This is a genomic window from Domibacillus sp. F004 (genome assembly GCF_057814295.1).
Genome location: NZ_JBVATB010000001.1, coordinates 920,157 through 977,827, shown reverse-complemented (window position 1 = coordinate 977,827; position 57,671 = coordinate 920,157). Strand labels below are relative to the sequence as shown.

The following is a 57,671-nucleotide window of genomic DNA, read 5'->3' as shown; positions in this document are numbered from 1 at the left end:
CGCTTTTTTTAGTTCCTCTGGAATGTCTTTTTTCGCATGTCCAGCTGTTAACAGAAGAAACGGCATCGCAATGATTTCTGTGGCCCCTCTTTGTACACATTTCGCTATACCTTCCGCAATCGATGGATCCGAAAGCTCTAAATAACAAATTTCTTGAATTTGAGCATCAACAAGCGGCATTGTTTCTTCAATAAATGCGGCTGCTTGTTTTGCTCCTTCTCTTACACGGGTACCGTGACATATGTAGAGGACTGCTTTCATTGTTCACTGCCCTCTCCGGTCAAAGATTCATCTTTTTCTTTAAACCATTGCAGTTGATCGCGCATTTTTACGACTTCACCAACAATGATCATACTTGGATTTGTAATTCCTTCTTTTTGAGCCACCTCATATATGTTTAAAAGTGTGCCTGTGACCGTTTGCTGCTTTGTTGTCGTTCCCCAATGAATAAGAGCAGCTGGTGTTTCTGGCGGTTTGCCGTGCTTGATAAGTTGCTCTTGAATGTAAGGAAGATTTTTAACACCCATATAAATGGCGATTGTATCGATACCTTTAGCAAGAGAGGCCCATTTCATTTCCTCATCTGCCCCCGTCTTTCGGTGGCCGGTTACAATCGCGAACGATGCGCCATGATCGCGGTGCGTAACAGGGATACCTGCATAGGCCGGAGCTGCAATCCCGGAAGTAATACCAGGGATGACTTCAAATTCAATATCGTGACGGACAGCGAACGCTGCTTCCTCACCACCTCGCCCGAAGACGTATGGGTCACCGCCCTTTAAACGGACAACTTGCTTGCCTTCTTTCGCATGTTTAACAAGAAGTTCATTAATGTTCTCTTGCTGAACAAAATGACGGTCCGGCAGTTTTCCGCAAAAGATCAGCTCGGTTCCTGTTTTGGCATGATCAAGCAACTCCATGCTGATTAAACGGTCATACAAAATGACATCAGCTTGCTTGATTGCATTCAGACCTTTTACTGTAATTAAATCCGGATCACCCGGACCTGCTCCGACAAGCCATATTTTGCCCATCGTGGCACCTCCCTGTTCATTGAGCGTTAACCTTCTCTATTTTGAATTTGTTTTGGGAGCAGGTTAACGCTCCCAAAACAAATACGTTTTTTCATACAATTACTTTTATTATAACCAGTTATTACTCTTTAAATAATCAACAAGCTGATCGACACACTCATCAACAGTGTACTGATCGGTATTTAACACGAGTTCTGGTTTATCCGGTGCTTCATAAGGAGAAGAAATCCCTGTAAACTCAGGGATTTCACCTGCTCGTGCTTTTTTATATAACCCTTTTGGATCACGCTCTTCGCATTTTTCAATCGGACATTCAACAAATACTTCGATAAATTCGCCTTCTTCAAGAAGAGCGCGAACGGTATCACGGTCTTCGCGGAATGGCGAGATAAACGCGGTGAAAACGAGCTGACCGCTGTCGACAAATAACTTGGCCACCTCACCGATACGGCGAATGTTTTCTTTACGTGCTTCATCAGAAAAACCAAGGTCTTTATTTAACCCGTGGCGAACGTTATCTCCATCAAGGACGTACGTGTTCACCCCAAGATCAAATAAGCGGCGTGCGGCTGCATTCGCAACAGTCGATTTGCCGGAACCAGACAGCCCAGTAAACCAAAGAACCGAGCTATGGTGTCCGCTTTTTGTGCGGCGTTCTTCTTTTGTCAATGATTGTTCGTGCCAGACGATATTTTCAGCCATTCTGATTCTCCTCCTTAGTTATGCGCTTTTTCTTTCATTCCGCGAATCAATACTTCCACTACTTCTTTACGACTGAATTCTGCCGGTGGAATTTGACCGGAACGAAGCATTTCACGCACCTTAGTACCGGAAAGAATCACATGATCTTCCTTGCCGTGCGGACAGGTTTTAGAAGACGCCATGTTGCCGCACTTTTCGCAGTAGAAGCTATGTTCAAAGAATAAAAGGGTAATGCCGATTTCTTCTGCTGTAAAGTTTGAGAAAATTTCCTGTGCTTCATATGTGCCATAGTAATCACCAACACCTGCGTGATCACGGCCAACGATGAAATGTGTACAGCCATAGTTTTTGCGGACAATCGCATGGAAAATGGCTTCACGCGGTCCAGCATAGCGCATTGCAGCTGGGAATACAGCAAGCTTTACACGGTCTGCCGGGTAATAGTCACGCAGCAACACTTGATAGCTTTCCATCCGAATATCAGCTGGAATATCATCTGATTTTGTTTCGCCAACGAGCGGGTTTAATAGAAGAGCATCTACAATTTCAAGCGCTGACTTTTGAATATACTCATGCGCCCGGTGAACAGGATTGCGTGTTTGGAATCCTACAATTTTGTTCCATCCATTTTCTTTAAATATGCGGCGTGTTTCAGATGGATCGAAGTAAAACTCTGCAAACTGCTTACGTTCAATACGTTTGACAAGCGTTACCGGTCCACCAAGATAAATATGACCTCGGTCATATAATTTTTTTACGCCTGGATGCGCTTCTTCAGTTGTCTTGTATACGTTTTGTGCTTCGACTTTTTGATCAGGTTCATAAATGTCAGTAATATTTAAAACGCCATAAACAATTCCATTTTGTTTTAAGAGAACGGCATCCCCTACTGCATAATCAGAGGCATCAGTAACTGGAAGTGTAATAGGCAAACTCCACACTGTACCGTTTGCAAGACGCATGTCTTTAACAACGAGGTCGTAATCTTTTTTTGTTAAAAATCCAGTAAGCGGGCTAAATGCACCTGTTGCGATCAATTCAAGGTCGCTTAACGCTGTAGCATCAAGCTCCACTTCTTTCGTAATTCCAGTTAAATCAAGGTCTGGCTGGTATTGGTTAATAAGATGGCCTCCATGGGCAGCAATGTTTGTCATATACGTTAAACCTCCGATATAGTTGAAATCACATATAGATACTTGGTATTAAATATAAAAAAATTTACGTCGTGTGCAGGCCACATTCTGTTTTTCCTGAACCGCTCCAACGGCCAGAACGAATGTCCTCAATTGAAAATGCAGGTTTTGTACAAGGAGCACAGCCGATACTAGGATACCCTTGATCGTGAAGTACATTGTAATCAAGCTCATGCTTTGTCACATAGCGCCATACTTCTTTCCATGTCCAATGAATAAGCGGGCACACTTTAATTTTTTCAAATCGTTTATCAAGATTTAAATAATTTGTATTCGCTCTTGATTCCGATTGCTCGCGGCGAAGTCCTGAAATCCAGGCAGTTGACGGTGCAAGCGCTTTTTGAAGCGGGATGATTTTGCGGATCTCACAGCATTTATTCGGATTTGTTTTAAATAAATCCGGTTCGAACTGGGCTGCCTGTTCTTCAATGGTCAGGTCAGGCTGCTGTATGCGGATGTTTAGTTCTGGATACCGTGCTTTTACTTTATCAATCGTATCGTACGTTTCTTTAAAATGATAATTGGTATCAAGGAAAACAATTTCAGCATCCGGTTTAACTTGTGCAATTAAATCAATAAGGACGATCCCTTCGATGCCGAAGCTACAGGCATACACGAGCTTCTCCCCATATGTCTCATAGGCCCATCGCAGCGTTTCAAGCGCACCTTTCGTTTCCGAATCTGCTGGAAAGTCAGGAATCTGTGCTTGCGCGTCGTTCCATGATTCAAACGTAATCATTTGTTCCACCCCATTCATTATGTCTCTTTATGGATGAATTCAGTTTATCAGAAAATGATATAAAGTCAATCCCATTTATATACTCGGGATTAAAAAATGCAAACTTTCTCATGATAAGTGCTTTCAATATTGTATATGTTCTTTTTTCAGTCGGGTGATGATATAATCAGATTTGATGAATTTATTTTGGGAGGATAAAAATTTGATTACAGTACAAGATGTTAGTCTTCGCTTTGGCGATAAGAAATTGTTTGAAGATATTAACTTAAAGTTCACACCAGGTAACTGCTATGGATTGATCGGCGCGAACGGGGCAGGTAAATCTACATTTGTGAAAATCTTGTCAGGTGATCTTGAGCCTCAAACAGGCCACGTATCGATCCCGAAAGATTCGCGACTTGCTGTATTAAAACAAAATCACTTTGAATATGAAGAATTTGGCGTACTTGAAACTGTCATGATGGGCCACGCTCGTTTATATGAAGTCATGAAAGAAAAAGATGCTATTTATATGAAAGCGGATTTCACAGATGAAGATGGCATGCGCGCTGCAGAACTTGAAGGTGAGTTTGCCGATATGAACGGATGGGAAGCAGAATCCGAAGCGGCTATTTTACTGTCTGGTCTTGGAATTCCTGAGTCCCTTCACGATAAAAAAATGGCTGATGTAGACGGGTCAGATAAAGTAAAGGTGCTTCTTGCGCAAGCTTTGTTTGGCAAACCAGACATCCTTTTACTAGATGAGCCGACCAACCATCTTGATATTCAAGCGATCCGTTGGCTGGAAGAATTTTTAATTAACTTTGAGAATACAGTCATTGTCGTCTCCCATGACCGGCACTTTTTGAATAAAGTATGCACGCATATAGCCGATCTTGATTTTGCAAAAATTCAAGTTTATGCCGGCAACTATGATTTCTGGTATGAATCCAGTCAATTAGCACAAAGACTACAGGCAGATTCGAATAAGAAAAAAGAAGAGAAAATTAAAGAACTTCAAGCGTTTGTTGCTCGCTTTAGTGCAAACGCATCAAAATCAAAACAGGCAACGTCACGTAAAAAATCACTTGAAAAAATTACGCTTGATGATATTCGTCCGTCATCACGCCGCTATCCATACGTTCAATTCCAGATTGAACGGGAAATTGGCAATGATGTCCTTCGTGTAGAAGGTTTATCAAAAACCATTGACGGTGTTAAAGTGCTTGATAACGTTAACTTTATTATGAACAAAGACGATAAAATTGCTCTTGTTGGTACAAATGAAGCGGCGAAAACAGCCCTCTTTAAAATTTTAGCAGGTGAGATGGAAGCAGACGAAGGCACGTACAAATGGGGCGTAACCACAACACAAGCCTATTTTCCAAAAGATAACTCCGATTATTTTGATGGCTCGGATCTGACGCTCGTTGACTGGCTTCGTCAATACTCTCCAGCAGATGAAAGTGAAAGTTTCCTGCGCGGATTCCTTGGCCGGATGCTTTTCTCAGGCGAAGAAGCATTGAAAAAAGCAAGTGTCCTTTCCGGTGGCGAAAAAGTGCGCTGTATGCTATCAAAAATGATGCTTTCAGGTTCCAACGTGCTGCTTCTAGATGAACCGACGAACCATCTTGATCTTGAATCGATTACAGCCCTTAATAACGGCTTGATCAATTTTAAAGGATCACTTATATTCGCTTCACATGACCATCAGTTTGTTCAGTCCACAGCGAACCGTATTATCGATCTGACACCGAAAGGCATCGTTGATAAATCTGTCACCTATGATGAATATTTAGATGATGAGGAGCTGCAGAAAAAAGTAAGAGCGATGTACGCCTCATAAAAAAGAAAGAATGAAATAACGATTGTAAGCCTACTCCTTTTGACGAAGAGTAGGCTTACATTTGTTTTGACGGAATATTCTCTTAATTTTTTCTATATTCTATCGTTATTGATCCTTAACCGTTATATTAAATACCTTATTCTCTTGGGCAAATAATTCTGTGAACATTACGGTCCATTGGTCGGTTTTTTCATCAAATGCCACATCGCTGATGGCTGCTGTAAAACCATTGTCATCCTGTTTTTTCTCAATCGTCTGTCGGATGGCTTCTTCTTCCGTTAAGTCTGCTCCTTTTGGCTGATACGTCGGGAGCACAGTGACAAATTTTGCTCCGCCCTGTCCTGGGTATGATTCCATAATAGGACCTAAAGGTTCCACTAAGACCCGCTGGCCGACTTTAATTTTTTTATCCGCTTTTGGGAAGGTGTAGCTCACAGCGTCGAAAAATAGGCTTTCTCCGCCTGTTTCGGAAAAATCAGCAGAAGCGGCAGCGACAACGAGCATGCCATTTTCCGAGATGCTCATCACATAGCTGCCTTCTTTGGATGGCTCGCGGGTGACGGCTTTTTTTGGGTACTCAATATCTGGCTCGCCCGGCAGCGGCAACATCCGCCCTTCCTGCTTGATAACCATGTCGTATTCGGCAAATTGCTGCTGAATGTCTTTTATTTGTTCGTCCGTTAAAAAGATATGCCCTACCTCAATCGTCCTTGTAATAGTATCAACCGACACGCTGTAAATCGCACGGTCCGGATCTGGATGGGCTTCTTGCGTTTTTTTTAGTACCCGAGACACTTTCGCACTTAAATCGGCGTTGTCTTTGTCGCTGTATTCTGTTTTAAAAATATGAATGTATTTCGCTAAAACTTTTCCTTCGTCCACTTGTTTTTGCAGTATTCGCACGAATTCATTTGTTTTTTCATCCGGCTCTTTAATGCCGATCCAAATCCCTGGTTCATCAGCCCCTGATGTCTGGTTTTTCAAATACATGATGCCCTTGTCATACAAATTTCCATATACGACATTAACGGCTTGAAAAACGGCTTCCGCTTCAATCGATTGGACACCCATATCTTCTCGAAGTTCCGGTGTGTTTTCACCAAGATAGCCGCCTGTCAGTGTGTCACTTTCCAATACTTTTTCATAGGCTGCATCCCGCAAGCCTGTATCGTCCGTCGTCTGTTTCAGCTCGGCGATGATGTTTTGCTCTTGATATGATTCTTGAACGGTTTTTATTTCATCTTTTTTGGGCCCGGTTTCATCAGAAACTTGGCAGCCTGCAGAGAATATGAGCATCAAGACAAAAAGACAACTGGCTTTTTTCATTTGTAAGCCTCTCCTTTCCTTTTATAATAACAGGGAAAGATGATAAATAAAGGAAAGTACAATGAGAATATAATGAGAATTCGGGATTCTATCCTTATACTTAAAAATGGAACAACAAAAAGAGAGCTAAAAAACCGTTTTGTTTTTTAGCTCTCTTGTGTGGCTAGCTTATCGTTTTATACATCGTTCCTCAGTCAGATCAAAGATTTTTACAATTTTCCTTTAATGATTTAAGAATGAAACTGCATCTTTTTTTTGTTTTTAAATAGCGTGTAATGGGCATTACTCACTTTTTCTTCTATATAGTTAATCGAATAATTCCCTAATGGATCTGATAAATCGCCAATTGCGCGAGAGAGGTTATCAATCATAACTCTTAAGGAATCATGTTCTAGCTCTTTCTTTGCATTTATTTCATACATGATTTCATGAGCAAGATGTTGGATTTTTCGCAAGCGCATTTCTTTTGTTTCCATATATTTATCCTCCTCCTGTACACTATATATCATTTAAATATATGGCGAACAAAAGAAGTTCATGAGTAGATCCTTTAATTGATACAGAACGATGTACTTCCAACCGTCCTCCTTTATATGCAGCGGGCAAGTGACATACGCTTCATTACTGAATCAAGGATCTGTTTTTTCTATATTCCTTACGAGCGGGAGCCGTTTCGAACAGTCTTTTTTCTTCTTTTGTTTGGGGTATCACTTTTGGTACAGGAATAGGTTTCCCATTTTGATCAACGGCTACCATTGTAAGGAAAGACTCAGTCGTTAATTTTTTCTTATCTAATAATAAATCAGTAGAGTGAACTTTTACATAGACTTCCATAGACGTACGTCCTGTTGACGTAACAAATGCTTCTAAACTAAGAGCATCTCCTACAGTGGCAGACGATAAAAAGTCTACAGAATCAATGGATGCAGTCACAACCACGTTATTGCAGTGCTTCATCGCGGCTAAAGCAGCAATTTCATCAATATAAGCTAGAATCTTCCCGCCAAAGATTGTTTGTAAATGATTTGTATCAGGCGGTAGGACTAGTTTGGTCTGAATGGTTCTTGAACGTTCTACTGGATGAGCTTGTTCCATAAATCTTCCCTCCACAAAACAGCCCAGAAGGTGTAATCCCAAAGACAGTTTTAGTTTTTTCTGAAATGATGGAACAGACGCACTAGACGTGCGGCTGCAACATCTGTTTTTATTGTACATATTACGACCGCGGATGCCTAGTATGCAGTGATAAGACTAGCTTGGTGTAATCCTGTTTTAAAAAATCATCCTCTATATAGAGGATATTTTGCAAGGTTCGCTGTTGTTTTTGCTGCCCGGTATAAACGATCAGGTTCATCCGTTGATACATAAAAAATCATCCGCTTTATTTTGCTCGGCGTGCTGCCTGCTGAATCGGGTCCCATACACCGTTGACAGGAGGGGAATAGCTTAAGTCAAGATCCTCCAATTCTTCTATGGTCATTTTGTTAAATAGAGCTGTTGAAAGCACATCAATTCTCTTCTCAGCCCCATTTGTACCGATCGCTTGGCCGCCGAGAAGCAATCCCGTCTCCGAGTGATACAAAAGCTTAATGTGAAGCGGTAATGCTTCAGGATAATAGTTTGCTTTATCCCGTGTTTCAATGCTAGATGTTTTATACGGAATTTCAAGTTTTTTCGCATCTTTTTCTGTTAAACCGGTGGATGCAGCGATTAAATCAAAAAATTTCATTACAGACGTACCCGTAATCCCTGAAAATAATCGGGTGTTTCCTGACATATTCAATCCTGCAATCCGCCCCTGTTTGTTCGCTGTCGTTCCAAGAGGAATATAATCGGGTGTTTGTTTGACGATATGAAAATGAGTCGCACAGTCACCAGCAGCATATATATCACGTATGGATGTTTCCATTTTATCGTTAACAACAATCGCGCCATTATCAAGCATATTCATACCCGTTTCTTTTAAAAAGTGTGTATTTGGACGAATGCCGACAGATGCAATAATAAGATCGGCTTTGTGTGTATGAAGGTCCGTTTTAATTTGTCCGTCTTCAACGGCTTGTATTTGTTCATTTAATGAAAGAAGCACCCCGTGGCGTTCTGCTTCTGAATGAAGATGTTTAGACATATCGGGGTCAAACATTTTTGCGATGTGGCTGCTTCGTTGTATAAGACGAATTCTTTTATGCAGCCGATGAATATTTTCAGTGAGCTCAAGGCCAATATAGCCGGCCCCGATAATAACTACGTCTTGAACATTTTCATCAAGACGCCGGATAAGGCGCTCTGTATCAGGAATTGTCTTAACAACATGTACGTTGTCTGATGTTGCTCCCTCCCATTTCGGAACAATTGGACTAGCCCCTGTTGCAATCAGTAATCGATCGTATGGAATCGTAAACGGCTGTCCATTTTCATCATTCTTGCCACTTACGGTTTTTTGGTTAACGTCAACAGAGAATACTTCATGTAAAATACGCGCATCTATGCCGTATTTTGAACGGAACGTATCAATGCTTCTCGCAATGAGCTTTTCAGTTGATTCAATGAGACCGCCGATAACATAAGGCAGCCCGCACTGGCCATATGAATAAATAGACCCTTTTTCAAGAACAGTAATGTGGGCTTTTTTATCATTCCGAACGATTTGCATGGCAGCACTCATGCCCGCTGCGTCTCCGCCAATAATAACGTAGCGCATTAATTCAATACCGCCACGTCATTGTACTGGCTGTCGCGAGAAAATTTGGCCACTACATAGGAGCATGTAGGAATAATCTTTAAATTATTTTTACGCGCATACGTAACGAGTGCATCAAGAAGCTGTCCGGCTACACCGCCCCCACGCAATTCTTGTGATACGTACGTATGATTGGCATTGATTTTCCCCTCGCCTGCCGGAACATAGGTAATTTCCGCTACACGCTTACCTTCTTTTTCTATATAAAACATGCCTTCTTTGTGTTGAATCGTTTCCATTGTATAAAACCCCTTTCAAATAGCCATTCCATATTAGTATACCCATATACGCACACGTGTTTAAACCCATTTACAAAGAATGATATGGTACAATAAAGTTATGATAAGATCGTCTTGGAAAGGAGTTGTCGTGATGAACGATTCTTCGACAACACATGTTTTTTCAAAAGGAGAAGAAATAGCTAATTCAATTACGCATGGCATTGGTGCTTTACTCAGCATCGCAGCTCTCGTCTTGCTCATTGTTTTTTCTGTATTGCACGGGAGCGGCTGGCATTTAGCTGGGTTTACCGTATTTGGTGTCACCATGTTTATGCTCTACACATCTTCTACCCTTGTTCATAGTTTCCCGCAAGGAAAAGTAAAAGACTTATTTGAAATTTTTGATCATGCGTCTATTTATTTTTTTATTGCCGGTACGTACACACCGTTTTTACTTATTGCAGTGAAGGGTGCACTCGGTTGGTCGTTATTTGGGATTGTCTGGGGGATCGCTCTAATTGGCACCGTATTTAAATGCTTTTTTGTGAAAAAATTTGTTTTTTTATCTACAGTGCTTTACATCGTGATGGGCTGGCTGATTGTTTTTGCCTGGGGCTCTCTCGTTGATGCGCTTCCAGAAGCGGCCTTTGCTTTTCTTGTAATTGGAGGTCTATTATATACTATCGGTGCTATTTTTTATGTGTGGCGCGGGTTTAAATATCATCATATGATCTGGCATTTGTTTGTTCTTGCCGGCAGCATTTTTCACTTTTTTGCTGTCCTCGGCTTACTTCCAGATGCGTAAAAAAGCCCATTCAGCAATGGGTTTTTTTACTGTCCGTTCACCTTTTTGGGCGGTTGATTATCCTTGTGTATTTTACTTGGAAAAGAAATTTTTTATATTATTAGTATTTCGATAGGGAGATAGTGATAAAAAATGGGCTGGTTAATACATTCTCCTGATATGCCCCTCTCCTTAGTACTTTATTGTTCCACATCCATTCGTACACTCAATCTCTCATTTGAATATTTTTAATGTCAAACGACGAATTAAAATATAATAGCCGAGAACATCCATGACTTCTATCACGATTGTTCTCGGCTAAGGTTTACTTCCAAGTATTATTCACTGAACTCTACATTATGATATACTTGTCCGACGTCTTCTAAATCTTCTAAAGCATCAATTAATTTTTCAAATTGCGCTTGATCTTCTTCTGATAATGTCACGTCGTTTTGCGCAAGCATCGTTAGCTCTGCCACCGTAAACTCAGTTATCCCTACATTTTTGAATGCTTCTTGCACAGCATGGAATTGATCAGGTTCAACGTTTATATTGCTCACTTTTTATATGGACATATATCATACCACAGTAAGCAATTTTTTACCATTGCAAAGCCCACGTACATCACTCTTAATACTGTAAAAATTGGTGTTAACTGTTATGTACCTTTTGACACATTTCTTTCTTATAACTTTTGAAACTTAAATGAATAAAAAAGACTGTCTATTGACAGTCCTTTTCATCAATTTCATCTAGAAAGTCGGCAGAATAATACGGATGTGACCGCTCCGGTTTCTGTGTAAGTTCAAAGGCAAACTTTTCAGAGTAGTGCTGAGTTGGCTGTTCCAACCATTGTGTAATTTCAGTTCCTGTAGAGTAAGTTCTCATCTTCATGTCTGAATCGCTCTGGAATGACAAATCTTGTAGAGTAGTTCTCATCTTCATGTCTGAATCGCTCTGGAATGACAAATCCTGTAGAGTAGTTCCCATCTTCATGTCTGAATTGCTCTGGAATGACAAATCCTTTGTTAGTAGACAGAAAAGCTCCTCCTCCGTAAATTTGGATTTTGCTTATTGTATTTTTAATTACCCTGTTGTCTTTTTATCAAACAAAATTTCACAAAAAACACAACGAAAGAACTAGAATATAATTTTAAAATCTTAATAGGAGAGGTTTCGCTTGTTATAAGATAGAATTATGTAAACCATGAATTTGTTTAAACATTGATATATCAACGTTTGTTAATCACGGTTCTTTTTTCAATATGCAAATTCTATATACTCGCATTCCATCAGCCTTTTCAGCCCTGTTTTATTCACATGTTGTTTTTGATCAATTTCATGCACTAATCTATTAGAAAAATGGACATATGGGCTGCTCGGGTACAGTCCCTTAGAAAGTATTCAAAACTTCCTATTCCATTGTGTTCTTAATGATCTGAGGGCTTAGAATTGATTCTGGTTTGTCTAGACTTATTTATTACCGATACATAAAAAAGAACCATCTTAATTGATGGTTCTAAATCTTATCCGATTTCTTGATAAATAATTCAGTATTAAAAATCAGTTCTTACTTTATTCTCTTTTCTAACTTTTCCATAAGACTCTTTAAGCGATTATCTTGATTTTCTTGTACAGCTGCTGAAGAGCCTATTGGAAGATGATAAGATAAAGTAATATCGCTTTCCCTGTATTGATTACTTGCATTAAGCATTACGCTGTAACCATCAAATTCCCACTTGCTCGAAGAATTAATGTAGTTGTAGTAGTATGGTTCCTTATAATAATAATTGCTACCAAATTCTTTTTCTGCTTGTGCTTGTAGTAAGTAATAAACGCTCCATAACTCATCAGTGGTGAAATAGTCCTCATTAGGATTGAAATCGTACCAAGCCATATCTAATTTATCTCTATTAAAGTTATATACAAGTTGAGCATCTATATTGTATTTTCTTGCATGGTAACCAAGATAATAGATTCCTGACTCACCAGAGCCTTCAAAAGATATTTTTTTGGTTTCTTTATTTTTTACCTGTTTGTAACTCATTCCGAATTGAATGTCTTTCATTAAAACATCAAATAAAAAGTATGTGTGTTCTTATATGTTTTTTCCAGTTTTAAGGGTATATTTCAACAATTAATATTAATATCAATGTTGGTACTATGATTAATCATCATCGTTGACAGATTTATCAGTCGGTGTGGCTTGGTCACTTATAGCTGCTCATCAAAATAGTGAATGACCCCTAGATTTCATTATTCTCCCGCCTACATAAATAAAAAAGAAGCGGCTGTCGATCTGCACCGCCCCTCATCCTTATATGTATGGTTATCTATTGTGCCTTCGTTAATTCCAGTTAGTTAATTCATCTAAATAGTCGATCTTGCTGCTTTTGGAATGTTTAATGTTTCACGAGATCATTGTGGCTTAAAAATCAAAGCCGGCTGTTCTCCATCATCCAGTCTATCTTGATCAAAAATTCCTTGATAGGATTCCTCTTCATAAACTTTACTCTCCAACATCATATTTAAGAAGTCACAAACAACCTCAATATTACGCTGCTCTTTTGAGAAAACGTCCATGTGAATCTTCAATAACTTACCGATCTCATCTAAAACGGAAAGGTATCCTTTTTGGCCAGCTTCTGAATCGTTATTGCCTTTATTATTGAAATTCATGCACCTTACCAACATTTTAATCGCTCTAACTTGAGCACCCATTCCGTCAATTACATTCTTATCTCCTCTCATAGATAAGTGAATATCTGTGAAAGGATCAACGAAAAGGTGTGTGCTGACGTTTGTTAAAGAAGTAATCAAAATCAAAAAAATGACAAAAGTGTTGCAGAGAAAATTAAGAACACAGCAGGCTCTGCATTTGAAACAATGCATAATGCTTTAGAAACAACAGAAAATGTTGCAATGAATACTGTTGATGCAACTAAAAACGTCGCAAATAATTTAACAGGCAACACAAAAAAGAATCAAGACAAACAATAATGAATAAAGATAAAACGCCATTTAGCTGGCGTTTTCTCATTTTTACATACATTAATTTCAAACATCAAGAAATCAAATAGCTCTCAGTCAGTATAAATTAATACACTATATCTTCTTAACAGCATTCTTCAATTAACCTGCCCCGTTAGCTCAGTAAGAAATCACAACATTTTACACGCAATTGTTATAGTCCCTGTTCTCAAACACGGGCAGCATGACATTACATAAATAAGTACGTTTAATAAAAAGAAAGGTTTCTTTATATACATTGAAAAAGCTGGCTACAAGAAGAACTCATAAATGGGTTCTTTTTCTTTTGATGAAATATCAACATTAACGTTTAACAGAGCCAAAGAAAAAAAGACCATCTATTGACAGTCCTGTTCTTAAATTAAAGCCCCCGATAGCTGAATAAGAAAAAGTCAATTTTTCTGTCCAGATAAGTGTAGACGCTCCAAATGCTGTGCCTTTTCTTCAAGAATACTTTGTACCTTTTCTAATTCTTTCGATTTCTGTTCGGAATTTTTATACTGCTCTCCAAGTTGTTCATTAATGGTTCTTAACTCCTCTTGTTGTACTTGAAGCTCTTCGGATTGGCTCTGTAATTCTTCTGTTAAAGCTTGCGATTCTTGAAGCAATTTTTCTACCTGCATATGCCCTAAAATACTTTGTATGTTGATACCCAGATTACTCACGACCTCTTGTAGCAACATTTCTTCTAGATGACTAAATGATTGAAATGAGGCTAATTCAATAACAGCCAATACTTCTCCTTGAAATTCTGCTGGAATAACTGTTACACGGGAGGGCTGCTTTGAACCCAGGCCAGACGTGATTTTTATATAGTCTTTCGGAATTCGATTAAGAACAATTATGCGATTTTCCAGTGCACATTGTCCGACAATTCCTTCCCCTAAGTGAAAGCTGCTGGCCCCTATATCCTCTTGTCGAGTATCGGCATAGGCAGCAAGCTTCTGAAAGATCCCCTTATCATTTCTCACATAGATCACGGCATACGTTGCGCGTACCATAGGAGTAATCTTGGCGATAAACCGGCGGGCTAATGTCTCTATGTTATCTATTCCAGAATACATAGTCGCAATTTCAGCAATTCTCGTTTTTAACCAGCTTTGCTCCTCTGCATTATCCTTTAAGCCCATCAATTGAAGCTGTACAACTTCCAGTTCTTCCGTTCTCTCTTTAAGCTTACGAACTAATATTTTATTTTCAAAAATCGTAATGACTTGCCGAATAACAATAAAAAATAGAACAACCATTCCTCCAATAAAAATACCTAAGATCGCTTCTTTTTTAATTATCGCAAGAATGATTAAAACCATTAAGCTTAAATAAGGGATGATAATGAATATACTATGAACCTTTTTAGCTTGATTTTTTTCTTCTTGTGGAGATTGAACGTCAATATGACTACCATAAAAACTTGATAAGCCTATTAAGATGACACAGATATTCCACACTGGGGTTATAAGGGATAAATAATTATAATTGTCATAAATGGCTCGATATAAGTAATAAAATTCTGCGATGGTATAAATAAATACGACCGCAGTATTGATGGTCAAAACAATAGGTGGGAAAGTCGATTTATAAGAAACGAATAGCATCACAATCCCTATCAATATCCCTAAGTGTGCAGCCGGATAAGTTAACGAAAGGATGAAATGAAAAGTACTAGTTTCATATTGCAATAATGGTTCTAAGAAATAAACCCACGTTATGGTTGTCAACACGGTCATAATGATAAACGAATCAAAAAACAACTGAATAGAACCGTATTGTCTCCTCTTCCTATATACTTTATAAAGAATAGCAAGGCTATATAAAATTACAAACATGTTAAAAAAGAAATTAGCCCAGCTAGGGAAAGGGTAATCCATTGCTACCCACATAAATTCGCCAATAAAATAACTAAAACACGCTGCGAATATAATAAACCAGAACCTTTTTTCCTCTAATTCCTTTATGTGATAAATCGCTACACCTAAAAATAGTAGGGCTATGATGGGACCCGTAACGGCTACAATTCCCATTCCTACTGTGTTTGTTGACCAAAATAGAATAAACAAATAATAAATCAGCGCATAGATAATCGTAATAAAAATTAAGGGTTTCTTTAATTTCTCCAATGACTTCACCACTTCCATACTTCCATTAATTTAAAATATATCATAATTATATAACTTTTTTAAGGGACTTTTTTTTAAAATCCACGGGGCTTACATAGCCCAGTGTTCCGTGAATCCGCAACTTGTTGAATCCCTCTTTACTAATGAAATTCTTCCTAACGGAAACTTTATCATTTTTTCCTTTAAAGGTCTTTACTAATTTAACAAAAACCTGTCACTTTTTACTAGTGACAGATTTCTCAGAGGCCACCGATCCTCGTTTCCATACACACAAAAAAAGGACAGCTGATGTTCAGCCCTCCCTATTTTATACTTTAAAAAAGAAACCTCTTCATACTTGCTCCTTTTTATTGGCTGGTATTGTTCAGAAACGATTAATTCATCCTCTATTAGAACATAAGGGTGAGTCTCCAACAAAAGTGTTTGAAGGTAGCCTGGCATTTTCTCTCCATCGTACGCACAAATTAATGGAAATAACAGTAGTTTTACAGCTTCATCTACCATTTTCTCAAGTTCTTCTATTAGATGTAACGGATCAGTCATAGTAGCCCACTCCACATGTGCCTATGCCCGGAAAGGGATTTTATTTTCTAGGTATGGTTGTATCGTTTTATTAAAGTAATCGACTATCGCCGGTGGATGATAACTGCCGTTGGAACACTAGGAAAGGTCGAACGTGGTCATATAAAACCTAGCATCGAATTATTAGAAAAAATTGCAGCTGTATATGACATGCCGATTACTTACTTTTTAGAAGAAACAAGGGAAGACCTACAAAGTTGGGGAACTGATGGGTTAATTTCGTACAGGAGATGGATGAAAAAAATATGACCGTTGATGAGTTGCGTGCGGCTGTGGATCAGCATTCTTTGTGAAGTGTATCGCTAATAACGGAATTGTATGTTCTTATGTGAAATTTCTATTTTCAAGCGAATATTTCAACAATTAATATCAATGTGATCACTGAGATTAATCGTCATCGTACTGAAATTCCGAAATCTCCTATGGAAACATCACTTATAGCTTACTCATTCAAACAGTGATGTTCCCCGAATTTCTAATACGCTCGGCCTATATTAATAAAAAAAAGTGGGTTTATGATTTACTTTTTTTCATATTTGTTTGTTTATGAATTTTGCACATTATGTATTTATTCATCTGCATGAGGTAGGACTTAATATGACTTGTATCCACTTTTTCAACTTCATTAAGATCGAACTCGTTCTTTAAATAATTCAAAAAGGCTCTTGTGTTATTCCTGTAACCTTTCATTGTTCTAATCGAGTAATTCTTAATTTCCAAATCAAATAAAAATTCTTTGTAAACATCTTCTAATAACAAAAAAACTCACTCCCTGTATGAATATATTTCCCATACAAAAAGTGAGTTTTAAGCACATATAGCCCTTAAACAAGAGAGTTATGGTACATCACAGTATCAAAGACAAATAAAGAACATGTATATCATCATTCGCCTTGAATCTCCTGTAAACACACCAAATTTTCAATTGTTGAAGGCTATACAGTGTTAATATAAACGTTGATGTAGCAAGGGTTCGGCAATCCCTAATGTCTATTATTCACTGAACTCTACATTATGATATACTTGTCCGACGTCTTCTAAATCTTCTAAAGCATCAATTAATTTTTCAAATTGCGTCTGATCTTCTTCTGATAATGTCACGTCGTTTTGCGCAAGCATCGTTAGCTCTGCCACCGTAAACTCAGTTATCCCTACATTTTTGAATGATTCTTGCACAGCATGGAATTGATCAGGTTCGGCATAAATGATAACCGCTTCATCTTCTTCTTCGATGTCACGAACATCTACATCTGCTTCCATTAATAGTTCAAGCACTTCATCTGATGTTTTCCCTTCAATGCCGATAACCGCTGTCTTATCAAACATATAGGCGACAGATCCACTTACCCCCATATTCCCCCCGTTTTTACCAAAAGCAGCACGAACATCTGATGCCGTACGGTTCACATTGTTTGTCAGTGCATCTACAATGATCATCGATCCATTAGGCCCGAATCCTTCATAACGAAGTTCATCATAGCTCTCTTCTGAACCGCCTTTTGCTTTTTCAATGGCACGGTCAATAATCGTTTTCGGAACACTATATGTTTTTGCACGTTCAAGTACGACTCTTAATGCCTGATTTGATTCGGGATCAGGTTCGCCCTGCTTGGCTGCTACATAAATTTCACGTCCGAACTTTGCATATATACGACTCGTATTTGCATCTTTTGATGCTTTTTTTTCTTTAATGTTGTTCCACTTACGGCCCATAATGAACACTCTCTTTCTTAACTTAGAATCTATAGCAATTATTAGCTTATATATTATACCTCACTAGCATGGAATCGTGTCAATATAGCGGTAAGTGAAAGAAAGTGGAACATATTCGTTATAAAACAATTATTTAATACACATCTTCTAATGCTTTTCTGAGAAGAGACATACTGCGATCGAGATCTGTTTTTACTTGTTTTTTATATAGTTTTGCTTTTTCATAATCCGCAAATTGATAAACAACAATTTCTTTATATTTAGCCCCTTCTTGAACCTTTTTAGTTCGCATTAAAATGCCATCATCAATTAAATCGTGCAGTGATCGATAAATTTCAGAATGATTCGGCTCATATCCTAATGGTTTAAATGACAATTTTAGTTCATCCATCGCCTGCATGCCATACATTTTATGTTCTTCAACAAATCGAATCATATATAACTTTAAAAAAGCTCGCTGCTTAATTAAAAACTTACCTTCTCCTCTTGGCATTATGATCACATCCTCGTCTATACTATTTTTTTTTATTTTACCATATTTTATTATAGACGAGTGATTTAAATGATATATTTGATTTTTGCACATAGTGTATTATTAATTTTTGTACAGTTCGATGGTTAAATTTTGTTCTGAATCGGCTTGTGCAATAAAAATTTGTTCGATGTTCACTTTTCGTTTTTGCAGTTCCGTTTGAAGCCAAGACGGGGTTTGTTTCGCTTGTTCAAGTGCTTTAAACTGAATATTCCCTTCTAAAATAACAACATATGGTTCTTTTTCCTTTTCCTTGCTATCATATGTAACAGGTCTTCTTCCTTTTTTTAATAGAGGATTTAAAGCCCCATTTGTTTCAATTACTGCATATTCAACATCGCTCAACTGAAAAATCCCTTTCGTTCTAAGCAATTCGAGCAGTTCATCAATCGAGTATTTTTCTTTCGCCAAGTTCTGCTCTATAATATGGCCATTTTGAATAATAACAGTCGGTTTCCCTTCTATCCATTCACGTATTTTCCGGCTTTTTAAAGTAGCGATACCGGCTAAAAGCGGGATTATGCCCCATATAAAGATCGCGGTTGCCCCGTGCCAAAAGTTTTTTTCAAGGCCTGTGGACATTTCAGCAGCTATACCGCCAATTGTAATACCCGTCACATATTCAAAGAATGATAACTGAGCGATCTGCCTTTTGCCCGTTAATTTTGTTACAGCGAACAGCAGCAGAACGAGGACAATGGAGCGCCATATGATATGGTATATATCCATTAAACTTCTCCAATTCGCAGTTCGACAGCATGAGCGATGCATGGAATCGAATCTTTTTGTAAAACGGATAATGGCGACAATAACGCACCTGTTGCAGCAATTAATACGCGTTTCCATTCATTTGCAACCATCTTTCCATATATATATCCGCACGTAACCGCAGCTGAACAACCGGCACCGGATCCGCCTGAAAAGACTTGTGGCTCTGATCCATATAATAGTTCACCACAATCTAGCATAGATGTCTGTGACAAGTTCATGCCGCTATCTTTCAATAATTTCAGAAAAATTTGTTTCCCTGTTTTTCCAAGATCTCCGGTAATGATGCAGTCATACTCTTCAGGCTTTTCCACGTGTCGAATAATCGTATCTGCAGCAGCCGGTGCCATGGCAGCTCCCATATTAAACGGATCTTTTATTCCATAATCCAATACCCGCCCTGGCGTAGCAGAATGTATGTATGGACCTGTGCCGTTGCTGGATAGAATCGCTGCACCACATGCTGTCGCCGTCCACTGGGAAATTGGCGGTTTTTGTCCTCCGTATTCTGTCGGATACCGAAATTGTTTTTCCACTGCTGCATTATGACTTGCGGCAGCCGTTAGCACATTTGTTGCATATCCGCCGTCAATCAATACGGCACCTATCATAAAGCCTGCCATGGATGTCGCACACGCATTATACAAGCCGATAAAAGGAGTCGCTAATGTTCGTGCTGCAAAGTTTGTCGGTGTCATTTGATTAATTAAATCTCCTGCTAAAAAAACGTCGATTTCCTCATTTTTCAGTTCGGCTTTTTTTAGTGCATAAATCGATGCATCTTCCATTAAGCGCCGTTGAGCTTTTTCAAAACTTTTTTCGCCGCCATCTAGTTTTTCAAAAAATTGATCAAATGTAGACGCCAGCGGTCCTTTCGCTTCAAAAGGACCACCTACAGCAGAAGCAGCGATAATGACCGGTTTCGTTTTGAATGTCCATGTCATATAATCCAATCATCCTTTTTACTCTTTAGAATGAAACAAACAGCCTTTTTTATGCACAAAAAAAAACGGCTAAAGCCGCTTTTCATTAAAACGTTGTAAAATGAAACAACTTTTGAACTGTATAAATTAATCGTTTAAAGAATGCCATTTCCTCATCGTGTTTATGATAATCAGCCGTGTAAACCGCTCCATCATTCTCCCATAACATATGAAAATAGCGGTCTACTTCTTTCATGATCTCACTGTTATTCGCCGCTGATATTTTCACATCGGTCTCCAGATTAAAGTTATTTAAATTCCGTGAAGTATGATTGGCCGAGCCACTAATCACAACTGCTTTATCTTCATGTTTTACATACATCATTTTCGGATGAAATTGCTCCGGTGCTTGCGCAAACCAGCGGACACCTACTTTCCCTTCTGTGTCTTCAATTAGTTCAGCAGCCATTGGAATGTTCGGCAATCCTGTTTTTTTACGGCCGAATGCGTTTTTATTTGTATCCAGAATAAGGTTAACATCAACATTACGGTTTGCCGCATCGGTTAGCGCTTCTATAATTGTCCGGTCGGCTAAATAAAACATCGCGAGCCAGATTTCATCTCCTTGTTTCGCTGCTGCAATTTCATTTCGAATCGCATCTTGGATCTTTCTTTCTGTTACGAGCTGTACATGGACATCTCCTGCATTCTTATGCACAGGCATTGCTTTTGGAAAATCCGTTTCATGGCGTGTATCCGCTGCCGCTTTTTCGCTTATTAACATATCATTCACAAGTGCGCCTTTTACTTCGAATGCCACATTCGAAAAATAAGCACTCGCATCATGCGGATTGGCCGAACTGATTAACGTTGTTTTTTCAGTCGTCACGGTTTTCCGGTGGTTTGCTTTCACATTAAAGAGTGTTAAATAGGAACGAAGCGTCATATCTGGTGCCGTCTCCTCAAACGCATTGGGCAGCCAACCGTTATGGCTCTCGCCAAACCAGGTAAAAAGCATCCTGTAAAATCCGCTATAGACAGGTGTGGAGTCTCTGAGTGGATCCATATTTGTCATGATGACATCAATGCCAGCTTTTTTCATTTGCTCAAATTCAGGTACTTTATGAGAATTATAGGACGAGTTCACTTCATCAGATATAAAAATAATGGGCATAGCCGGATTTTCTTCCTTTTTGTCCACGAGTGCATTCGTAATTTCTTTTACGTTTTCTGGATATTCCTTCTCTTTTTCATGGTAGGAATTGAACAAAAAATAATCAATCACAATAAAATCTTCTGCTTCTTCAATAATCTCCAATGTTCGGGTAAAAATTTCTTCTTTAAAAAACTTCTTGCCCTCTTTTTCACCCGAAACATTATAAAAGAAATCAACGTCTTCTTCTCTTACAAGGTATTCACTGCTTTCATATGAAATATTGTCAGGCAGCGGTTTGTACACGTTATACAGCATCACAGCAACGTAAATGGACAAAAAAATAATGGCGAATAGCCGCCATTTTTCCATGTTCCCTAGTCTTCTTTTCATACTTGGTTTCCCCTTTTTAACGGTCCTTCTTTTACCATACCCTCGTATACAAAAGAACTAAACCTCGTGTCGTTGCTTTAAATGCATTCAAACAGCACAGCGACACCAATTCCGCCAGCACTGCCGACTGCTGCAACGCCATATTTCGCTTTTTGCTCGGGCATTCCATAAAAAAGACGGAGAGCAAGCATGGCACCGGAAGCCCCATACGGATGACCAAGAGCAAGTCCGCCGCCATAGATGTTTATTTTATTAATCGGAATGTTTAATTCACGTGCCGTGTACAAAATTTTGACTGCAAACGCTTCATTAATTTCCCATAAATCAATGTCCCTCACCGTTAAACGATGTCGCTTTAAAAGCTTCTGAATCGCTGGTACTGGTGTTGCGGCTGGAAAATTCGGATCTGCTCCAGCGGCCGCACTGCCCACTACTTTTAATCCGTGTGCTGCATTGGAAGTGAGCGTGACGGCACAAGCGGCATCATTAAAAGCAGAAGAATTGATGGCTGTTATAGTACCGGCTGATTTGAAAGATGTTTTCGCGCGGGACGCCAGCTTTTCAACAGGACGCTTTTTCATACTTGCTTCATCTTCATATAGACCGTGTATCGGCACAATTTCTCGGTAAAATAACCCTTGTTTAACAGATTCATAATAGCAGCGGTAACTGCGAATGGCGTATTCATCCTGTTCTGCACGTGTAATATGTTCTCGTTCTGCAAGCCATTCTGCTGCCATCCCCATCTCTGGATCTCCAATATGATTTGGGGAAAAAACAGCTTTCTCAGGTCGTGGTGATGTACTTGAACTTTCACATCCCCCGGCAATGATGGTGTCTGCTTCGCCCGATTGAATGAGTGCCGTACCGAGGCGGATCGCTTCTAAGCCAGAAGAACATTGCCGGTCTACTGTTAATCCAGGAACCGTAACAGGCAGACCGGCTATTAAAGACGAAAGTCTCGCGATATTTCCTCCAGGCCCTGTGACATTGCCCAAAATCACTTCGTCTGGCGTTGATGAAAGACCGTTAGAAAGCTTTTTGATAACCGGTGCAGCTAATTCTGCTGCACTCACGTTTTTCATGATGCCATTTTTAATGCCAACCGGTGTTCTGTATGCAGCTGTTATATATACACTCATGTAAACACCTTCATCGCTATTTTTTTTAATTCATTACGGGCGATTTTCCCGTTCGTCGTATGCGGCAGTGAGGAAACGCGAGCCCATTTGCGCGGTATTTTTTCAACAGACAGACAAGTTTTCGTATAGGCTTTTAGTGTAATTGGCTCAATCATTCCCGTGTACAGACAGACAATCCGTTCCCCTAGATGTCTATCCTGAATGGATGTCACGGCTGCTTCCTCCACACCTGAATGTTTCAATATGACACGTTCCACTTCTTCGGGGTAGACATTTACACCGCCGCTGATCATCATAAACTGTTCACGACCAATAATATGTAAATATCCGTCTTCATCCATATATCCAGCATCACCGACCGTATAAAACCCATCTTCTTCGATATTCATTTCATACAAACCATCCTTTGCATATCCACTGAACAGCATCGGGCTTTTCACGTAGACGGTGCCTGTTTCACCTGCTGGAAGCATTTGACTGCCGTGGCGAATTTCAATCTCAACACCTGTAATCTGTTTTCCCGAAGAGGACGGCTTGAGGATGTAGTCCTTCGGTGTCATATACGATACAAAGCTTAGCTCAGATGCACCGTAAAATTCATATAGCGCTGCATTTGGATAATATGTTACCCATTGCTGCTTCCGTTCCGCAGTCCATCCTGCTCCTGACAGGAAAACGATTCCTTTCCCCTCTATATCATTTATCTTCATTAATGATTCAAGCATCGTTGGCACCGCATATAGGACGAAGGACGGCGTCTCTTTCAACGTTTGAGTGACATGATGGGGCCAAAACTTTTCATGAAGAATAAGTTTTTGACCGGTATATAGCGCAAAGGCAGCACCGTATAAAAAAAGAGAATGATGGATTGGTCCTGCTATAATGGCTGTTTCCTGTCCGGTTAATGGAAAATCCGTTAGGCCTGCTTTAAAACTTTTGATCCAGGAACGATGACTGCGGCCAAACTGTTTCGGTACTCCGCCTGAACCAGACGTAAAGCCTGAATAAAAAATGGCTTCTCCGTCCTCGCTGCAAAAGTCTGTCGGTTCCATTTTCATCATCAACTGACCAGTCTTGACAAGTGAATCTTTCCCGATAAACAACTTCGGAGCCGCAAGGCGAAGTCGTTCCTCACGTTCTCTTTCCGTCATACGCGGATCGAGCGGCATAAATGTCCAGCCGGCACGAGCCGCTCCGCAAAAAATCAATACTGTTTCCCATTTATTCAAAGCGGTTACAGCAATCGTTTCACCACGAGAACTGATAGATAAAAGCCAGCTTGCCGCTCTTTTTATCATATTTTCCCACTCTTTATATGTAAATGTGTGTTCTTTTGTCTTAACAAAAAACGACTCCGGGCACGTTTGTGCACGGAGCGGATATGTGGACGTTATATTCATCATTTATTCCCCCCACCTTATCTTATCAAAATCTACGCGGCGCGGCGAAACGATGGCAGCGTCTGTAATGCACTTCTCAGCTTTGGAACGAGGACAGCCGCCGCGACCGATTTAAGCAAGTCACCTGGAATGAATGCCATACTTGCAACTGTCACTTCAAAAATTCCAACACCTGTGACAAATGATTGCACCGGAATGCCTATTGCGTACAACACAAGGACACCGCCGATTACGTTCGCAGTAAATGTTCGGCGCACCGTTAATTTAGCGGCACGTTGGGTTAACAATCCAATGACAAATGCACCGACGATCCAGGAGATTAAAAAACCTGCACTTGGCCCAACAAATACAGCTAGGCCCCCTCGTCCTCCCGCAAGAAGCGGCGCACCTGCTGCGACGATTAATAAAAAAATAAGCTGACTCATAGCACCGAGCCTTGCACCGAGCACACCGCCGGCAATCATCACTCCAAGCGTCTGAAATGAAATCGGTACCGGTGTAAATGAAAGTGGAATAGGTGGTAAAAAACCAAGTACTGCCATGATTGCCGCAAACATCGCGGCTTGAATCCAATGAATCGTTTGCATTTTTATAATTCCTCCATTACCTTTTTTTCAGTGTAATCGAGATTCGATTTATTTGTCAACCTATTTTTATTTCAGTTAACAGAATATCATTCTTATTCTTTGTATAAACAATGAGCTTACTGGTAAAAATGGAAAAGAGAATTTTGCTTGTTATCGATTTATACGAATAAGAAAACAGCCTATATCTGATTAAAAGCTAGCAAGCTCCCTGCGTTTGAGCGATCAGAAGTTTAAGATTTTATTAGCAGGAAATAGCAAAATTAGAAATATAAAAGTTTTAATTGGCGAAAAAGGCATTTATGTGACTCTCTTTCGTGCTCACGTCATTGTTAAAGGAGGTAATTAGAATGGGACTTGCTCAAATTGGCGTACCCGGTTTAATCATTATCCTTGTTATCGTCCTGATCCTTTTTATCCCCCAAAAATTGCCAGAAGTGGGGGGAGCCGCCCGGAAAAACATTATCAGAGTTTAAAAAAATCAACAAAAGACATTATGGATGAGAATGAGGATGAAGATTCTAAAAAGCTAGAGAAAAAAACAGACAGATTGTAAGCAGGTGATATATTGGATCCATATGGAGATCATAGCAGAGTAATTTTAAGTCCACTGGATAAAAAAGCTATAGCAGAAGCAGAAGTAAACGAAGTTGAAGAGTTGGCCGGTACAGATCATCCACATGAGTTCTCAGTACTTGGCGCGTCTTTAGTGGAGCATCTAACTGATTTACGGAAACAATTGATCAAAAGCACAGTTGTCTTCTTGTTCTTTTTTATCATCGTCTTCTCTTCCATCAATTTTTGGTTTCCTTATGTGACGAGAGGGCATGAACTGATTATTCTCGGGCCGCTTGAAGTTATTAAGTTCTATATGTCTATTTCCCTTGCTTTATCACTCGGACTGTCGCTTCCATTTGTCAGCCATTTTTTATGGCAATTCGTGAAACCGGGGTTGAATGAAAAAGAAAGCCGTTTTATTGGCTTCTATTCCCCCGCGATGCTTTTGCTTTTTTTAGCCGGTGTCGCATTTGGCTATTTCATCGTGAATCCGCTCAGTTATCAATTTTTGATTTCAATGGGCTCATTGAATTTTAATGTGATGGTATCAGCACAGGAATACATCCGCTTTTTGCTCATGTCTACTGTACCGCTTGGGTTACTTTTTGAAATGCCAATTGTTGCCCTATTTCTTGCAGCCATCGGGATTCTGACTGCTGAAACCATGAGAAAAGTTCGGAAATGGTCCTACTTGATCATCGCTGTTTTATCAGCCGTCATTACACCGCCAGACTTTATCAGTCAACTTCTTGTCATGCTTCCAATGATTTTGTTGTACGAAATCAGCATTTATATAGTCCTGTTTATTGAACGTCGTCAGACCCAATCAGAACATATCCCCATTCTTAACGAAACAAATGAATAAACACAGCGGTTTTATACAAAAATTAGACGTCTATTTATTGTTATAAATAGACGTTTTTTTTGCCTAAATATTTCTTAAAAAGTATAAATAATGGACTAAATGGAGAATTCTATAGAATGGATCATGCCAGACTCTTCGTCAGTCTAGTCAAATCGATGAAACGGCAAGACTTTGTGGCACTATAGGAAAAATCATTTTAGGAGGTTTATAATGCCAGACAATGAAAAAGGTTTATCCAGACGCGGCTTTCTAAAAACAACGGGAATTGCTGCCGGTGCACTTGTTGGCGGTGGTCTTATCGGCGGGCTTGTCGGGTACAACGCGAAAGATGAAACGCAAAAAAATAAAGAAACAACAAAAAGTGAACAGCACGGAGCGGCAAGCAACAGAGCGCGCATGTTCTTTACGAACGACAAAGAGTTTATGATTTTATCAGCAGCGACGGAACGGATCTTTCCAAAGGATGACCTTGGTCCAGGCGCCATCGAGCTTGACGTGCCTTATTTTATCGATCACCAGCTGGCCGGAAACTATGGTAACAATTCGAAAGAGTATATGCAAGGACCGTTTAAAGCAGGACAGTCTACTCAAGGATATCAGAGCCGATTGACGCGTGCAGAAATTTTTCAGCAGGGAATCGCGAAAATAGAGTCAGAATCGCAAAGTCGTTTTAAAAAAGGGTTTTCTGACTTAGAAGGCGCCCAAATGGACGAGATTTTGACTGCCTTTCAAAAGGATGAAGTGCCAATGATAGCTGTTTCTTCTGCCTTTTTCTTTAAGCTTCTTAGACAGGCTACTCTCGAAGGCGCTTACGCGGATCCATTGTACGGCGGAAACAATAATATGGATGGCTGGCGCATGAAAGAATTTCCTGGTCATCAAGGGTCCTATGCACAAGTAATTGATAAAGAGGAGTTCCAAAAAATCAAACCGCAGTCACTGTCCAGTATGCAAAATATGCAACATTAAAAAAATTAATGACTCATGACGTTTTTTAATTTTTTAAATAGGAGGAGAAGAATGGCCAAAACATTGGAAAAGGTCGATGTTGTGACAGTAGGTGTCGGTTGGACCGGTGGCATTATTGCAGCTGAATGCGCAAAAGCAGGGTTAAAAGTAATTGGACTAGAACGAGGAAAAGAACGCAGTACCGCAGACTTTGCACAGGTTCATGATGAATTCCGCTACGCCATCCGCTATGAACTTATGCAGGATTTATCGAAAGAAACGATCACTTTCCGCAACAACCGGAAACAGGAAGCGCTTCCGATGCGGCAAATGGGCTCCTTTTTGCTTGGTGAAAATTTAGGCGGAGCTGGTACACACTGGAATGGACATACATGGCGTTTCCTGCCTTATGATTTTGAAATTAAGTCGATAACCAATAAAAAGTATGGGAAAAATAAACTATCTGATGATTATTTACTCCAAGACTGGGGCATTACGTATGAAGAGTTGGAGCCTTATTACGATAAATTCGAAAAAATGGCTGGCATTTCAGGTGATGGAAAAAATCCTTTCCAAGGAAAGCGTTCAGATAAGTACCCAACACCTGCGTTGAAAAAAACGCCCATCCTTCAAAAATTTGAAAAAGCAACAACTGATTTAGGTTATTCGCCATTTATGCTGCCCTCTGCGAACATTTCTGAACCGTATAAAAATCCGGATGGCGAGCAGATTAATGCGTGCCAGTATTGCGGCTTTTGTGAACGATTCGGCTGCGAATACGGTGCAAAGACTTCTCCGGAAATAACGGTTGTACCGACAGCGAGAAAAACAGGCAATTACGATATACGCTTTCATGCCAATGTTGTCGAAATCTTAAAACAAGGCAATAAAGTGACAGGCGTCAAATACATCGATCGGGTAACGGGTGAAGAATTCATTCAGCCGGCAGAAGCCGTCGTTTTGACAAGTTATGTTATGAACAATGCAAAACTTCTAATGGTATCGAAAATCGGTGAACAGTATGATCCGGTAACCGGACGCGGGACACTTGGGAAAAACTACTGCTATCAAGTTCTACCGGGTGCAACCGGCTTTTTCGATGAACAGATGAATTTATTCATGGGTGCTGGAGCACTCGGTATGAGTATCGATGACTGGAATGGAGATAACTTTGATCATCATGATGTAGATTTCATCCACGGGGCGAGTATTTCGATGACTCAACCTGGTGTACGGCCTATTCAAATGAACCCTGTTCCGCCAGATACACCAACATGGGGATCAGATTTCAAAAAAGCATCCATTTATAATTACACACGGACGCTAACCGTAAGTGGACAGGGCGCATCGATGCCACATAAAGAAAATTATATGTCTCTTGACAGCACGTATAAAGATGCATATGGCGTTCCTTTATTGCAGATGACGTATAACTTTACGGAACAGGATCGAGCACTTCATACGTATCTCACAAAAAAGTCTGAAGAAATCATAAAAAAAATGGGCGCAAAAACAGTTGTACCAGGCAGTCCATTAACAGATTATGATATTGTTCCTTACCAGACAACACATAATACCGGCGGCACGATTATGGGAACAACTCCTGAAAACAGTGTGGTGAACACGTATCTTCAGCACTGGGACGCGGAGAACCTTTTCGCTGTCGGAGCAGGAAACTTCGCCCATAACGGCGGTTACAATCCGAATGGCACAGTCGGAGCACTCGCCTATCGCTGTGCAGAAGGCATCATTAAATACAGCAAAAACGGCGGGTCACTCGTTTAAATAAAAAGGAGGAGATGAAACATGGGACTTTCTGGAATCGGCGTACCTGGGTTAATTGTTATTCTTGTGATTGTCTTAATTCTTTTTGGCCCGAAAAAACTGCCGGAGATTGGCGGAGCCGTCGGGAAAACATTATCAGAATTTAAGAAGTCAACAAAAGGCATTATCGATGACGAAGAGGAACCAAAAAAGGAAAAAATACAGTTGGTTAAGGATAAAAGCGAATAAATTATTTTAAAAAAAGATTGATCAAAAACGGGTATCGTTCACTCGTTTTGATCAATCTTTTTTAATAGCTGTCTCGTAAAAACGTCTCACGTCTAACCTGTTTTATGAAACAGGTATTTTTGCTCTTTCCGCTGCCTCTTCATCCGTCAGCCCATGTTCAGCGACGTAACGATTGCGAGGATGTGTCCGGCATTCATGCGAACAGCTTCTCATGTAGAGATGTTCATTTTCTTCTGAGCAAAGGATTTGCTTGTTGCATTCTGGATTTGCACAATTTACATAGCGTTCACACGGTTCATTCGTAAAGTAATCTCTTCCTACGATCACGTGCTCCACTTGATTGATCGGCACACCAATTCGTTCATCAAATACGTAGCATTGTCCATCCCACAGCTGGCCTTTTACTTCCGGATCTTTTCCGTATGTGATAATTCCGCCGTGAAGCTGTGCAACATCTTCAAATCCTTCTTTTAACAGCCATCCTGAAAATTTTTCGCAGCGTATGCCGCCTGTGCAATAGGTTAAGATTTTTTTATCCGCAAACTGTTCTTTATTTTGACGTATCCATTCGGGCAGATCACGGAATGTTTCAATATCTGGCTTAATCGCACCTCTGAAATGACCTAATTCATATTCATAGTCATTTCTGGCATCAATCACAACTGTATCTTCCGACTGCATTTGTTCAAAAAAAGTTTTAGGATCGAGATGCTTCCCTGTCGTTTGTCTCGGGTTAATGTCATCTTCAAGCCGCAGCGTCACTAATTCTTTTCGGGGACGGACGTGCATTTTTTTAAACGCATGTTCATCCACTTCATCTATTTTAAATTCCATGTCTTCAAAGCGAGAATCGCTCTTCATTGCTTTTATATAAGCATCCGTCTGCTCAATTGTTCCAGAAACCGTTCCGTTGATCCCTTCCTGTGCAACTAAAATACGCCCCTTTAGTCCGAGCTCTTTGCAAAAGCTTAAATGCTCTTGTGCAAACTCTTCGGGGTTATCAATTGTGACATAGTTATAGTAGAGCAGCACTCTGTATTCTTTTTTTTCCAAAACCATTTTCCCACCTTTATTTATTTCACTTGAAAAGTCACCTGTCATTCGTACTCTTTTTCATTCAGGACATATATCATTTTATCATAACTTTACATGCTGTTAATACGATTTGTGTGGCTATATCTTAGAAGTTCTTGACATTTTTGTCTTCAGCTTCTTTTCCCAATTTAGAATGAGCGGTTTTCCTGCTTGAAATATGATAAAATATTGCCTATCTATACATATTGATACATAAGGAGTGCTCCTTTTGATTATTGAACCTTCTATCAAAATGGCTTCGTTTCAGCCATCGATTTTCAGCGATTTAAAGACGTATACAGATATAAAAAGGCGAGAAGGCGCTGATCTAATTGATCTCAGCTTAGGCAGCCCCGATTTACCCCCCGATGAAAAAATCAGAAATGTTCTTGCCAAAGAAAGTACAGCGTTTTCTTCGTACGGTTATACGCTCGGTGGGACGATACGCTTTCATCAATCCGTTGCTGATTATTACACTCGCCGGTCTGGCATTAAACTAAATCCAGAAACAGACATTGTTCAGACTATGGGGTCTCAGGAAGGACTTGTGCATTTGCCACTTGCGTTTTGTAATCCAGGCGATACCGTTCTTATCACGAATCCTGCTTATGTGGCCTATGAGTCAGGCATTGCACTTGCCGGTGCGGTTCCTTATTATATGCCGTTGGTAGAAGAAAACGGATTTTTACCAGATATTTCAGCCGTTCCAGAAGACGTTCTAAAAAAAGCAAAGCTTATGATCCTAAATTTGCCCGGTAACCCTGTTCCAGCCATGCCGAATAAAGCTTTTTTTGAAAAGATAATCGCGATCGCCCGTCAATATCATATTGCTGTGCTGCATGATGCAGCGTATTCGGAATTTTATTTTACCGGTACAAAACCATTTAGCTTTTTATCTATTCCAGGTGCAATGGATGTTGGAATTGAAATTAATTCTTTGTCTAAAAGCTTTAGCCTTGCCGGGGCGCGTATTGCTTATATCGTCGGCAATTCGGATATGATTTCCATTTTAAAACAGTTGAAATCTAATCTTGACTACGGGGTGTTCGCACCGATTCAGGAAGCTGCAGCAACAGCACTCGATCATGCAGAAGAGATAACGAACCATCTCCGTGCTGAATTTACAGCGCGGCGTGATGCACTTGTCAATGGGCTGCATACTATCGGCTGGACCGTATCCAAACCGGATGGAGGTATGTTTTTATGGGCGAAAATCCCGTATGGTACCGATGACCGTGCCTTCGTTTTTGATGCCATTGACCATTCAAGTGTCGTGATGATTCCAGGCAGCGCATTCGGTACAGGCGGCATTGGATATGTCCGTATTGCCCTCGTTCAGCCGGTAGCTGTTTTAGAGAAAGCTGTTCACCAACTAAAAGAAGTGATCAAATCAACATGAACGGTGGAGCAATATTATGATAATCAATTTGAAATCAAAAAAAGAGATCAAGCTTAAGCTGTCCCCATTCCAATTAATTGTTCTTCTTTATTTAACCGGCGTGATTTTTTCAAGTATTTTGCTGCTGCTGCCAGTCGCACATAAACCGGGTGTCGACATTACCTTTATCAATGCCGTTTTCGTTGCTGTCAGTGCACTGAGCGTTACGGGGTTGTCACCTGTCAGTGTGGCCGATACGTTTAGTACGACTGGTTACTTTTTCATCATGCTCATTTTGCAAGTCGGTGGCGTTGGAATTATGACAATCAGCTCCATGATATGGATTTTATTTGGAAAAAGAATTGGAATACGCGAGCGGCAGCTCATTATGGCGGATCAAAATTTAATCGATTTTAATGGCCTCGTAAAATTAATGAGAGAAATCTTTTTACTCATTCTAACCATTGAAGCAATCGGTGCAATCATTCTTGGCATTTATTTCACACAATATTATCCGACATGGTCCGAATCCTTTTTGCAGGGGCTATTTGGGTCTATCAGTGCCACGACAAATGGCGGATTCGATATTACGAGAGCGTCACTCATTCCATTTGCACATGATTATTTCGTTCAGTTTGTCAATGCCACTTTAATTATTCTTGGCGCAATCGGTTTTCCTGTATTAATGGAAGTGAAAGACTTTATCACATACCGTGGTTCACGCAAATATCAATTTAGTTTATTTACAAAAATAACAGTAACGATGCACGCGATTTTAGTCGTCGTTGGGACAGCAGGCATCTTCTTCTTTGAACGCTATCATTTTTTTCTCGATAAAATGTGGCATGAATCGTTCTTTTACGCTTCATTTCAATCGATTGCGGCCAGAAGCGGCGGATTAACTACGTTGGATTTAAATGAGTTTTCATCATCCACGCTCATTTTATTGTCCTTTTTAATGTTTATTGGGGCCTCTCCTTCAAGCGTCGGCGGCGGGCTCCGAACGACGACGGTGGCGATTGCCGTTCTTAGTGTGTTTGCATTTGCACGCGGGAAAGATACAATTAAAATCTTCAATCGCGAAGTTCATCCAATTGATGTTCACCGTTCATTTGTTGTCGTCGTCACAGGAACATTTATATGGGGCCTGTCCATTATGTTGATGTCTTATTTCCAACCTAATATTTCATTGCTGCCGCTTCTTTATGAAGTGTCATCGGCTTTTGGAACGACTGGTTCTTCTCTCGGCATTACCAGCGATTTAGGCACACCCGCTAAAATCATTTTAATTGTACTCATGTTCATCGGACGTATTGGATTGTTCTCACTGCTTTTCCTTATTCGCGGGAAAGAAATAAAGGATTCCTATCATTATCCGAAAGAACGCATTTTAATTGGGTAAAAAAAGCCGTCATTATTGACGGCTTTTCCTTTATGAATTGGCAGTAAACATCCCTTTCATTTTCACTTCGCCCGCTTCACTTTCAACAGTCAGCTTCCCTTTTCCTGCTTTCTCATCCATCCATTCTCCTTTTAAAACAAGCCCCTCACCCGGATAGGTCATCGCTAAAAAACGAACGTCATATGCTGCTAATGAAGGCAAACCCCATTCATTTAAAGCGTGGCTTCCAAGGGCCATGATAAGCATTCCATGGGCAATACAGCCTGGTAAACCTGCTTTTTTAGCCGCTTTAGGATCCGTGTGAATCGGATTGAAATCACCTGAAGCTTTCGCATATTGTTCTATTTGTTCACGTGTGATCGTCATATATATCGGGTTAAACATGTGTAGCTCCTTTCTGCTCAATAACCGTCGACCGGGAGATGATCACTGTTTCGCCGTTCCGCTTGTATTCCGTTTCAAGCTTCGCAAATGTCATGCCTCTTTTTATTGTTTTCCCGATTAAAAAAACGACCGCTTCAATCTTGTCCCCTATATAAACAGGTTTTTTGTATTCGTATTGCTGACTGCCATGCAGGACACAAGATGGGTCGAATGTAAGCAAGTCTGTTAACTTTTCGAATGACATGCCCCCTTGAAAATCGATGACCGTCGCATATGTCGGCGGAATCTCACGATTGGTGGAATCATCGAGATGAATTGCTTCTTTAAATGCCTGTACCTTCTTTTCATCAATCCTGTGTGTGTAACGATAGAGCTCCATCTTTTCCTTTGTCATCTTCACCCTCCATTCATTTTTTAAAATGGTACCATAAAAAGAAGAAGTGATCCCTTCACTGGGATCACTTCTTTTATCCAATCACAGGTGTTTGCTCATCGGCTGTTTCGACAACAAAGCCCATTTCTTCGATCATTTTATGGTCAGCCGTTACCGCTTGTCCCTCCGTCGTCAAATAATTGCCGAGAAAAATAGAATTAGCCGCATAGAGTCCGAACGGCTGCAACGAACGTAAATTCACTTCTCGTCCACCAGAAATACGGATTTCTTTGGACGGATTAATAAAACGGAATAAACAAAGCACTTTTAAACAGTAAGCCGGTGTCAATGGCACCGCATTTTCAAGCGGTGTTCCTGGAATCGCATGCAGGAAATTAACAGGAATCGAATCTGCATCGAGCGCACGTAAACTTTTTGCCATCGTTACGACATCCTCTTTTGTTTCCCCCATGCCAATAATGACACCCGAACAAGGTGACATGCCGCTATCTTTCACATGCTGGACCGTTTCTGTCCTGTCATCGTATGTATGAGTCGTCGTAATCACTTCATGATGGTTTTTAGATGTATTAATATTATGATTATATCGATCAACACCCGCTTCTCTCAACTGATGCGCCTGATCTGATTTTAATAGCCCTAGACAGGCACAAATACGCATCGGATACTTTTCTTTTATTTCTTTCACTGCCCCAACAACCGTTTCGAGTTCTTTTTTTGATGGTCCACGTCCACTTGCAACAATGCAATAGGTACCCGCACCAAGTGAATAGGCTTTTTCTGCGGCTGAGACAATCTGCTCTTTTTCCATCATCCGGTACTTTTCAATTGGTGCACTTGAACGAATCGATTGTGAACAATAGCCGCAGTCTTCTGGACAAATCCCGGATTTCGTATTAATGATCATATTTAACTTCACTTTATTCCCGTAATAATGACGGCGAATTTTATATGCACCATCCAATAGAAGCAATAGCTCTTCATCTGGGCAATTCAAGATGGACATCGCTTCCTCGTTTGAACATTCACCTCCTGTTAACACCTTTTCCGCTAACCTGCTCCATTTCAACATCTCTTTCACTCCTTTTCTTCTCTTGCCAGAATAAAGGAAAAGAATCTTCTTTGTCAACCTAATAATTTTAATAGTTAACAATATTGTTTTGCTAGTTCATTGTTTTCATTGATAAAATAGAGTATACTTTTTTTGTCTAAAGCAACTTGCCTGATTTCAGGTGCAGGAGGAAAATCAATTTGAAAAAACAATTATTACTCGCGCTCACTTTGCTGTCAGCTATCGTATTATCGGGCTGTCAAAGTGCGCAGACGGAAGGCCATTTTTTTCATGACTATTTAGTCAATCCATTCGTCAAACTTATTCACGCCCTTGGCGAAATGCTCGGAAGTTACGGTTTAGCTATTATTGTAATTACCATTATCGTTCGATTGATTTTAATGCCGCTCATGCTAAATTCGATGAAAAAGCAAGCGGTGATGCGTCAAAAAATGGAAGTTGTAAAACCAAAATTGACAGCCATTCAAGACCGTTTGAAAGCAGAAAAAGAGCCGGAAGAACAGCGTAAAATTCAAATGGAAATGATGGGACTGTATAAAGAGCACGGCATTAATCCGATGGCGATGGGTTGCTTGCCTATGCTTCTTCAAATCCCGATATGGATGGGGCTGTATTATGGCATTACTATTTCACCAGATATTCAATCTCATGAATTTTTATGGTTCCGCCTCGGAAATCCGGATATTGCGATGGCCATTATTGCTGGAATTATATATTATTTTCAATTTAGAGTTTCCATGCAGACAATGCCTGCTGAACAGCAGCAGCAAATGAAATTTATTGGTTTGCTGTCACCCGTCATGATTTTAGTTTTTTCTGTTACCGCACCGGCTGCATTGCCTATTTACTGGGCGGTTAGTGGATTAATTTTAATCTTCCAATCATGGCTCGGACGTAAATATTTTCAAACACACCCCCCTGCTGAAAAAGCGACAAAGTAAGACTTGGGATGCCTTGCGTAATCAAGGCATCTTTTTTATTGTATAAAAACCTATTTTTTTGTACAGTAAGTGAAAGTACTTTTTCATAGAAAAAGTGAAACTATTTGTTCAAAATAGCCGTATAGAATAGATAGAAACGCTCACACTAGAGCAAAATGAATATATGGAGTGGATGTACGATGCGGTATTCTTTTTATTGGTTCAGGCGTTCGCTTGCTTCTCTTGTTGCTGCACTGCTTGCAGCAAGTCCATTTGACGGATTTTTAGCATACGGCGCTTTTGCCCTTTCGTTTGCCATCGTATTCGTGTTGTACACGAATCTTAGTAATATGCGAATTCAGAAAAAATACGGATTAAATCGGAAAGAATACTATTATATACGGGGTCAATTGCAAGAAGCGAAGGTAAAGCTTTCTAGGCTGCAGCACTTATTTTTAAAAGTGCGCAGTTTAAGTTCCCTCCGGCAGATGATTGAATTAAACAGCCTCGTTAAGCGCATTTATTCAGTCGTCAAAAAAGAGCCGAAACGCTTTTATGAAATTGAACCTTTCTTTTACTCTCATCTTGATTCAATTGTCGAACTGGCAGAAAAATCCGCGCTTTTATCAAGCAAAAAAGTAAAAGGTCAGGACTTGAAACAGTCGTTGATTGAAACAAAAGAAACATTAGGTGATTTATCGAAAACGCTTGAAGAAGACCTTAGGCAGGTACTCGCGCGCGATATTGAACATTTGACGATTGAACTTGATGTGGCTCAAAGAAGAGTAAAAAAACAAGAAATTCCATTTGGACAAGATAAGGAAGGAGCGTCTGAACATGAACAACGAATTTCAATCACAACCGGTACCCGCTATGGACGCAAAAAAAGATGATTTATTAGATGATTTACTGGCCGATCCGTTCGGTGATATGATGGCAGCACCAGAAACAACTGCGACGCCTTCTGCCCAATCGAAACGCCTTGTCGACGTTCTTCCTGCTGAACACCAGCAAAAAGCGCAGCAGCTGGCGTCTCAAATTGATGTCGGCAACCAGCAAGCCATCTTTGCATTCGGAACAGCCGCTCAAACAAAACTATCTGATTTCTCTCATCACATGCTCGATCATGTGCAGCGAAAAGATATAGGCCCAATCGGCGATATTTTAAATGAACTTATGAAAAATCTAAAAAACGTGGATCCCGAGGAACTGCGTGACGAAAAGAAAAATATTTTTTCCCGTATGTTCGGTAAAGTATCTGATTCCGTCCAAGAAGTCATGACACGCTATCAGAAAGTTGGCTCACAAATTGATCGAATTGGCGTAAAACTAGAACATTCCAAACGAGGACTTGTTGAGGATATACGCATGCTTGAGCAATTATACGATAAAAATAAGGAATATTTTCAAGCACTTAATATATACATTGCGGCCGGTGAATTAAAGCTCGAGGAAATTGAAACAAAAACAATTCCCGAGCTTCGACAAAAAGCAGAGCGAACTGGTGATCAAATGGATTTTCAGGATGTAAACGATATGATCCAATTTGCCGATCGTCTTGAAAAACGGCTTCATGATTTAAAATTAAGCCGTCAGATTACGATTCAAAGCGCACCGCAAATTCGTCTCATTCAAAATACGAACCAGGCGCTCGCAGAAAAAATTCAATCGTCGATCTTAACCGCTGTCCCTCTTTGGAAAAATCAAATCGCTATTGCATTGACCCTTGTCCGTCAGCAAAAAGCCGTTGAAGCGCAAAAACAAGTGTCAAAAACAACCAATGAACTGCTTCTGAAAAACTCAGAAATGCTCAAAGTGAACTCCATTGAAACAGCGAAAGAAAATGAACGCGGATTCGTGGACATCGAAACATTGAAAAAAACGCAAGACAATTTAATTACAACGCTCGAAGAAACGATCCGCATTCAGCAGGACGGCCGGGCGAAACGAAAAGCAGCGGAAGAAGAATTAATCGTCATGGAAGATGATTTAAAACAACGCCTGCTTCGATTGAAATAATAAAAGAAGCCGTTCCAGCATTTTTTCTGGAACGGCTTTTTTTATTCTAAATGCTTTCAAACAGTAATTTTTTCAAAATAGGCGTTAAAACAGCTGGCAGTTCTGACACATCGGGTGCTATGATCGAGCCGTTTCCATAAATTGTTTTCATCGTTTGCTGACGAGCTTCGTCCAACGCTTCGTCACCGATAAATACATTAAAAACGGTCATTCCTTTTTTTCGGGCAAGCAAAACAGCTTCATGTGTGTCAAGCACACCATTTTTATCATAATCAGCAGCGGATGGCTCTCCATCGGAAAAGACGATTAAAAACTTCCGCTGTTCACTTCGTCGCTCCATTTTTTCAATCGCGATCCGTAGCGCAAAGCCGTCCCGGTTGTCTTCTTCCGGTCGTAGCTGACATATTTGCGGACCTGATTCTGATTGATAGGAACGTTCAAATGAAACGGCCGTTAAAAAATGATTCGGTTTCATATGAGCAGAAAGTGAAGCTGTGTCTTCCCAAAAACCCGTAATTTCATGTGGAACGCGAAGAGATTTTAATGTCTCATGAAAGAGTACCGTACTTTTTTTCACGTCGTCCATTTTGTCATACATAGAAGCAGAACTGTCAATCAACAAGAAAAAAGCCGCATCAATCTCACGTGATGGCTCCTGTTTTTTATAAAAAAGCCGCGGATTGTCGTCTGTATAAAAACGAATTAAACGGCGGCCAAGACGCCCTGTCAATAAATGTGTACGCGGACTTGTTTTTTTCTTTTCAATCGATTTTTCAATCATCCGTTTTAACTTGCGGACGACAGGGGCCGTCTCTTCTTTTAACAATCGGTACTGTTCGCGCTCTTCATAAGAAGGATCACGTGGAGATTCAAAAAGTGCCTTTGCTCCTTTATTCTCTTTTCCATACCGGTTATCGTCAGACTGTTCCGCTGCCTCGCGGCGTTCTACGAGCAATCGGTTGTACTGTTCACGTGATGTTTTTTTAGACTGTCCCTGCACAGATGCAAGCGATGCGTCCCCTTCGTCGCCTTCACGCGCCGTATTCCCCATCATCGGCGTTTTTGCGCCCTGTTCTAGATCAAACTGCATAAACGTACCGCGCGTCTCTTCCGATTCACGGTGCCACGTTGAAAATAGCTCATCAAACTGCTCATTTTCTTTTTCATCTTGCTCATCATCATTTGCAAGAGGATCACGCCGTCTACCTGGATCAACAGCGGCAGTTGACTCTTCTTGGTAATATTCCGGCAAGTGGCTGTATTCATTTACCATATCACGTACATCTAAATCATTTATTACGTCTGAAATATCGATGACAAGGCGAATGACATCGGCAGTTGACTGCGCATCAAACAATGAATGGGCTGTCCTGTCGATAAACGGAAGCGCACGATCAATGATTGGACTAATCTGCGGCCATTCAAAGGGAGACGATGCCTGCCAAAGCAAATAGAGTGCATTATATACAGCGTCTGCATAAAAGCCTTTCGCTATGTTAACGGCCATTTGTCCTTCATGGTAGCGTCTCATGACGCTCTTCCGCGTCTTAAACACCTTTTTCATTCCAGGTCTTAATTGAACACAGAGCGGCTCGATCCGTATATCTTCTGCAAGTGCGAGCAGCTGGCGAGCAAAAGATGATTGTTTTTTTTCTATAAAAAGCTGGATGTCTTCTTTATTTGTAAACGACTTCGTTCCGAGAGCACGTAAATAGACATCTGATTTCATCCCATCTATCTCTTCCTGCTTAGTACGATGCTGCCAAAAATGACTTATGTACAAAATAGCCGGGTCATACTGTAAATAAGCAAGCGGGCCGAATTCTACTTTCATATTTGCATCATCTGCTATAGCTGCAGCCAAATCCGACAGTTCCATCCAGAAGGCTGAATTAACCGTTTCATCGTTAAATTGAATAAACCGTTCCACCTTATCCGAACCACGTTTCTGCTGCGTTCCTCACGGCTGCCTGTTCCCGCTCATCATCGAGCTTTCCTGCAATTGCACTCTCAACGGCGCGCATTGGCGGAATATATAACGCAAGATCACATGCATCCACAAGTGCACGGATAGAAGACGCTTCTTCCGGCAGACGGCCACTTTCAACAAGCGTTGTTAAATCATTAGACAGTAACACAAATTGCTGGATCAAGCGCTCGTCCTGCAAAATAGATTCCTGCTTCAATACGCTGAATAATACATCACCTGAAATATACGGAATCTCAAACGTCACAAATCGGTTTTTAAGCGCTTCATTGAGAGGTGCTGTTCCAGCATACCCTTCATTGATAGCGGCAATTACACTAAATGTTGGTTTGGCTTGAACGACTTCTCCTGTAAACGGATTCGTTATTTGACGGCGGTAATCCAGAACACCATTTAAAATCGGCAATGTTTCCGGTTTGGCCATATTAATTTCATCTATATATAATAAATGCCCTTTTTTCATCGCTTGAATAACCGGGCCTTCCACAAAATCAATACGATTTTTCCCGTTTATTTCTATAATTGTTTTAAAGCCGAGCATCGCTTCTGCATCAAGATCAACAGAGCAGTTAATACTGTGAACAGGCTGGCCAAAATAGGCAGCAAGTGATTCTGATAGTTTTGTCTTGCCCGAACCGGTCGGCCCTTTTAATAAAATATTTTTACCCAGTGCCAATGTAATGACCGTATCGGTTAACAAATGTTCCTCTTGCGCTACGTATTGATTTGTCGTATTGTTTATAAATTCTTGCTGAAATTGCATCTTTCTTTCTTTTATGATTTGTTCAATTTTTTCTGGTAGTGGTGAAATATACACAATATTCGTCCTTTCCAATGTCGTTGCACGAGTACCATCATACACTTGATTTGGTAGTAAAGGCAAAAAACCCGGCTTTAAAAGTCCTTTCCTCGGTCTTCCTTAACATGCGCGGATAACTTTTAATAAACGGATAATACTATAATAAAAATCTTTCAAAGTGAAAAACACTAAGGCGGGGTGACTATGGATTTCCCTACAATACATACAAATTTTTGGGACGCCGTTATTGCGGTTCCTGTAGTAATGATACTAACACAGTTAATAAAAATCTTTTTTAAAATCCCTAAATCATACGTTCCGACTGTAGCACTCGCTATAGGTCTGTTACTATCTGTTTTTGTAAGCCATAGAGGCCATCTCATTGCCGGGCTTTTTATGGGTTGGTTTTACGGTTTTACGGTTATGCGGCGGTTGGATCCTATGCTTCTTTAAAAACAGTGATCCTGTCCTGTCCTATTTAAAAAAGGTGAGGCGAGAATAACGTAAACCTTAGCCAGATTTACATTCGATATTCCACTATATTTATTAGATAGCTTCCCAATCCTCCTTTTTATACCCGCTTGAAAAAGCTGCATAAATACGATAAAATTGTATGGACAAGATCGTTTACACAAAGGACTTGAGCAGGTGTTTTTCACGCTTGAGTCCTTTTTCCTTTTTATTTATCCGATCGTTTAATTACCGCAATTAGACAGTTAATAATCTACGTTTTTGGGGTGTTCCTGCTATGGATGAAGAATTGGTAAAATCCTATATGACTAGTGAAGTGGCTGCGATATTAGGTGTATCCCAGAGCACTGTGCGAAATTACAGTATCGCACTTGAGAGGTATGGATACGTTATCGCTAAGCCCAAAAGATCTCGTCTATTTGTTGAACAAGACGTTGCTACGCTAATGCGTATGAAAGAATTGAAAGCCTCATCGAAATTGCCCCTTAACGATATAGCTGAAATGATGGGTACTACACCCACGGCACCGGCACCTTCAAGTAAAATGTCTGACGCCGAGGTAAAAAACAACAGCGCGGCAAATGAACTATTGGCTGCCATCATGGACGAACTTACCGCTATGAAAAAAGAAAATGCAGCATTAAAACAAGAGGTTAAGCGTAACACAGATCATATTAACGTGATCATACACGAGGTGCGAAGAACAAACAGTATGCTGTTTAAAGCTTTATCTGAACGACCAGAACAAAAGAAAAAATCGCTGTTTTGGAAAATGAAGTAACGCCGTTATTTTATTCATTCCCTTTGATTGCATATCACAATAACTGTACAACAAAAAGAGAACGCTATTTAACGTCCTCTTTTTGTTATACATTATAGCTCTTTTTTTACTTTACATATACTTTCTTGGATGGATTGTAAGTATCCTCCTTAAAAATAGATTGTCTCTATGCTATGGTGGGATAGAACTGATCCTCTTAGCATCCTCCATTTCTTGATTGTAAAGCTTTCGTATTTAAATTTGTTTGCCCGATCTGATTAATCAACTCTTCATTACAGAGTCGTGGATAAAGCGAGTGTTTACATTAATGAATAAAACCTTGGAATATTCTGTATAGACTTAATGTAAGCGCTAACTTATAATAGGAATAATAGCATTTCATTCGTTTTTCTTACAATTGGATATTGCGCTTAAAATCATACAAACTTTTTTGAATTTTTGTACTATTTGCACAAAGGAGGAAGTTAATGATTACTGTAAAAGAAGCAATGCTTCTATCAGGATTGAACAATGCAACAGTTCGTGCCGGAAAAAGAGGTTTGTTCCGTGAAATACGCTGGGCACACGTTATTGATCATGGCGATATGAGCCACTTTCTCGAAGGGCGTGAACTGCTTTTAACCTGTGGACAAGTATGGCCTCAAGATAAAATCTCGGAAGAAAGGCTTCTTAATGGGTTTTTACGGCATCAAATTTCCGGTATTTTGTTTGCAACCGGTCGTTATCTAAATGAATGTCCCCCGTCCGTTTTGGAATTTGGGGAAAAATATGCTATCCCTATTTTAGAAGTACCATTTCACGTGCAATTCGTTAAACTAACCCATTCTATTCACCAAGAAATTGTAAAGCGCGAGTATAGAAAAAAAGAATTAACCGAAAAGTTGCCTTTTAAGTTAACAGAAAAATTAGAATCCTCAAACAGTAGTTTGGATGTGTGTCGCAACCTTGCCGATCACTTTAAATGTCCCACTGTAATTACTGATCCTATGAACAAAGTTTTGGATAAAATCATTCCTGCTGAAGTAAAACGTATAAATCTTCCTCAAACAATGGATCATCTCATCAAGCTATTAAATGAACGTTCGGTTGATCATCTACATGAAAACAAACCAATCATAGCAGAAGGACAGCCTATGAATGTATCAACTAAAACTTCTCCTTATGCAATGGCTGTACCACTTCAAATTGAAGGAAACGATTCGGGAACCCTTTGGCTTTTCAACTTTTATCAGCCGTTGGAAGAAACACATGCGCTTGCCCTTAAGTATGCGGCCACTGTTCTTTTAGATATCCAGCTAAATCAACATATCGTAGGGGTTACAAATAAACAATTTAGAACAGAGTTAATGGAATTACTATTTGAAAATCCCAAAACAGCCTCTATATTAATGAAAGATAGAATGCATAAACTTGGATTGACCGCGAATGAGAATTGGATGGCAGGGTTTGTACTTCCTGGAATAAAGAAGATACCGATCGACTTATCCATAGAGATGGATTTTTTGAGTAATGAATGTACAAAGTGGATTGATCAAACGGAAGGTATTGACGGCTTCTGTGAGATATATGAAGAACGACTAACATTATTAATATCCTCTAGCCTTGAGTATTCAGAAATTAAAAACCATTTAAAAGATCTGTATAACCATGTGCAAACGATTTATAAGCAAATAGTGCCTGTTCTTGTGTTTGGTGAAATGAAGACAGATTGGCTTTCTTTGATTGAAAGTTATCAGGAGGCAAAGTCTTTAACTCCACTTGTTCAGTTTTCAGATCCTGCAGGAGGAGCCTATTTTGCAGAGGAATTACGAGGCGAGTTGCTTCTTTATAGCGGCATGGATTCAGCTAAAGCCCAGGAATTTCGAAACCTCATCTTACCGGAGGAACTTCTTTCTGAACGAGGTTCAGTACTCTATGAAACGCTAAAATGTCTCGCATCCCATAGCTACAATCGCGAAATCACGGCTAAATCTTTACATATTCACCGGAATACCCTACGATATCGAATTGATCGGATTGAACAGTATTTAGAGGATAGTTTATCTTCCTCAAAATGCCAATTTTGGATTCATATCGCTTTATCTCTTGAGTCGCTTGCAAATCAAAGTCAGGGGCCCTCTTCCCAAACAGAAGTTGATGAATATAAAGAGGAAGTCGTCCTCCCTACTACTTTATAATTAGTCCACTAATAGTACGAGTGAAGAAAATTAATTCATTAATCCCTTTCAATACTTATAGTTTTGAAATAACAATATAAAATCACTTGCCCTATTTTTACACAAAAATCAATGAAAGAGCCTGTTTTGAAAAAAGCTTGAACAAAAACATTCTTATCTTTTATTTAAATAAAAGATAAGAATGTTAATTATCTTCTGCCTTCCTGGTTCCTCTCTTCTACTAACGTCACTCACTGAACAGGAAAAAGTGTTCATCGAACATCGAATTTCAAATATCCTATTCAGTAATGATTACGTGAATATTCATTCATACTTTTTCAATACAATGGCTGAATTGTGACCCCCAAAGCCAAATGAGTTGGATATACCAATATCTAATGAAATACTCCGAGCCCCCTCTGAGACATAATCCAAATCACATTCTGGATCTGCAGTCTCTAAATTGATAGTTGGAGGTACTACACCTTCTTGAAGACTTTTCACTAGAGCAATTGCCTCAACTCCACCAGCGGCGCCAAGCATATGACCGAGCATCGATTTGTTAGCTGTAGTTGGAATTTGATAGGCATGATCTCCAAACAACCTCTTTATAGCTAGTGTTTCAGAAATGTCACCTACTTGTGTACTTGTTGCATGAGCGCTAATAACGTCTACCTCACTTACAGATATATTTGCCTTTACCAGAGCATTTTTCATCGCCGAATAAGCTCCTCTTCCTTCTGGGTGCGATGCGACCATATGATAAGCATCCGAACCTGCTCCATACCCGATCACTTCACCATAAATAGGAGCTTCCCGTCGTATCGCGTGTTCCATTGATTCCAACACCAATATACCGGCTCCCTCGCTCATTACAAACCCATCTCGATTTACATCAAACGGCCGACTTGCTAAAGTTGGTTCCTCATTTCTCATCGATAAAGCTGTCGCATTTCCGAAACTTGCCAAGGATAATCTCGTAATGGCCGCTTCCGTTCCACCAGCAAAAATAACATCTGCTTCACCGTTTCGAATGACACTGAACGCTTCACCAATAGATGTGTTACCAATAGAACATGCGGTAACGGGCGACAATGATGGACCAAATGCACCTAATCTAATACTTATTTGGGCAGCGGCCGCATTCGATATCATCATAGGCACCATACTAGGACTTACTCTTCCCGGACCTCGTTCGTTTAACAAATTGACATTATCAATAAAGGTATTGATTCCTCCAATACCGGAACCGACATATACGCCAAATCGTTCTCGATCAATCTTGTCCAATTGTAATTGTGAATTTTCCAAAGCTTGTTCAGCTGCAGCTAAAGCAAACTGGCAAAAACGATCCATACGCCTTGCTTCTTTGCGGCCCCACCGGCCTTCTGCATCGAAGTCACGAATAATACCAGCTATTTTTGTTTTGGTATCGGATACATCAAAAGTATCAATCAATGTAATTCCAGACTTGCCTTTTATTAAGTGGTGCCAGAAAGTATCAAGTTCATTCCCTAACGGGGAAATAACACCCATTCCAGTAATTACAACTCTCTTCATTTAAACTCCTCCTAAAATCGTCTGTATTCTAATTTTACCTTATCATTATCCTATTACAAATTGTTGTTTATCATGGTATAATTTACACTACATTAAAAAAGGGGAATCCAAATGAATTCGGAAACTAGACTTCAAGCGCTATCCGAGTTTTTAAAAACACGTCGTTCTAAAATCCATCCCCATATGGTAGGATTGCCAATGGGTAAACGAAGAAGAACACCCGGTCTCAGAAGAGAAGAAGTAGCTCATTTAGCTGCTGTAAGTACAACCTGGTATACTTGGTTGGAACAAGGGAGAGATATTAAAGTATCTGCTTCGGTTTTAGACGCTATTTCCAACGCGTTACTATTAAAACCAGATGAAAAAAAATATTTATTCGCGTTAGCTTTGGAAGAAGGAGTAAAAAACGAGTTTTCACTTGAAGTAGAAACATTAATCAACCCTTCCTTAAATAAAATATTGCAGGAGCTTCAATATTGCCCTACGATTATTTCGGATAGGCACTGCCATATTGTTGGATGGAATAAGGCAGCAGCACATGTATTTTTAGATTTTGATCACATTCCGTTAGAAGAGCGGAATCTTATTCGTTTATTATTTGTAAGAAAAGAATTTAGGAGTTTAGCGGTTAATTGGGCCCATTTTGTAAAAGGATTTCTTGCCATTTTCCGAACGTATTATGGTCAATATTTTGCCGATAAATGGTATTCACAATTCATCGAGGAAATGGAACAAAATTATCCAGAATTTCAGGAACTGTGGAACCAAGGCGAAGTGAGTTCGGCTCCAGAAGTGTTAATCGAATTTCGCCATGCTAAAGCTGGAAAAATGGTATTTAGCCTAACTTCTTTACAGGTACAGGGAGATGTTGATTTAAGATGCAGTGTCTATACTCCAGTTGATCGCACCGGAACAGAAGATAAGTTAAAGCGCTTAATCGAAAACAATATTTGAGTATGAGTATACATCTAACAAATTTTGCACAATTCAGATAAGTGAATATATTTTTTCTAAACGGCAATATTTAAATACGCCTCTTGTAAAGGGCACAATAGAACAAGCAGCTAAGTCTTTCTTAAAAAAGCACTTGGCTGCTTGTTTAGGTGTTAATTTATTTGTTAAAAATTAAAGCGTCGGTTGCTTTGCCCATTAACGTGTTAAAACGGTGAGTATTATTCGGAATAAACGGGCAATTTCCCTCTTGTTCTTCTTATTTCTTCCCTTCTTTTCTCCGTAGCCGCTGCATCTAGCTTCCCATCCTTAATCACGACGGCATAATCACGGTAGGCCGTTTCAACCGAGACAATCTCATCTAATACATCTTCAAATACTTGCTCGGCAGGTCGTTGGAGTGGATCCCCGTATCCTCCAGATGATGGGACTAGAATTTGCACAGATTCCCCAGCTTGGAAGCGATGGCCATTGATCTTAGACGGGAGTTCTTCAGGAATGCTATCCGGGTTTTTAATCAGATTTGCGCTTGTTCCAGGAAGTCCGCCTTTGTATCCCCATGGACGTACAGTGTGTTTATCTCCTTCCATCGTCATAAATCCATCAGTTAAGAAGCGGTTCCATCGCAAGATTCCTAAGCCACCTCGCCATTGTCCAGCACCTCCTGTATCTTCCCGGAGTTCATACTGTTCACATACGAGAGGGATGTGCATATCAAGATCTTCGATTGGATTGTTCATCGTGTTCCATGAACTGAAGTCTACGGCGTCCATTCCATCTTTACCCGGACGTCCTCCGTAAGATCCTTCATTTACCTCAATATAAACCCAGTACTCATTGTTTTCGTCTAGCCCGGCATAAGAAGCAAATTGCAGGTTAGCTGCACTGCCCGCGCAAGTTTGATTAGGGAGAATTGGTGTTAATGCTTTGATAATCAAGTCTGCTACAGTGTTCACCTGATTACCGCGGCTAAACAGAGCTGCTGGTTTAATAGGATTAAAGATACATCCCTTACGTGCTTTAATTTTAATTGGACGAAACGCTCCCTCATTCGCCGGGACATCTTCTTCGGTAGTAAATGTATCTAAAAATATGGACCGCAGCACACTATGAACACTTACGCAAAGAGCTCCAGAGTACGCCACATTAAATGCGGTGGATACTTGATCAGCAGAGCCGGAAACATCTACTTCGAGTTCCTCTCCTTGTTTCGTCATTTTCACGTGTACTTTCAGTGGCGTATCCAGATTACGGCCATCGTTATCAAGCCATGACTCAGCCTCATATACGCCATCGGGAATTTTGGCAATTTCTCTTCGCATCATTCGCTCGGAGTAGTTCATTAACTCTTCGCAAGCTAACATAACAGTGTCCTTTCCGTACTTATCCATCAACTCAACGAACCGTTTGACTCCCATTCGGCAGGCCGCAACCTGTGCCTCTAAATCCCCAATTACCTGTACAGGCGTACGAACATTTTGACGAATGACTTCAAATAGAGTTTCGTTCCGTACCCCTTTGTCATAAAGCTTTACCCCATTTAGAATCAAGCCTTCTGCAAACACATCGGGCACATCAATCATGAGTCCGGGCTGGGCGCCCCCCATATCTAAATGGTGGGCGGTAGCACCTGCGTATCCAACTAATTCACCTTTATAAAATATAGGCTGACACAAAGCAACGTCTGGGGAGTGAGAGGCACCCGCATAAGGGTCATTATTCCAAATGATATCGTCTGGATGTTGGTTATCTCCCAGTTTTGCTTGGAACCCCCGAATGTATCCCGGTAAACAGCCGAGTTGCATAGGTGTAGAATCTGCTTCCGCCAATGTGTTACCAAAGACATCAAAGATCCCTGCCCCAAGGTCTTCCGATTCGCGAATAAGTGAGGAGTACGCCATCCGGTACATGACGTGTGCCATCTCTTTCGCTATCGTCTTTAGTGCTCCACCGATCACTTGCAACGTTACAGGATCAATTTTATTTTGAACGATAGTGTGGTTCGTTTGATTGGTCGCCATATTCAATTACCTCACCTTCGAGAAAAATTTTTCAACAGACTCTGCTGCGCCGCCCTGTACCACCTTTGATGCTACAAATAAAGTTCCATTTTCTGAAACAGTGGCTTGCCAATGTGGTGGTACCGAAGTTGTCGAGTCACGCTGCACGATAATCGCAGGTCCCATGATCAAATCGTGAGCCAGTAATTTACTTCGATCGTAACGAGGAGTAGGGTAACGTTTAATCTCACCATCCACCTCAAATACCGTTTCACGCTCATACATGAGTGCTTCGTTCGGATTGATTCGATCCCCAATCTCTAACTTTGGCATATTTAATGAAGGTGTTTTTCCTGTCGCTACGATGCGCAAAGTAATTAATTCTACTATATTTTCTGGAAAATGATGACCATACTCTTCCTCGTGCGCCTCATGGAATCTTTGACTAATAATCGCCATGGATTGCTCAGCAAGCAGCCCCTCTGGGATGGATGCACGTAATTCAAACCCTTGGCCTGCATACCTACACTCTGCTATCCGTTCTATCAAGATATCCTCCGGCTTAACACCATCCTTAATTAATTGAGCATAGGCAGTATTAGATAGTTCCTGAAGGTCAGAGTTAATTGATTCAATGGCTTCATCAGTGATTTTGTCGATACGGTTAATATGAGATTTAATAAAGTCGTATTTAATGTCTCCAACCAATAAACCAGTCGCTGCGCTAATCCCAGGATAAGTCGGGACGATAACTAAGTTACAGCCTATCGTTTCAGCCAGCTCGACGGAATGAAGCGGTCCAGCACCACCTGCCGCAAACAGGGCATATTCACGTGGATCTATCCCTTTACTTACAGACTTTGCGCGGATGCAAAGAGCCATATGGTTGTTAATAATTTTAAGAATGCCAAGAGCGGCCTCTTCTACAGACATACCCAGTTGACGACAAAGCGTTTCTTCAACCGCTTTATAGCTTAACTCAGGATTCAATTGGAGATCTCCTCCGAGAAATTGTTCAGGATCGAGGCGTCCAAGTATGACATTGGCATCGGTCACACACGGAGATTCTCCCCCTCGACCATAACAAGCTGGACCTGGATTAGCGCCTGCACTTCTAGGACCTACTCGGAATGCCCCACCGGCGTCAATATAGGCAATCGATCCGCCGCCTGCACCAATGACTTCTACATCAATCATCGGAACAAGTACCGGGTAGCCGTTCGCCTCAGCATCACGAGGATTGATAATTTTCGGTGTGTTATTTGGAATCACGGAAATATCCGCTGAAGTACCACCAATATCCACACTAATGAGATTAGGAACTCCCTCCAACTCACCGCACCAAGCAGTGGCCAATACGGCTCCAGATGGACCCGACTTTAGCAATGTGACTGGTTTTTCCGTTGCCATGTCACTAGTGGCCATGCCGCCTGAAGACTGCATGATGTGGAGTTCTCCTTGTAATCCGGCGTTATCAAGAGCGCTCACTAGATGATCTAAGTATCGGCTGACGCGTGGTGCTACATAGGCATTCATCGCTGCTGTACTAAACCTCTCATACTCTCGCATTTGGGGAGCAATTTCACTAGAGGTAAAGCATTGTACTTCCGGCCACAATTCTTTCACGATTTCCTTCGCCCGTTGTTCGTGTGCATCATTTAAGAATGAAAAGAGGAAAGAAACGACTACGACATCTACTTTAGACTCTTTCAACCGCTGTACCGCTTCGCGAACTTCTTCTTCATTCATCGGTACTTTTACGCGGCCATCCGGAGCGGCCAGCTTCTCCGTGATAGGAATGCGGTTTCTGCGCAATACTAAAGGGTCCGCTTGCCAAGGAAGATCTTGCTGAATAGAGAAATTTTCTGCCTTTTTATGACGGGCAATGTGTAAAATATCCCGGTAATTTTTCGTAGTCAGCATCCCGACTGACGCACCGTCACGCTCAATAATAATGTTAGTCGCGACCGTTGTTCCATGAAGAACATAGTCTACGTCTGTTACAGGAACGTCAGCGTTTTTACATAGTTCTTGTATGCCATTGATCACCCCAATAGACTGATCCTCAATCGTACTTGGAACTTTGTGTACATGAATTTTATTCGTTAATTCATCAACTAGTATTAGGTCGGTAAACGTACCCCCAACGTCAACACCTATTCGAATCATATGAACAACTCCTTTTTTCTAGTTTTTCTAATAGAGTAATCAAGCGCTTTCATTCTTTTCCATGGAATACATGGCGTCACAATATATTGGAAAGACAAAGAAAGTATTGAATCAAAGAAAAACCTCAGCTGCTATATGTAAGAAACAGGAACGACCCTGTTACCATCTTACATCTCTCATAGGTGTAATAATGGCTCAAATCACGCTGATCCTAACTGTCGGGCAACACCCCTTCCAAGGAATCTATCCCCCTTCTTCTATCAATTAAGAAGAAGGAGACTATCAAATTCAAAACCCTCATTATTTCTATTATTCCTGTTAAACTTACAGAGTCTCCTGGTTAGCATACTGAATATTCAAATAATTAAGAGCGTAAAAAAGCGGCTTCTTCCTTTTATCAATCATTTTAAAATTGGTTGATAAACTATCCATTATAGCTTAATTTTTATTCACTGTAAATTTCCAAATTAATTTACTTTTTTAATTTCAGTATTCGTGTCCTCTTCCAATTGATCTTTGACAGAGGCAGGAGGATGCAGACGCATCAAACCAATATAAACGAAAAAGGAAAGAATAACTCCTAAAAACCATGAAATATCATATAACCCTTTCAAAGAAGGCACGAATGACCCGATTAAAGCGATCCCAGCAGCAAATGCAGTCGCAGCAAACGCTCTATAGTTATAGCCCTTAAAATAAGTATACTCTCCTTTTAAAGAGTAAATATCGTTTATATTGAGTTGGCGCTTTCGGATAATGTAATAATCAGCAATCATCACACCAGCGATTGGTCCAAGCGCTCCTCCAATCAAGTTGAGAAGAGTAAAGATCGTATCAGCATTCTCCATTAACTTCCAAGGGAATGTAAAGAGAGCTGCAAACATTGTAATGTAAAAGCCTCGTTGGAAAGTGATCCACTTTGGAAATAAATTGGCTAAATCATATGCCGGTGAAACCAAGTTGGCAATAACGTTTACCGTGATCGTTGCTGCTGCCAGCATAAGAGCGGCAATGGCGATGATAACCGGTCTATCAAACTGTTGGAGAAGGATGATGATATCTCCTACCGGTTTCCCAAAGACGACTGTTGTGGCAGCTGTTGCTGTAACTGTGACAAACGTAAAGATAGTAAATGTTACTGGGAGTCCATATAATTGGCCTTTTATTTGATCTTTCTGCGATCTTGCAAATCTAGTAAAGTCAGGGATATTCAGAATCAACGTCGACCAAATTCCAATAATACCTGCTACTGCACTAATGAAAGGGAAAAATGCCGTTCCAAACGTCTCATACTTCCCAGTTTGAGAGAAGATCGTACTCAGTCCGCCCCCTGCATCAATCGCCCACCATAGCAAGCCGATCAATACAATGTATACTAAAGGACCTGTGAACGCCTGAAATTTTTTCAGCGACTCCATCCCCCGCTTTAACACTAAGAAGTGCAGCGACCAAAAGATTAAAAAAGATAGCAATCCTGGCAGGCCGATTCCTAAAACCGTCCAGTCTCCCCCTAGATTAGCCCAACCCGGCCAAAGGAGTGTGAACGCTATGTTAAACGCTGCGCTCCCTGCATACGCCTGTATGCCTAACCACATAATCGCAACGATCCCGCGCAATACAGCTGGAACATTTGCCCCCATCGTTCCATAAGAGGTTCGGATCAACACCGGAAATGGTATTCCATATTTAGATCCGGCATGACCATTAAGCGCTAAAGCTCCATAAAGGATAAGCGACGCAGTAAGAACAATCGCAATAACTTGCCATGGAGAAAACCCTAAAACAACTAATCCTCCAATCGTTGCATATGTCGGAATATTATTGATAACACCCATCCACATAGAAGCAAAGTTTTGTGTTTTCCAAGTCCGATCCTCCGTCTGTACAGGCAACAAGTCCGGGTTACTAAGTGAACTTGCCTTTTCTTTTTGAAGACTAGGTTGATTCATAGCCATCTAATCAAAGCCCCTTTGATTTTTATATTATTATGGAACGGCTCATATAAGTGTTTTACACCTATATTAAGCGCTTACATTTAAAGTGAAAATCTTAGGCTTACATGCGGAAGTGCTTGGTTCATTCTTTTTTCTGAAGTGGAGTTAATTACTATCTAAAGGAGACTGAACTGGGCGTTTATTACAATACTATAGGCAGCAGTGTCATCAGGTTTAGGGGCTATATTGTTTTGTTTTACCTAATTGAGAGTTTTAAAAACGACTTCACTCCTCCATTCAATATTGCTTGCTTTTTGGAGTGAAGTCTTGTTCTACCGTGAAATTTTTTTGAACTTAGATCTATAAAAATGCAGGCACAGCATTGAGTAATTTTTCAAAATTATCTTTCCGCTGTGCTCATCATTAAATTTAAACTTAGTTTTTTACAGGTAACGTTGCTTTTTTACTTATTGATCTCTTCGTATCCAGACCATTCCAATATGTTTAGAACATTCGTTTCGACACATTCTAACCAATCTTGTACATTGACCCATTCATCAGATCCATGGAGATTTCCGCCTTTTGGACCGTAGATGATTGCAGGCATATTCATGTAAATAAGCGGGAAACGAATATCACTAAATGTAGGCATTCCATAGATTTCTGTTTCTCTGCCTACGACTTCATCAATGTTTGACTTTACCATCTGAACAAAAGGATGATCAGGGCTTATTTCAGCTGGGCTCGTATGCCATTCATAAGTAATTTCTGGTGGATTTTCACGCAGCCATGCATCTTGGGCAGCAACTTGGTTAACTGCTTCCTCAATTTGTGCTTTCACGTCTTCAAGAGTTTCATTTGGTGGATAGCCAATTGTTCCAGTTAGTTCACATTCAGCTGGCACTTTATATGCCCATTGACCAGCATTGATCATCGCTGGAGTTAAGTTACTTGAACGAACTTGCATATCGGAAGCAGCGAAATAACGTTCAAATGGTGCATAGCTGACAGTTCCTACCCGCTTATTGTCTAACTCGATTAAAGCATCATATATTTTCATGGCCTTGCCAATTGCATTAATTCCTACTTGACCGTTTAAGTTGTGAGCAGCTACTCCTGTCACTCTTATTTTGAAAATTAATCCTCCTGCACAGGCAATTTGAGGACCTGCTCCAGTTGTTAGTGGATGTGGGTAAATACATGCATCCGCCTTAAAGTTCTGTTCTTCAAGATATTGAGTCATCGCAACTGCACCGCCGGCTCCTCCTACTTCCTCATCAACGACAGATATTGTGGTGATATTCCCTTTTGGTTTTAATCCCATTCCCTTAATAACTTCTAATGCCGCAAGGATCGAACCAAAACCACCTTTATTATCAGCCGTTCCCCGGCCATACATTAACCCATCTTCAATCACTCCATCGTGGGCTGGATATTTCCAGTGCACTAAGTCTCCTACTGGAACGGTGTCCACGTGAGTAAACAATAGGAGTGATTTTTCATCTTCTGATCCAGCCCACTTACCGACTACGTTCGGACGGCCTTCGAATCCTACAAGACGCTCTACTTCTGACTCTGTATATTCAGGATGGCGTCTCACTTTTTCTGCGTCGGCAACAAATGTATCAGTTTCAAGACCTAGGTTTTCCATCACTTTTTTGATGTGTTCTTGAACAGGTCCTTCATACCCTGTTTCACTAGGAATTTGGATTAACTTTTGTAATCCTTCAATCAAACTTTCACGATTCTCTTGCATATAAGCATTCACTTTTTGACGTACTCCATTTGATAACAATGTCTCCATTTTCAACACTCCTATATTCATTTTTTAAAATGTTGCGTCGAAAGCTTGTGCAATTAGCCTTCGATGATAATTGGGTCTTAAAACATATGTCTCAAATTGAAAAAGCTACTTGCCTTTTCGGTTAAAAATATAAAACTATATTTTTAGTGTATCCCCTTACAATTTATTGTTGTAAGCTTAAATCATACGGAGAGATGCACTGCAGAAAATAATTGTTTGAATATTCACATCCTTCCGAATATTTGTTAAACTAATCATACAACGACTAACCAGTTATTTCTAATACTTGTTTGTTTACTAGTTAATACTTTATAAATATGAAGAGGTGCATGTATGGAATTAAGACATTTAAAATACTTTATAGCTGTGGCTGAAGAGCTTCATTTTGGAAGAGCAGCACAACGCTTACAGATGGCACAACCACCTTTGAGTCAGCAAATTAAGCAACTGGAGGCTGAATTAGAGGTACTTTTGTTTACCCGAACGAAACAACGCGTTGAATTAACACCAGCCGGAGAAGTTTTTCTAAAGAGGGCATATGAAATTCTAAATCGTGCACACTTGGCGTGTGAAGAGGCAAAAAGTATAGATCGAGGAGAAGCTGGCCAATTAATATTAGCCTTTACAGGGTCAATCGCTTTTGATCCTCTTCCCATGTTACTTCGATGTTTTCAAGAAAAATATCCCAATATAAATATTGTATTAAGGCAAATGACAACAACAGAGCAATTGGAAGCTCTCCATGAGAACACCATCCATGTCGGCTTATTGAATATGCCTGTTGAAAGCGTATCATTATACGTGGAAATGCTATTTGAAGAGCCATTTATTGTTGCCTTACCAAAAACACATTCTTTAGCTGCAGAAACAGAGCCTATTGATTTATCCCGCCTTGCTAACGAACATTTCATCATGACGCCTAGAATTGCAGGCCAGAGTTATTATGATGCCATTATTAGTCTTTGTCAGCACGCAGGATTCAGCCCTAAAAAAACCCAAGAAGCGCGAGAGTTACATACTGCTTTATCATTTGTTGCTTCCGGAATAGGTATTGCATTATTGCCATCTTCCATTCAATTTATAAAAAACGATGAAATTGTCTACTTACAACTTAAAAAAAGTTTTACGACATGCAAAGTTGGAGTAGCATGGAACAAGAAGGAAACATCTTCGGTTGTACATTCATTTATTTCATTTCTAAAAGAATCAATCCTCCCTGTTGTTACAAAAAACAATTTTTAGAAGAAGCTAAGCACTATGTAAGTAAAATCTCTTTTTCCTTGCTGTCGCTTCATAAAAATGACTTTCCTTTTTGTAAAATTGAACAGTACAAAAACTACTTTTATCTTTCTATGTTTATTATATTAATATCCTGTAAGGCAAATGTTTATCAGACCTTAGAGTATAGAAATTAAAAACATGAAAAGACCACAAAGCTTTCTTAGAGCGCTTTGCGGCCTGTTTATCTCTTAGTTACTTAGATAAAAATTAATGGTGTATTCTTCTGAATATACCGCCTTGCCTGTTACAAGGGTATCCATTATTGTCTAGATGCATTTTATCTGCTTTAAAAATCTATTGCTTCTCTAAGCTTCCTCTATTAATCAATTTCAATTGCACAAGCACTTGAGGCAAAGCTTTCTCCAACAAGAAAGCCGTGTTCATCTATATAATCAATGTGCGTTTCTATATCTAAATAACGTTTTGTAAAACGATCCATTCGAATCTGCAGCCCATCATATTCAATAACTAAATCGTTTCGCCGCGGTTCATCGAAAACGAGCGTAATTTTAACAGACAGCCCGCATCCGCCGGCTACATCGGCGTCAATACGGGGTGACTGTTCTTCCTTAAAGACCATTGCTTTTAGCTTGTCCAATGCCGCCTCTGTTAGTGTGATAACCATTGAACGCCCTCCTTCCCGCCAATATCATATTATTCATGATGACACATTTGATTTTGCTGCACGGACCTGTTCATCAGCATGATAAGAAGAGCGAACGAGTGGACCTGATTCGCAGTGGCTAAACCCTTTGGACAAGGCTATTTCCTTTAATTCATTAAATTCTTGCGGACTCCAATATTTTTGTACTTTTAAATGGCGTTTCGTCGGCTGTAAATATTGACCGATTGTCATAATATCCACATCGTTAGCACGAAGATCATCCATCGTTTCTATAATCTCTTCTTTCGTTTCTCCAAGACCAATCATAATGCTTGATTTCGTTGGAATATCGGGATTTAGTTCTTTCGCTCGTCTCAAAAACGCAAGGGAACGTTCATATGTTGCTCGCGCACGAACTCTCGGTGTTAAACGTCTCACTGTTTCAATGTTATGGTTTAAAATGTCTGGTCTTGCATCCATTAATGTTTTTAAGTTATCATATTCCCCATTCATATCGGATGGAAGGACTTCAATGCTGCAAAATGGATTGAGACGCCGCACTGCCCGTACCGTCTCCGCGAATACCCCCGCTCCGCCGTCTTTTAAATCATCACGGGCAACAGCGGTAATGACAACATGTTTTAAGCCCATTTGCTCCACTGACTCTGCCACACGTACTGGCTCTTCCCAATCAAGCTCTGTTGGGAGCCCGGTTTGAACAGCACAGAATCGGCAGGCACGTGTGCATATACTTCCTAAAATCATAAAGGTTGCCGTTTTGCGCACAGCCCAGCATTCATGAATGTTAGGGCACTTCGCTTCTTCGCAGACTGTATGAAGATTTTTTTCGCGCATCATTTTTTTTAAGCCTGTATACTGTTCATTCGTATTTAATTTAATTTTGAGCCATTCTGGTTTGCGCACATACTCAATAGTCATATCATTCACTCCTATAAATGGACTGAAACCAGTCACAATCTTGATATATATCCAGTATTAATGTTCATTTATTTAAAACCGCCAAGAATGAAATAGTGAAAAAGTACATGCTCACTTTACTTTCATTCCCGGCGGTTTATTTTCAATCCTGAAATTAATTTATGATTTTACGATTTCTTTATCTATCTCCATCGCTTCCTCTTTTGTATAACGCAAGATTGGCTGTCTAGCTGCTTGTACTTCATCCAATCGGCCAATGACCGTTGTATGCGGCGACTCTAATACAACGTCTGGATTGTTTTCTACT

The 57,671-nt window shown here is 40.2% G+C and carries 54 protein-coding genes and 3 pseudogenes (2 of these 57 cut by a window edge); 18 read left to right on the top strand and 39 right to left on the bottom strand.

Annotated features, from left to right (window positions below; translation table 11 throughout):
* The 5 genes from ACZYRN_RS05125 to ACZYRN_RS05105 all read right to left on the bottom strand — a co-directional run.
* Nucleotides 1-261, bottom strand: the 5' end (the start) of a protein-coding gene (locus ACZYRN_RS05125; protein ID WP_488910423.1) for a sirohydrochlorin chelatase. It extends 489 nt beyond the left edge of the window; the window shows 261 of its 750 coding nt (coding positions 1-261); it begins with the start codon at nucleotides 259-261; its stop codon lies beyond the left edge, outside the window.
* Complete coding sequence (gene cobA / locus ACZYRN_RS05120) at nucleotides 258-1,034, bottom strand: uroporphyrinogen-III C-methyltransferase (protein WP_488910422.1); 777 nt, start codon at nucleotides 1,032-1,034, stop codon at nucleotides 258-260. The genes ACZYRN_RS05125 and cobA overlap by 4 nt, the downstream gene beginning before the upstream one ends.
* A 108-nt stretch (nucleotides 1,035-1,142) precedes the next feature.
* Entirely contained in the window at nucleotides 1,143-1,736 is a 594-nt protein-coding gene (cysC, locus tag ACZYRN_RS05115) for an adenylyl-sulfate kinase (RefSeq protein WP_488910421.1), read from the bottom strand.
* A 14-nt stretch (nucleotides 1,737-1,750) separates the two neighbouring features.
* Complete coding sequence (gene sat, locus ACZYRN_RS05110; protein WP_488910420.1) at nucleotides 1,751-2,890, bottom strand: sulfate adenylyltransferase; 1,140 nt, start codon at nucleotides 2,888-2,890, stop codon at nucleotides 1,751-1,753.
* Between the two features lie 64 nt (nucleotides 2,891-2,954).
* Nucleotides 2,955-3,668, bottom strand: a complete 714-nt coding sequence (locus ACZYRN_RS05105; RefSeq protein ID WP_488910419.1) for a phosphoadenylyl-sulfate reductase — start codon at nucleotides 3,666-3,668, stop codon at nucleotides 2,955-2,957.
* A 202-nt stretch (nucleotides 3,669-3,870) separates the two neighbouring features.
* Here ACZYRN_RS05105 and ACZYRN_RS05100 point away from each other — a divergent pair, with 202 nt between their 5' ends.
* Nucleotides 3,871-5,493, top strand: a complete 1,623-nt coding sequence (locus ACZYRN_RS05100; protein ID WP_488910418.1) for an ABC-F family ATP-binding cassette domain-containing protein — start codon at nucleotides 3,871-3,873, stop codon at nucleotides 5,491-5,493.
* Nucleotides 5,494-5,598: 105 nt separating this feature from the next.
* On the opposite strand, the gene ACZYRN_RS05095 is transcribed toward ACZYRN_RS05100, so the two are convergent.
* From ACZYRN_RS05095 to ACZYRN_RS05075, 5 genes are all read right to left on the bottom strand, one after another.
* Complete coding sequence (locus ACZYRN_RS05095) at nucleotides 5,599-6,819, bottom strand: DUF3221 domain-containing protein (protein WP_488910417.1); 1,221 nt, start codon at nucleotides 6,817-6,819, stop codon at nucleotides 5,599-5,601.
* 230 nt (nucleotides 6,820-7,049) lie between these two features.
* Nucleotides 7,050-7,295, bottom strand: coding sequence for a hypothetical protein (locus ACZYRN_RS05090; protein WP_488910416.1), 246 nt, complete (start codon nucleotides 7,293-7,295; stop codon nucleotides 7,050-7,052).
* A 145-nt stretch (nucleotides 7,296-7,440) separates the two neighbouring features.
* Nucleotides 7,441-7,914 carry an acyl-CoA thioesterase gene (locus tag ACZYRN_RS05085; RefSeq protein ID WP_488910415.1) on the bottom strand — a complete coding sequence of 158 codons (474 nt, stop codon included), beginning with the start codon at nucleotides 7,912-7,914 and terminating at the stop codon, nucleotides 7,441-7,443.
* Nucleotides 7,915-8,200: 286 nt separating this feature from the next.
* Entirely contained in the window at nucleotides 8,201-9,520 is a 1,320-nt protein-coding gene (locus ACZYRN_RS05080; RefSeq protein WP_488910414.1) for a CoA-disulfide reductase, read from the bottom strand.
* Nucleotides 9,520-9,798, bottom strand: a complete 279-nt coding sequence (locus tag ACZYRN_RS05075; RefSeq protein WP_488910413.1) for a GNAT family N-acetyltransferase — start codon at nucleotides 9,796-9,798, stop codon at nucleotides 9,520-9,522. The genes ACZYRN_RS05080 and ACZYRN_RS05075 overlap by 1 nt, the downstream gene beginning before the upstream one ends.
* A gap of 133 nt (nucleotides 9,799-9,931) precedes the next feature.
* Here ACZYRN_RS05075 and trhA point away from each other — a divergent pair, with 133 nt between their 5' ends.
* Nucleotides 9,932-10,585, top strand: coding sequence for a PAQR family membrane homeostasis protein TrhA (gene trhA, locus ACZYRN_RS05070; protein ID WP_488910412.1), 654 nt, complete (start codon nucleotides 9,932-9,934; stop codon nucleotides 10,583-10,585).
* A gap of 317 nt (nucleotides 10,586-10,902) precedes the next feature.
* Here the strand turns inward: trhA and ACZYRN_RS05065 are convergent.
* The 6 genes and pseudogenes from ACZYRN_RS05065 to ACZYRN_RS05040 all read right to left on the bottom strand — a co-directional run.
* Nucleotides 10,903-11,115 (bottom strand): annotated as a pseudogene (locus ACZYRN_RS05065) (YebC/PmpR family DNA-binding transcriptional regulator); the annotation flags it as partial.
* Nucleotides 11,116-11,287: 172 nt separating this feature from the next.
* A complete protein-coding gene (locus tag ACZYRN_RS05060; protein WP_488910411.1) occupies nucleotides 11,288-11,458 on the bottom strand; it encodes a hypothetical protein in 171 nt (56 codons plus the stop codon).
* A gap of 676 nt (nucleotides 11,459-12,134) precedes the next feature.
* Nucleotides 12,135-12,632 carry a hypothetical protein gene (locus tag ACZYRN_RS05055; RefSeq protein ID WP_488910410.1) on the bottom strand — a complete coding sequence of 166 codons (498 nt, stop codon included), beginning with the start codon at nucleotides 12,630-12,632 and terminating at the stop codon, nucleotides 12,135-12,137.
* A gap of 350 nt (nucleotides 12,633-12,982) precedes the next feature.
* Nucleotides 12,983-13,315, bottom strand: coding sequence for a hypothetical protein (locus tag ACZYRN_RS05050; protein WP_488910409.1), 333 nt, complete (start codon nucleotides 13,313-13,315; stop codon nucleotides 12,983-12,985).
* Nucleotides 13,316-13,986: 671 nt separating this feature from the next.
* Nucleotides 13,987-15,720 (bottom strand): GAF domain-containing protein, encoded by a 1,734-nt coding sequence (locus ACZYRN_RS05045; RefSeq protein WP_488910550.1) that lies wholly within the window; start codon nucleotides 15,718-15,720, stop codon nucleotides 13,987-13,989.
* A gap of 186 nt (nucleotides 15,721-15,906) precedes the next feature.
* Nucleotides 15,907-16,254 (bottom strand): hypothetical protein, encoded by a 348-nt coding sequence (locus ACZYRN_RS05040; RefSeq protein ID WP_488910408.1) that lies wholly within the window; start codon nucleotides 16,252-16,254, stop codon nucleotides 15,907-15,909.
* 96 nt (nucleotides 16,255-16,350) lie between these two features.
* On the opposite strand from ACZYRN_RS05040, the gene ACZYRN_RS05035 reads away from it, so the two are divergent.
* Nucleotides 16,351-16,542 (top strand): helix-turn-helix domain-containing protein, encoded by a 192-nt coding sequence (locus ACZYRN_RS05035; RefSeq protein ID WP_488910407.1) that lies wholly within the window; start codon nucleotides 16,351-16,353, stop codon nucleotides 16,540-16,542.
* A 264-nt stretch (nucleotides 16,543-16,806) separates the two neighbouring features.
* Here ACZYRN_RS05035 and ACZYRN_RS05030 read toward each other — a convergent pair whose 3' ends face one another.
* The 9 genes from ACZYRN_RS05030 to ACZYRN_RS04990 all read right to left on the bottom strand — a co-directional run bounded on the left by ACZYRN_RS05030 (nucleotide 16,807) and on the right by ACZYRN_RS04990 (nucleotide 24,904).
* Nucleotides 16,807-17,052, bottom strand: a complete 246-nt coding sequence (locus ACZYRN_RS05030) for a phage integrase N-terminal SAM-like domain-containing protein (RefSeq protein WP_488910406.1) — start codon at nucleotides 17,050-17,052, stop codon at nucleotides 16,807-16,809.
* A gap of 234 nt (nucleotides 17,053-17,286) precedes the next feature.
* A complete protein-coding gene (locus ACZYRN_RS05025) occupies nucleotides 17,287-18,006 on the bottom strand; it encodes a YebC/PmpR family DNA-binding transcriptional regulator (RefSeq protein ID WP_488910405.1) in 720 nt (239 codons plus the stop codon).
* A 133-nt stretch (nucleotides 18,007-18,139) separates the two neighbouring features.
* Nucleotides 18,140-18,499, bottom strand: coding sequence for a replication termination protein (locus ACZYRN_RS05020; RefSeq protein ID WP_488910404.1), 360 nt, complete (start codon nucleotides 18,497-18,499; stop codon nucleotides 18,140-18,142).
* Nucleotides 18,500-18,601: 102 nt separating this feature from the next.
* Nucleotides 18,602-19,267, bottom strand: a complete 666-nt coding sequence (locus tag ACZYRN_RS05015; protein ID WP_488910403.1) for a DUF421 domain-containing protein — start codon at nucleotides 19,265-19,267, stop codon at nucleotides 18,602-18,604.
* Nucleotides 19,267-20,250, bottom strand: a complete 984-nt coding sequence (spoVAD, locus tag ACZYRN_RS05010; RefSeq protein WP_488910402.1) for a stage V sporulation protein AD — start codon at nucleotides 20,248-20,250, stop codon at nucleotides 19,267-19,269. The genes ACZYRN_RS05015 and spoVAD overlap by 1 nt, the downstream gene beginning before the upstream one ends.
* Before the next feature lie 85 nt (nucleotides 20,251-20,335).
* Nucleotides 20,336-21,775, bottom strand: a complete 1,440-nt coding sequence (locus ACZYRN_RS05005) for a phospholipase D family protein (protein ID WP_488910401.1) — start codon at nucleotides 21,773-21,775, stop codon at nucleotides 20,336-20,338.
* A 77-nt stretch (nucleotides 21,776-21,852) separates the two neighbouring features.
* Nucleotides 21,853-22,917 (bottom strand): acetyl-CoA C-acyltransferase, encoded by a 1,065-nt coding sequence (locus tag ACZYRN_RS05000; RefSeq protein WP_488910400.1) that lies wholly within the window; start codon nucleotides 22,915-22,917, stop codon nucleotides 21,853-21,855.
* Nucleotides 22,914-24,320 carry an AMP-binding protein gene (locus ACZYRN_RS04995; RefSeq protein ID WP_488910399.1) on the bottom strand — a complete coding sequence of 469 codons (1,407 nt, stop codon included), beginning with the start codon at nucleotides 24,318-24,320 and terminating at the stop codon, nucleotides 22,914-22,916. The genes ACZYRN_RS05000 and ACZYRN_RS04995 overlap by 4 nt, the downstream gene beginning before the upstream one ends.
* 29 nt (nucleotides 24,321-24,349) lie before the next feature.
* Nucleotides 24,350-24,904: a biotin transporter BioY gene (locus tag ACZYRN_RS04990; RefSeq protein WP_488910398.1), complete on the bottom strand. Its 555-nt coding sequence runs from the start codon at nucleotides 24,902-24,904 to the stop codon at nucleotides 24,350-24,352.
* Between the two features lie 347 nt (nucleotides 24,905-25,251).
* Between ACZYRN_RS04990 and tatA (ACZYRN_RS04985) the strand changes: the two are divergent.
* From tatA (ACZYRN_RS04985) to tatA (ACZYRN_RS04965), 5 genes and pseudogenes are all read left to right on the top strand, one after another.
* Nucleotides 25,252-25,457: pseudogene (gene tatA, locus ACZYRN_RS04985) on the top strand (twin-arginine translocase TatA/TatE family subunit).
* A 12-nt stretch (nucleotides 25,458-25,469) separates the two neighbouring features.
* Nucleotides 25,470-26,324 (top strand): twin-arginine translocase subunit TatC, encoded by an 855-nt coding sequence (gene tatC, locus ACZYRN_RS04980; protein ID WP_488910397.1) that lies wholly within the window; start codon nucleotides 25,470-25,472, stop codon nucleotides 26,322-26,324.
* Between the two features lie 210 nt (nucleotides 26,325-26,534).
* Nucleotides 26,535-27,293: a gluconate 2-dehydrogenase subunit 3 family protein gene (locus ACZYRN_RS04975; RefSeq protein ID WP_488910396.1), complete on the top strand. Its 759-nt coding sequence runs from the start codon at nucleotides 26,535-26,537 to the stop codon at nucleotides 27,291-27,293.
* Nucleotides 27,294-27,344: 51 nt separating this feature from the next.
* The gene (locus ACZYRN_RS04970; RefSeq protein ID WP_488910395.1) at nucleotides 27,345-29,057 is read left to right on the top strand and encodes a GMC family oxidoreductase; all 1,713 of its coding nucleotides are present in this window, start codon (nucleotides 27,345-27,347) and stop codon (nucleotides 29,055-29,057) included.
* 21 nt (nucleotides 29,058-29,078) lie between these two features.
* The gene (gene tatA / locus ACZYRN_RS04965) at nucleotides 29,079-29,285 is read left to right on the top strand and encodes a twin-arginine translocase TatA/TatE family subunit (protein ID WP_488910394.1); all 207 of its coding nucleotides are present in this window, start codon (nucleotides 29,079-29,081) and stop codon (nucleotides 29,283-29,285) included.
* 102 nt (nucleotides 29,286-29,387) lie between these two features.
* On the opposite strand, the gene trhO is transcribed toward tatA (ACZYRN_RS04965), so the two are convergent.
* Complete coding sequence (gene trhO / locus ACZYRN_RS04960; RefSeq protein ID WP_488910393.1) at nucleotides 29,388-30,344, bottom strand: oxygen-dependent tRNA uridine(34) hydroxylase TrhO; 957 nt, start codon at nucleotides 30,342-30,344, stop codon at nucleotides 29,388-29,390.
* A 244-nt stretch (nucleotides 30,345-30,588) separates the two neighbouring features.
* On the opposite strand from trhO, the gene ACZYRN_RS04955 reads away from it, so the two are divergent.
* Nucleotides 30,589-31,758: an aminotransferase class I/II-fold pyridoxal phosphate-dependent enzyme gene (locus ACZYRN_RS04955; RefSeq protein ID WP_488910392.1), complete on the top strand. Its 1,170-nt coding sequence runs from the start codon at nucleotides 30,589-30,591 to the stop codon at nucleotides 31,756-31,758.
* A 16-nt stretch (nucleotides 31,759-31,774) separates the two neighbouring features.
* The gene (locus tag ACZYRN_RS04950; protein ID WP_488910391.1) at nucleotides 31,775-33,139 is read left to right on the top strand and encodes a TrkH family potassium uptake protein; all 1,365 of its coding nucleotides are present in this window, start codon (nucleotides 31,775-31,777) and stop codon (nucleotides 33,137-33,139) included.
* A 30-nt stretch (nucleotides 33,140-33,169) separates the two neighbouring features.
* Here the strand turns inward: ACZYRN_RS04950 and ACZYRN_RS04945 are convergent, their stop codons facing one another.
* The 3 genes from ACZYRN_RS04945 to bioB all read right to left on the bottom strand — a co-directional run bounded on the left by ACZYRN_RS04945 (nucleotide 33,170) and on the right by bioB (nucleotide 34,989).
* On the bottom strand, nucleotides 33,170-33,523 hold the full coding sequence (locus ACZYRN_RS04945) for a MaoC family dehydratase (RefSeq protein ID WP_488910390.1): 354 nt from the start codon (nucleotides 33,521-33,523) through the stop codon (nucleotides 33,170-33,172).
* Nucleotides 33,516-33,917 carry an FAS1-like dehydratase domain-containing protein gene (locus tag ACZYRN_RS04940; protein ID WP_488910389.1) on the bottom strand — a complete coding sequence of 134 codons (402 nt, stop codon included), beginning with the start codon at nucleotides 33,915-33,917 and terminating at the stop codon, nucleotides 33,516-33,518. Before ACZYRN_RS04940 ends, ACZYRN_RS04945 begins: the two co-directional genes overlap by 8 nt.
* Before the next feature lie 73 nt (nucleotides 33,918-33,990).
* The gene (gene bioB, locus ACZYRN_RS04935) at nucleotides 33,991-34,989 is read right to left on the bottom strand and encodes a biotin synthase BioB (protein ID WP_488910388.1); all 999 of its coding nucleotides are present in this window, start codon (nucleotides 34,987-34,989) and stop codon (nucleotides 33,991-33,993) included.
* A 179-nt stretch (nucleotides 34,990-35,168) separates the two neighbouring features.
* On the opposite strand from bioB, the gene yidC reads away from it, so the two are divergent.
* From yidC to ACZYRN_RS04920, 3 genes are all read left to right on the top strand, one after another.
* Complete coding sequence (gene yidC, locus ACZYRN_RS04930) at nucleotides 35,169-35,930, top strand: membrane protein insertase YidC (protein ID WP_488910387.1); 762 nt, start codon at nucleotides 35,169-35,171, stop codon at nucleotides 35,928-35,930.
* A gap of 179 nt (nucleotides 35,931-36,109) precedes the next feature.
* Complete coding sequence (locus ACZYRN_RS04925; RefSeq protein ID WP_488910386.1) at nucleotides 36,110-36,802, top strand: 5-bromo-4-chloroindolyl phosphate hydrolysis family protein; 693 nt, start codon at nucleotides 36,110-36,112, stop codon at nucleotides 36,800-36,802.
* Entirely contained in the window at nucleotides 36,747-37,928 is a 1,182-nt protein-coding gene (locus ACZYRN_RS04920; protein WP_488910385.1) for a toxic anion resistance protein, read from the top strand. Before ACZYRN_RS04925 ends, ACZYRN_RS04920 begins: the two co-directional genes overlap by 56 nt.
* 46 nt (nucleotides 37,929-37,974) lie before the next feature.
* Here ACZYRN_RS04920 and ACZYRN_RS04915 read toward each other — a convergent pair whose 3' ends face one another.
* Together ACZYRN_RS04915 and ACZYRN_RS04910 are read right to left on the bottom strand one after the other, a co-directional pair.
* Nucleotides 37,975-39,858 (bottom strand): vWA domain-containing protein, encoded by a 1,884-nt coding sequence (locus ACZYRN_RS04915; protein WP_488910384.1) that lies wholly within the window; start codon nucleotides 39,856-39,858, stop codon nucleotides 37,975-37,977.
* A gap of 1 nt (nucleotide 39,859) precedes the next feature.
* Nucleotides 39,860-40,798, bottom strand: a complete 939-nt coding sequence (locus tag ACZYRN_RS04910; protein WP_488910383.1) for an ATP-binding protein — start codon at nucleotides 40,796-40,798, stop codon at nucleotides 39,860-39,862.
* Nucleotides 40,799-40,918: 120 nt separating this feature from the next.
* Here ACZYRN_RS04910 and ACZYRN_RS04905 point away from each other — a divergent pair.
* The 3 genes and pseudogenes from ACZYRN_RS04905 (at nucleotide 40,919) to ACZYRN_RS04895 (ending at nucleotide 44,143) form a co-directional block, all read left to right on the top strand.
* Nucleotides 40,919-41,196: pseudogene (locus ACZYRN_RS04905) on the top strand (hypothetical protein).
* 266 nt (nucleotides 41,197-41,462) lie between these two features.
* The gene (locus ACZYRN_RS04900) at nucleotides 41,463-41,966 is read left to right on the top strand and encodes a helix-turn-helix domain-containing protein (protein ID WP_488910382.1); all 504 of its coding nucleotides are present in this window, start codon (nucleotides 41,463-41,465) and stop codon (nucleotides 41,964-41,966) included.
* Between the two features lie 467 nt (nucleotides 41,967-42,433).
* Nucleotides 42,434-44,143: a PucR family transcriptional regulator gene (locus ACZYRN_RS04895; RefSeq protein ID WP_488910381.1), complete on the top strand. Its 1,710-nt coding sequence runs from the start codon at nucleotides 42,434-42,436 to the stop codon at nucleotides 44,141-44,143.
* 303 nt (nucleotides 44,144-44,446) lie between these two features.
* Here ACZYRN_RS04895 and fabF read toward each other — a convergent pair whose 3' ends face one another.
* A complete protein-coding gene (gene fabF, locus ACZYRN_RS04890) occupies nucleotides 44,447-45,682 on the bottom strand; it encodes a beta-ketoacyl-ACP synthase II (protein WP_488910380.1) in 1,236 nt (411 codons plus the stop codon).
* Nucleotides 45,683-45,793: 111 nt separating this feature from the next.
* Here fabF and ACZYRN_RS04885 point away from each other — a divergent pair, with 111 nt between their 5' ends.
* The gene (locus ACZYRN_RS04885; protein ID WP_488910379.1) at nucleotides 45,794-46,636 is read left to right on the top strand and encodes a helix-turn-helix transcriptional regulator; all 843 of its coding nucleotides are present in this window, start codon (nucleotides 45,794-45,796) and stop codon (nucleotides 46,634-46,636) included.
* 218 nt (nucleotides 46,637-46,854) lie between these two features.
* Here ACZYRN_RS04885 and ACZYRN_RS04880 read toward each other — a convergent pair whose 3' ends face one another.
* The 4 genes from ACZYRN_RS04880 to ACZYRN_RS04865 all read right to left on the bottom strand — a co-directional run bounded on the left by ACZYRN_RS04880 (nucleotide 46,855) and on the right by ACZYRN_RS04865 (nucleotide 54,540).
* Nucleotides 46,855-48,654 (bottom strand): hydantoinase B/oxoprolinase family protein, encoded by a 1,800-nt coding sequence (locus tag ACZYRN_RS04880; protein WP_488910378.1) that lies wholly within the window; start codon nucleotides 48,652-48,654, stop codon nucleotides 46,855-46,857.
* A 6-nt stretch (nucleotides 48,655-48,660) separates the two neighbouring features.
* Nucleotides 48,661-50,802, bottom strand: a complete 2,142-nt coding sequence (locus tag ACZYRN_RS04875; protein ID WP_488910377.1) for a hydantoinase/oxoprolinase family protein — start codon at nucleotides 50,800-50,802, stop codon at nucleotides 48,661-48,663.
* 467 nt (nucleotides 50,803-51,269) lie between these two features.
* Nucleotides 51,270-52,757, bottom strand: a complete 1,488-nt coding sequence (locus ACZYRN_RS04870; protein WP_488910375.1) for an NCS1 family nucleobase:cation symporter-1 — start codon at nucleotides 52,755-52,757, stop codon at nucleotides 51,270-51,272.
* A gap of 442 nt (nucleotides 52,758-53,199) precedes the next feature.
* On the bottom strand, nucleotides 53,200-54,540 hold the full coding sequence (locus tag ACZYRN_RS04865) for an ArgE/DapE family deacylase (protein WP_488910374.1): 1,341 nt from the start codon (nucleotides 54,538-54,540) through the stop codon (nucleotides 53,200-53,202).
* 333 nt (nucleotides 54,541-54,873) lie between these two features.
* Here ACZYRN_RS04865 and ACZYRN_RS04860 point away from each other — a divergent pair, with 333 nt between their 5' ends.
* A complete protein-coding gene (locus ACZYRN_RS04860; protein WP_488910373.1) occupies nucleotides 54,874-55,782 on the top strand; it encodes a LysR family transcriptional regulator in 909 nt (302 codons plus the stop codon).
* A gap of 358 nt (nucleotides 55,783-56,140) precedes the next feature.
* Here ACZYRN_RS04860 and ACZYRN_RS04855 read toward each other — a convergent pair whose 3' ends face one another.
* The 3 genes from ACZYRN_RS04855 to gcvPB form a co-directional block, all read right to left on the bottom strand.
* A complete protein-coding gene (locus tag ACZYRN_RS04855; RefSeq protein ID WP_488910372.1) occupies nucleotides 56,141-56,446 on the bottom strand; it encodes a HesB/IscA family protein in 306 nt (101 codons plus the stop codon).
* Between the two features lie 33 nt (nucleotides 56,447-56,479).
* Entirely contained in the window at nucleotides 56,480-57,364 is an 885-nt protein-coding gene (lipA, locus tag ACZYRN_RS04850; RefSeq protein WP_488910371.1) for a lipoyl synthase, read from the bottom strand.
* A 159-nt stretch (nucleotides 57,365-57,523) separates the two neighbouring features.
* Nucleotides 57,524-57,671: the 3' end of an aminomethyl-transferring glycine dehydrogenase subunit GcvPB gene (gcvPB, locus tag ACZYRN_RS04845; protein ID WP_488910370.1), read on the bottom strand. It continues 1,343 nt past the right edge of the window; the window shows 148 of its 1,491 coding nt (coding positions 1,344-1,491); its start codon lies off the right edge, out of view — the gene reads right to left on this strand; its stop codon occupies nucleotides 57,524-57,526.

What these genes read in the sequence shown, in the direction of transcription:
- cobA (WP_488910422.1), bottom strand. Translation starts at nt 1,034, where the DNA reads ATGGGCAAAATATGGCTTGTCGGAGCAGGTCCGGGTGATCCGGATTTA.
- cysC (WP_488910421.1), bottom strand. Translation starts at nt 1,736, where the DNA reads ATGGCTGAAAATATCGTCTGGCACGAACAATCATTGACAAAAGAAGAA.
- sat (WP_488910420.1), bottom strand. Translation starts at nt 2,890, where the DNA reads ATGACAAACATTGCTGCCCATGGAGGCCATCTTATTAACCAATACCAG.
- ACZYRN_RS05105 (WP_488910419.1), bottom strand. Translation starts at nt 3,668, where the DNA reads ATGATTACGTTTGAATCATGGAACGACGCGCAAGCACAGATTCCTGAC.
- ACZYRN_RS05095 (WP_488910417.1), bottom strand. Translation starts at nt 6,819, where the DNA reads ATGAAAAAAGCCAGTTGTCTTTTTGTCTTGATGCTCATATTCTCTGCA.
- ACZYRN_RS05090 (WP_488910416.1), bottom strand. Translation starts at nt 7,295, where the DNA reads ATGGAAACAAAAGAAATGCGCTTGCGAAAAATCCAACATCTTGCTCAT.
- ACZYRN_RS05085 (WP_488910415.1), bottom strand. Translation starts at nt 7,914, where the DNA reads ATGGAACAAGCTCATCCAGTAGAACGTTCAAGAACCATTCAGACCAAA.
- ACZYRN_RS05080 (WP_488910414.1), bottom strand. Translation starts at nt 9,520, where the DNA reads ATGCGCTACGTTATTATTGGCGGAGACGCAGCGGGCATGAGTGCTGCC.
- ACZYRN_RS05075 (WP_488910413.1), bottom strand. Translation starts at nt 9,798, where the DNA reads ATGGAAACGATTCAACACAAAGAAGGCATGTTTTATATAGAAAAAGAA.
- trhA (WP_488910412.1), top strand. Translation starts at nt 9,932, where the DNA reads ATGAACGATTCTTCGACAACACATGTTTTTTCAAAAGGAGAAGAAATA.
- ACZYRN_RS05060 (WP_488910411.1), bottom strand. Translation starts at nt 11,458, where the DNA reads ATGAAGATGAGAACTTACTCTACAGGAACTGAAATTACACAATGGTTG.
- ACZYRN_RS05055 (WP_488910410.1), bottom strand. Translation starts at nt 12,632, where the DNA reads ATGAAAGACATTCAATTCGGAATGAGTTACAAACAGGTAAAAAATAAA.
- ACZYRN_RS05050 (WP_488910409.1), bottom strand. Translation starts at nt 13,315, where the DNA reads ATGAGAGGAGATAAGAATGTAATTGACGGAATGGGTGCTCAAGTTAGA.
- ACZYRN_RS05040 (WP_488910408.1), bottom strand. Translation starts at nt 16,254, where the DNA reads ATGACTGATCCGTTACATCTAATAGAAGAACTTGAGAAAATGGTAGAT.
- ACZYRN_RS05035 (WP_488910407.1), top strand. Translation starts at nt 16,351, where the DNA reads ATGATAACTGCCGTTGGAACACTAGGAAAGGTCGAACGTGGTCATATA.
- ACZYRN_RS05025 (WP_488910405.1), bottom strand. Translation starts at nt 18,006, where the DNA reads ATGGGCCGTAAGTGGAACAACATTAAAGAAAAAAAAGCATCAAAAGAT.
- ACZYRN_RS05020 (WP_488910404.1), bottom strand. Translation starts at nt 18,499, where the DNA reads ATGCCAAGAGGAGAAGGTAAGTTTTTAATTAAGCAGCGAGCTTTTTTA.
- ACZYRN_RS05015 (WP_488910403.1), bottom strand. Translation starts at nt 19,267, where the DNA reads ATGGATATATACCATATCATATGGCGCTCCATTGTCCTCGTTCTGCTG.
- spoVAD (WP_488910402.1), bottom strand. Translation starts at nt 20,250, where the DNA reads ATGACATGGACATTCAAAACGAAACCGGTCATTATCGCTGCTTCTGCT.
- ACZYRN_RS05005 (WP_488910401.1), bottom strand. Translation starts at nt 21,775, where the DNA reads ATGAAAAGAAGACTAGGGAACATGGAAAAATGGCGGCTATTCGCCATT.
- ACZYRN_RS05000 (WP_488910400.1), bottom strand. Translation starts at nt 22,917, where the DNA reads ATGAGTGTATATATAACAGCTGCATACAGAACACCGGTTGGCATTAAA.
- ACZYRN_RS04995 (WP_488910399.1), bottom strand. Translation starts at nt 24,320, where the DNA reads ATGATGAATATAACGTCCACATATCCGCTCCGTGCACAAACGTGCCCG.
- ACZYRN_RS04990 (WP_488910398.1), bottom strand. Translation starts at nt 24,904, where the DNA reads ATGCAAACGATTCATTGGATTCAAGCCGCGATGTTTGCGGCAATCATG.
- ACZYRN_RS04975 (WP_488910396.1), top strand. Translation starts at nt 26,535, where the DNA reads ATGCCAGACAATGAAAAAGGTTTATCCAGACGCGGCTTTCTAAAAACA.
- ACZYRN_RS04970 (WP_488910395.1), top strand. Translation starts at nt 27,345, where the DNA reads ATGGCCAAAACATTGGAAAAGGTCGATGTTGTGACAGTAGGTGTCGGT.
- tatA (WP_488910394.1), top strand. Translation starts at nt 29,079, where the DNA reads ATGGGACTTTCTGGAATCGGCGTACCTGGGTTAATTGTTATTCTTGTG.
- trhO (WP_488910393.1), bottom strand. Translation starts at nt 30,344, where the DNA reads ATGGTTTTGGAAAAAAAAGAATACAGAGTGCTGCTCTACTATAACTAT.
- ACZYRN_RS04950 (WP_488910391.1), top strand. Translation starts at nt 31,775, where the DNA reads ATGATAATCAATTTGAAATCAAAAAAAGAGATCAAGCTTAAGCTGTCC.
- ACZYRN_RS04945 (WP_488910390.1), bottom strand. Translation starts at nt 33,523, where the DNA reads ATGTTTAACCCGATATATATGACGATCACACGTGAACAAATAGAACAA.
- ACZYRN_RS04940 (WP_488910389.1), bottom strand. Translation starts at nt 33,917, where the DNA reads ATGACAAAGGAAAAGATGGAGCTCTATCGTTACACACACAGGATTGAT.
- bioB (WP_488910388.1), bottom strand. Translation starts at nt 34,989, where the DNA reads ATGTTGAAATGGAGCAGGTTAGCGGAAAAGGTGTTAACAGGAGGTGAA.
- ACZYRN_RS04925 (WP_488910386.1), top strand. Translation starts at nt 36,110, where the DNA reads ATGCGGTATTCTTTTTATTGGTTCAGGCGTTCGCTTGCTTCTCTTGTT.
- ACZYRN_RS04920 (WP_488910385.1), top strand. Translation starts at nt 36,747, where the DNA reads ATGAACAACGAATTTCAATCACAACCGGTACCCGCTATGGACGCAAAA.
- ACZYRN_RS04900 (WP_488910382.1), top strand. Translation starts at nt 41,463, where the DNA reads ATGGATGAAGAATTGGTAAAATCCTATATGACTAGTGAAGTGGCTGCG.
- ACZYRN_RS04895 (WP_488910381.1), top strand. Translation starts at nt 42,434, where the DNA reads ATGATTACTGTAAAAGAAGCAATGCTTCTATCAGGATTGAACAATGCA.
- fabF (WP_488910380.1), bottom strand. Translation starts at nt 45,682, where the DNA reads ATGAAGAGAGTTGTAATTACTGGAATGGGTGTTATTTCCCCGTTAGGG.
- ACZYRN_RS04885 (WP_488910379.1), top strand. Translation starts at nt 45,794, where the DNA reads ATGAATTCGGAAACTAGACTTCAAGCGCTATCCGAGTTTTTAAAAACA.
- ACZYRN_RS04880 (WP_488910378.1), bottom strand. Translation starts at nt 48,654, where the DNA reads ATGGCGACCAATCAAACGAACCACACTATCGTTCAAAATAAAATTGAT.
- ACZYRN_RS04875 (WP_488910377.1), bottom strand. Translation starts at nt 50,802, where the DNA reads ATGATTCGAATAGGTGTTGACGTTGGGGGTACGTTTACCGACCTAATA.
- ACZYRN_RS04870 (WP_488910375.1), bottom strand. Translation starts at nt 52,757, where the DNA reads ATGGCTATGAATCAACCTAGTCTTCAAAAAGAAAAGGCAAGTTCACTT.
- ACZYRN_RS04865 (WP_488910374.1), bottom strand. Translation starts at nt 54,540, where the DNA reads ATGGAGACATTGTTATCAAATGGAGTACGTCAAAAAGTGAATGCTTAT.
- ACZYRN_RS04860 (WP_488910373.1), top strand. Translation starts at nt 54,874, where the DNA reads ATGGAATTAAGACATTTAAAATACTTTATAGCTGTGGCTGAAGAGCTT.
- ACZYRN_RS04855 (WP_488910372.1), bottom strand. Translation starts at nt 56,446, where the DNA reads ATGGTTATCACACTAACAGAGGCGGCATTGGACAAGCTAAAAGCAATG.
- lipA (WP_488910371.1), bottom strand. Translation starts at nt 57,364, where the DNA reads ATGACTATTGAGTATGTGCGCAAACCAGAATGGCTCAAAATTAAATTA.